Source organism: Streptomyces sp. NPDC001401 (genome assembly GCF_042895385.1).
Taxonomy (GTDB): domain Bacteria; phylum Actinomycetota; class Actinomycetes; order Streptomycetales; family Streptomycetaceae; genus Streptomyces.
On sequence record NZ_JBIAWI010000007.1, the window covers coordinates 285076 to 341617 of the forward strand.

Annotated in this window: 56 protein-coding genes and 1 pseudogene (2 of these 57 running past the window's edge); 37 read left to right on the plus strand and 20 right to left on the minus strand. The window is 70.3% G+C overall.

Annotated features, from left to right (window positions below; genetic code table 11):
* The 4 genes in view from ACFY10_RS24695 to ACFY10_RS24710 are tightly spaced (at most 8 nt apart) and all read left to right on the plus strand, a layout consistent with a single transcriptional unit that may run on beyond the window.
* Nucleotides 1–38: the 3' end of an SRPBCC family protein gene (locus ACFY10_RS24695; RefSeq protein ID WP_390667358.1), read on the plus strand. 1372 nt of this gene lie to the left of the window's left edge; only the last 38 of its 1410 coding nucleotides appear in the window; the start codon falls outside the window, past its left edge; its stop codon occupies nt 36–38.
* An 8-nt stretch (nt 39–46) separates the two neighbouring features.
* The gene (locus ACFY10_RS24700; RefSeq protein WP_266526235.1) at nt 47–349 is read left to right on the plus strand and encodes a 2Fe-2S iron-sulfur cluster-binding protein; all 303 of its coding nucleotides are present in this window, start codon (nt 47–49) and stop codon (nt 347–349) included.
* A 7-nt stretch (nt 350–356) separates the two neighbouring features.
* Complete coding sequence (locus tag ACFY10_RS24705) at nt 357–572, plus strand: transposase (RefSeq protein WP_390667359.1); 216 nt, start codon at nt 357–359, stop codon at nt 570–572.
* A 4-nt stretch (nt 573–576) separates the two neighbouring features.
* On the plus strand, nt 577–1608 hold the full coding sequence (locus ACFY10_RS24710) for an NADP-dependent oxidoreductase (protein WP_390667360.1): 1032 nt from the start codon (nt 577–579) through the stop codon (nt 1606–1608).
* Nucleotides 1609–1661: 53 nt separating this feature from the next.
* Here ACFY10_RS24710 and ACFY10_RS24715 read toward each other — a convergent pair whose 3' ends face one another.
* From ACFY10_RS24715 to ACFY10_RS24730, 4 genes are all read right to left on the minus strand, one after another.
* On the minus strand, nt 1662–1976 hold the full coding sequence (locus tag ACFY10_RS24715) for a putative quinol monooxygenase (RefSeq protein WP_390667361.1): 315 nt from the start codon (nt 1974–1976) through the stop codon (nt 1662–1664).
* Nucleotides 1977–2046: 70 nt separating this feature from the next.
* Nucleotides 2047–3783 carry a PEP-utilizing enzyme gene (locus ACFY10_RS24720; protein WP_390667362.1) on the minus strand — a complete coding sequence of 579 codons (1737 nt, stop codon included), beginning with the start codon at nt 3781–3783 and terminating at the stop codon, nt 2047–2049.
* A 31-nt stretch (nt 3784–3814) separates the two neighbouring features.
* Nucleotides 3815–4606, minus strand: a complete 792-nt coding sequence (locus ACFY10_RS24725; RefSeq protein ID WP_390667363.1) for an SDR family NAD(P)-dependent oxidoreductase — start codon at nt 4604–4606, stop codon at nt 3815–3817.
* Nucleotides 4607–4635: 29 nt separating this feature from the next.
* Nucleotides 4636–5919 carry an aromatic ring-hydroxylating dioxygenase subunit alpha gene (locus tag ACFY10_RS24730; RefSeq protein ID WP_390667364.1) on the minus strand — a complete coding sequence of 428 codons (1284 nt, stop codon included), beginning with the start codon at nt 5917–5919 and terminating at the stop codon, nt 4636–4638.
* Nucleotides 5920–6074: 155 nt separating this feature from the next.
* On the opposite strand from ACFY10_RS24730, the gene ACFY10_RS24735 reads away from it, so the two are divergent.
* The 4 genes from ACFY10_RS24735 (at nt 6075) to ACFY10_RS24750 (ending at nt 10021) form a co-directional block, all read left to right on the plus strand.
* Complete coding sequence (locus ACFY10_RS24735; RefSeq protein WP_390667365.1) at nt 6075–6530, plus strand: VOC family protein; 456 nt, start codon at nt 6075–6077, stop codon at nt 6528–6530.
* A 97-nt stretch (nt 6531–6627) separates the two neighbouring features.
* Nucleotides 6628–7629, plus strand: a complete 1002-nt coding sequence (locus tag ACFY10_RS24740) for a thiamine pyrophosphate-dependent dehydrogenase E1 component subunit alpha (protein ID WP_390667366.1) — start codon at nt 6628–6630, stop codon at nt 7627–7629.
* Between the two features lie 5 nt (nt 7630–7634).
* On the plus strand, nt 7635–8660 hold the full coding sequence (locus ACFY10_RS24745; RefSeq protein WP_390667367.1) for an alpha-ketoacid dehydrogenase subunit beta: 1026 nt from the start codon (nt 7635–7637) through the stop codon (nt 8658–8660).
* A 5-nt stretch (nt 8661–8665) separates the two neighbouring features.
* Nucleotides 8666–10021: a 2-oxo acid dehydrogenase subunit E2 gene (locus ACFY10_RS24750; RefSeq protein ID WP_390667368.1), complete on the plus strand. Its 1356-nt coding sequence runs from the start codon at nt 8666–8668 to the stop codon at nt 10019–10021.
* Nucleotides 10022–10029: 8 nt separating this feature from the next.
* Here the strand turns inward: ACFY10_RS24750 and ACFY10_RS24755 are convergent, their stop codons facing one another.
* Nucleotides 10030–10635 carry a TetR/AcrR family transcriptional regulator gene (locus tag ACFY10_RS24755; protein WP_385234875.1) on the minus strand — a complete coding sequence of 202 codons (606 nt, stop codon included), beginning with the start codon at nt 10633–10635 and terminating at the stop codon, nt 10030–10032.
* Between the two features lie 140 nt (nt 10636–10775).
* On the opposite strand from ACFY10_RS24755, the gene ACFY10_RS24760 reads away from it, so the two are divergent.
* Nucleotides 10776–11432 (plus strand): TetR/AcrR family transcriptional regulator, encoded by a 657-nt coding sequence (locus tag ACFY10_RS24760; protein ID WP_037738613.1) that lies wholly within the window; start codon nt 10776–10778, stop codon nt 11430–11432.
* 6 nt (nt 11433–11438) lie between these two features.
* Here the strand turns inward: ACFY10_RS24760 and ACFY10_RS24765 are convergent, their stop codons facing one another.
* The 7 genes from ACFY10_RS24765 to ACFY10_RS24795 form a co-directional block, all read right to left on the minus strand.
* Entirely contained in the window at nt 11439–12143 is a 705-nt protein-coding gene (locus ACFY10_RS24765) for an SDR family NAD(P)-dependent oxidoreductase (RefSeq protein ID WP_390667369.1), read from the minus strand.
* 17 nt (nt 12144–12160) lie between these two features.
* On the minus strand, nt 12161–13315 hold the full coding sequence (locus tag ACFY10_RS24770; RefSeq protein WP_390667370.1) for a thiolase family protein: 1155 nt from the start codon (nt 13313–13315) through the stop codon (nt 12161–12163).
* Nucleotides 13312–13731 (minus strand): Zn-ribbon domain-containing OB-fold protein, encoded by a 420-nt coding sequence (locus tag ACFY10_RS24775; protein WP_390667371.1) that lies wholly within the window; start codon nt 13729–13731, stop codon nt 13312–13314. The genes ACFY10_RS24770 and ACFY10_RS24775 overlap by 4 nt, the downstream gene beginning before the upstream one ends.
* A gap of 18 nt (nt 13732–13749) precedes the next feature.
* The gene (locus ACFY10_RS24780) at nt 13750–14868 is read right to left on the minus strand and encodes an acyl-CoA dehydrogenase family protein (RefSeq protein ID WP_390667372.1); all 1119 of its coding nucleotides are present in this window, start codon (nt 14866–14868) and stop codon (nt 13750–13752) included.
* Nucleotides 14865–17459, minus strand: coding sequence for a putative PEP-binding protein (locus ACFY10_RS24785; protein WP_390667373.1), 2595 nt, complete (start codon nt 17457–17459; stop codon nt 14865–14867). The genes ACFY10_RS24780 and ACFY10_RS24785 overlap by 4 nt, the downstream gene beginning before the upstream one ends.
* Nucleotides 17456–18088: a hypothetical protein gene (locus tag ACFY10_RS24790; protein ID WP_390667374.1), complete on the minus strand. Its 633-nt coding sequence runs from the start codon at nt 18086–18088 to the stop codon at nt 17456–17458. The genes ACFY10_RS24785 and ACFY10_RS24790 overlap by 4 nt, the downstream gene beginning before the upstream one ends.
* Nucleotides 18089–18182: 94 nt before the next feature.
* On the minus strand, nt 18183–19019 hold the full coding sequence (locus ACFY10_RS24795) for an enoyl-CoA hydratase/isomerase family protein (protein WP_390667375.1): 837 nt from the start codon (nt 19017–19019) through the stop codon (nt 18183–18185).
* A gap of 118 nt (nt 19020–19137) precedes the next feature.
* On the opposite strand from ACFY10_RS24795, the gene ACFY10_RS24800 reads away from it, so the two are divergent.
* The 3 genes from ACFY10_RS24800 to ACFY10_RS24810 all read left to right on the plus strand — a co-directional run bounded on the left by ACFY10_RS24800 (nt 19138) and on the right by ACFY10_RS24810 (nt 24279).
* Entirely contained in the window at nt 19138–20358 is a 1221-nt protein-coding gene (locus tag ACFY10_RS24800; RefSeq protein ID WP_390667376.1) for an acyl-CoA dehydrogenase family protein, read from the plus strand.
* A gap of 548 nt (nt 20359–20906) precedes the next feature.
* The gene (gene lpdA, locus ACFY10_RS24805; RefSeq protein WP_390667377.1) at nt 20907–22337 is read left to right on the plus strand and encodes a dihydrolipoyl dehydrogenase; all 1431 of its coding nucleotides are present in this window, start codon (nt 20907–20909) and stop codon (nt 22335–22337) included.
* 52 nt (nt 22338–22389) lie between these two features.
* On the plus strand, nt 22390–24279 hold the full coding sequence (locus ACFY10_RS24810; protein ID WP_390667378.1) for an AMP-binding protein: 1890 nt from the start codon (nt 22390–22392) through the stop codon (nt 24277–24279).
* A 29-nt stretch (nt 24280–24308) separates the two neighbouring features.
* On the opposite strand, the gene ACFY10_RS24815 is transcribed toward ACFY10_RS24810, so the two are convergent.
* Complete coding sequence (locus ACFY10_RS24815; RefSeq protein WP_390667379.1) at nt 24309–24908, minus strand: EVE domain-containing protein; 600 nt, start codon at nt 24906–24908, stop codon at nt 24309–24311.
* 206 nt (nt 24909–25114) lie between these two features.
* Between ACFY10_RS24815 and ACFY10_RS24820 the strand changes: the two genes are divergently transcribed.
* From ACFY10_RS24820 to ACFY10_RS24830, 3 genes are all read left to right on the plus strand, one after another.
* The gene (locus tag ACFY10_RS24820) at nt 25115–26773 is read left to right on the plus strand and encodes an MFS transporter (protein WP_390667380.1); all 1659 of its coding nucleotides are present in this window, start codon (nt 25115–25117) and stop codon (nt 26771–26773) included.
* Between the two features lie 279 nt (nt 26774–27052).
* Nucleotides 27053–28027 (plus strand): Lrp/AsnC family transcriptional regulator, encoded by a 975-nt coding sequence (locus ACFY10_RS24825; protein WP_390667381.1) that lies wholly within the window; start codon nt 27053–27055, stop codon nt 28025–28027.
* Between the two features lie 100 nt (nt 28028–28127).
* A complete protein-coding gene (locus tag ACFY10_RS24830) occupies nt 28128–28325 on the plus strand; it encodes a hypothetical protein (RefSeq protein ID WP_390667382.1) in 198 nt (65 codons plus the stop codon).
* Between the two features lie 705 nt (nt 28326–29030).
* Here ACFY10_RS24830 and ACFY10_RS24835 read toward each other — a convergent pair.
* A complete protein-coding gene (locus ACFY10_RS24835; protein WP_390667383.1) occupies nt 29031–29495 on the minus strand; it encodes a LuxR C-terminal-related transcriptional regulator in 465 nt (154 codons plus the stop codon).
* A gap of 208 nt (nt 29496–29703) precedes the next feature.
* Between ACFY10_RS24835 and ACFY10_RS24840 the strand changes: the two genes are divergently transcribed.
* From ACFY10_RS24840 to ACFY10_RS24875, 8 genes are all read left to right on the plus strand, one after another.
* Nucleotides 29704–30945 carry a hypothetical protein gene (locus tag ACFY10_RS24840; RefSeq protein WP_390667384.1) on the plus strand — a complete coding sequence of 414 codons (1242 nt, stop codon included), beginning with the start codon at nt 29704–29706 and terminating at the stop codon, nt 30943–30945.
* 52 nt (nt 30946–30997) lie between these two features.
* Nucleotides 30998–31744, plus strand: coding sequence for a hypothetical protein (locus ACFY10_RS24845; RefSeq protein ID WP_390667385.1), 747 nt, complete (start codon nt 30998–31000; stop codon nt 31742–31744).
* Nucleotides 31745–31874: 130 nt separating this feature from the next.
* A complete protein-coding gene (locus ACFY10_RS24850; RefSeq protein WP_390667386.1) occupies nt 31875–33086 on the plus strand; it encodes a hypothetical protein in 1212 nt (403 codons plus the stop codon).
* Between the two features lie 3 nt (nt 33087–33089).
* Nucleotides 33090–33566 carry a hypothetical protein gene (locus ACFY10_RS24855; RefSeq protein WP_390667387.1) on the plus strand — a complete coding sequence of 159 codons (477 nt, stop codon included), beginning with the start codon at nt 33090–33092 and terminating at the stop codon, nt 33564–33566.
* 217 nt (nt 33567–33783) lie between these two features.
* Nucleotides 33784–35175 carry a hypothetical protein gene (locus ACFY10_RS24860; RefSeq protein ID WP_390667388.1) on the plus strand — a complete coding sequence of 464 codons (1392 nt, stop codon included), beginning with the start codon at nt 33784–33786 and terminating at the stop codon, nt 35173–35175.
* A 90-nt stretch (nt 35176–35265) separates the two neighbouring features.
* A complete protein-coding gene (locus ACFY10_RS24865; protein WP_390667389.1) occupies nt 35266–36498 on the plus strand; it encodes a hypothetical protein in 1233 nt (410 codons plus the stop codon).
* Nucleotides 36499–36503: 5 nt separating this feature from the next.
* Nucleotides 36504–38027, plus strand: coding sequence for a M20/M25/M40 family metallo-hydrolase (locus ACFY10_RS24870; RefSeq protein WP_390667390.1), 1524 nt, complete (start codon nt 36504–36506; stop codon nt 38025–38027).
* Between the two features lie 281 nt (nt 38028–38308).
* Nucleotides 38309–38776 carry a hypothetical protein gene (locus ACFY10_RS24875; protein WP_390667391.1) on the plus strand — a complete coding sequence of 156 codons (468 nt, stop codon included), beginning with the start codon at nt 38309–38311 and terminating at the stop codon, nt 38774–38776.
* A 224-nt stretch (nt 38777–39000) separates the two neighbouring features.
* Here ACFY10_RS24875 and ACFY10_RS24880 read toward each other — a convergent pair whose 3' ends face one another.
* Nucleotides 39001–39147, minus strand: a complete 147-nt coding sequence (locus tag ACFY10_RS24880; RefSeq protein ID WP_390667392.1) for a hypothetical protein — start codon at nt 39145–39147, stop codon at nt 39001–39003.
* A gap of 122 nt (nt 39148–39269) precedes the next feature.
* Here ACFY10_RS24880 and ACFY10_RS24885 point away from each other — a divergent pair, with 122 nt between their 5' ends.
* Entirely contained in the window at nt 39270–39395 is a 126-nt protein-coding gene (locus ACFY10_RS24885; RefSeq protein ID WP_390667393.1) for a hypothetical protein, read from the plus strand.
* A gap of 311 nt (nt 39396–39706) precedes the next feature.
* Here ACFY10_RS24885 and ACFY10_RS24890 read toward each other — a convergent pair whose 3' ends face one another.
* Nucleotides 39707–40249 carry a GNAT family N-acetyltransferase gene (locus ACFY10_RS24890; protein WP_390667394.1) on the minus strand — a complete coding sequence of 181 codons (543 nt, stop codon included), beginning with the start codon at nt 40247–40249 and terminating at the stop codon, nt 39707–39709.
* 185 nt (nt 40250–40434) lie between these two features.
* On the minus strand, nt 40435–40809 hold the full coding sequence (locus ACFY10_RS24895) for a VOC family protein (protein ID WP_390667395.1): 375 nt from the start codon (nt 40807–40809) through the stop codon (nt 40435–40437).
* Between the two features lie 533 nt (nt 40810–41342).
* On the opposite strand from ACFY10_RS24895, the pseudogene ACFY10_RS24900 reads away from it, so the two are divergent.
* The 5 genes and pseudogenes from ACFY10_RS24900 to ACFY10_RS24920 form a co-directional block, all read left to right on the plus strand.
* Nucleotides 41343–41639: pseudogene (locus tag ACFY10_RS24900) on the plus strand (zinc-binding dehydrogenase); the annotation flags it as partial.
* 253 nt (nt 41640–41892) lie between these two features.
* Nucleotides 41893–42780: a pirin family protein gene (locus tag ACFY10_RS24905; RefSeq protein WP_390667396.1), complete on the plus strand. Its 888-nt coding sequence runs from the start codon at nt 41893–41895 to the stop codon at nt 42778–42780.
* A gap of 11 nt (nt 42781–42791) precedes the next feature.
* Complete coding sequence (locus ACFY10_RS24910; protein ID WP_390667397.1) at nt 42792–42944, plus strand: hypothetical protein; 153 nt, start codon at nt 42792–42794, stop codon at nt 42942–42944.
* Between the two features lie 262 nt (nt 42945–43206).
* Nucleotides 43207–43392 (plus strand): hypothetical protein, encoded by a 186-nt coding sequence (locus tag ACFY10_RS24915; protein ID WP_390667398.1) that lies wholly within the window; start codon nt 43207–43209, stop codon nt 43390–43392.
* 807 nt (nt 43393–44199) lie between these two features.
* Nucleotides 44200–45171 carry an SAVMC3_10250 family protein gene (locus tag ACFY10_RS24920; protein WP_390667399.1) on the plus strand — a complete coding sequence of 324 codons (972 nt, stop codon included), beginning with the start codon at nt 44200–44202 and terminating at the stop codon, nt 45169–45171.
* Between the two features lie 126 nt (nt 45172–45297).
* Here ACFY10_RS24920 and ACFY10_RS24925 read toward each other — a convergent pair whose 3' ends face one another.
* Both ACFY10_RS24925 and ACFY10_RS24930 read right to left on the minus strand, forming a co-directional pair.
* The gene (locus ACFY10_RS24925) at nt 45298–46449 is read right to left on the minus strand and encodes a 4-hydroxy-3-methylbut-2-enyl diphosphate reductase (protein WP_390667400.1); all 1152 of its coding nucleotides are present in this window, start codon (nt 46447–46449) and stop codon (nt 45298–45300) included.
* A 129-nt stretch (nt 46450–46578) separates the two neighbouring features.
* Nucleotides 46579–47940 carry a hypothetical protein gene (locus tag ACFY10_RS24930; protein ID WP_390667401.1) on the minus strand — a complete coding sequence of 454 codons (1362 nt, stop codon included), beginning with the start codon at nt 47938–47940 and terminating at the stop codon, nt 46579–46581.
* 366 nt (nt 47941–48306) lie between these two features.
* Between ACFY10_RS24930 and ACFY10_RS24935 the strand changes: the two genes are divergently transcribed.
* The 8 genes from ACFY10_RS24935 (at nt 48307) to ACFY10_RS24970 (ending at nt 55883) form a co-directional block, all read left to right on the plus strand.
* Nucleotides 48307–49167, plus strand: a complete 861-nt coding sequence (locus tag ACFY10_RS24935) for an acyltransferase domain-containing protein (RefSeq protein WP_390667402.1) — start codon at nt 48307–48309, stop codon at nt 49165–49167.
* A gap of 29 nt (nt 49168–49196) precedes the next feature.
* A complete protein-coding gene (locus ACFY10_RS24940; protein ID WP_390667403.1) occupies nt 49197–51050 on the plus strand; it encodes an acyl-CoA dehydrogenase in 1854 nt (617 codons plus the stop codon).
* Between the two features lie 47 nt (nt 51051–51097).
* Nucleotides 51098–52156 (plus strand): 3-oxoacyl-ACP synthase III family protein, encoded by a 1059-nt coding sequence (locus tag ACFY10_RS24945; RefSeq protein ID WP_390667531.1) that lies wholly within the window; start codon nt 51098–51100, stop codon nt 52154–52156.
* Nucleotides 52153–52995, plus strand: coding sequence for an SDR family NAD(P)-dependent oxidoreductase (locus ACFY10_RS24950; protein WP_390667404.1), 843 nt, complete (start codon nt 52153–52155; stop codon nt 52993–52995). Before ACFY10_RS24945 ends, ACFY10_RS24950 begins: the two co-directional genes overlap by 4 nt.
* A gap of 40 nt (nt 52996–53035) precedes the next feature.
* On the plus strand, nt 53036–54148 hold the full coding sequence (locus ACFY10_RS24955) for a beta-ketoacyl-ACP synthase 3 (RefSeq protein WP_390667405.1): 1113 nt from the start codon (nt 53036–53038) through the stop codon (nt 54146–54148).
* Complete coding sequence (locus ACFY10_RS24960; protein WP_390667406.1) at nt 54121–54387, plus strand: acyl carrier protein; 267 nt, start codon at nt 54121–54123, stop codon at nt 54385–54387. The genes ACFY10_RS24955 and ACFY10_RS24960 overlap by 28 nt, the downstream gene beginning before the upstream one ends.
* The gene (locus ACFY10_RS24965; protein WP_390667407.1) at nt 54387–55601 is read left to right on the plus strand and encodes a beta-ketoacyl-[acyl-carrier-protein] synthase family protein; all 1215 of its coding nucleotides are present in this window, start codon (nt 54387–54389) and stop codon (nt 55599–55601) included. Before ACFY10_RS24960 ends, ACFY10_RS24965 begins: the two co-directional genes overlap by 1 nt.
* Nucleotides 55602–55682: 81 nt before the next feature.
* Nucleotides 55683–55883, plus strand: a complete 201-nt coding sequence (locus ACFY10_RS24970) for a DUF5988 family protein (protein ID WP_390667408.1) — start codon at nt 55683–55685, stop codon at nt 55881–55883.
* A 161-nt stretch (nt 55884–56044) separates the two neighbouring features.
* Here the strand turns inward: ACFY10_RS24970 and ACFY10_RS24975 are convergent, their stop codons facing one another.
* Nucleotides 56045–56542 carry the 3' portion of an NADPH:quinone reductase gene (locus ACFY10_RS24975; protein ID WP_390667409.1) on the minus strand. The gene runs 483 nt beyond the window's last position, so only the last 498 of its 981 coding nucleotides appear in the window; its start codon lies off the right edge, out of view; the stop codon is at nt 56045–56047.

A 56542-nucleotide genomic window follows, 5' to 3' on the forward strand; every position in this document is an offset into this window, starting at 1 on the left:
ACTTCAACCGGACGCTCGACCAGTGGATGGAGAAGTGACCCACCGCGTGGCGGTCAGACCCCTGGGCGTCGAGCTCGAAGTCCTCGACGGCGAGGACCTGTTCACCGCCGCCCAGCGGCTCGGCTACCGCTGGCCCACCGTCTGCGGCGGCAAGGGCACCTGCCGTACCTGCTTCGTCCAGGTGGAGGACGGCGCCGAGAACTGTTCCCCCGTGGGCCCGTTGGAGCGCGAGGGCATCGAGGCCCTGCGCAGGCCGGTGGACGGCCTGACCCGGCTCGCCTGCCGGCTGCGGGTCGAGGGCCCGGTGACCGTGACCAAGCGCGGCGTGCGCCGCCGAGTGCAGGAGTGAGGCCCCCATGTCCAAGCAAGTGATCCACCCGCTGACCGGGCATGTGTACCGGCTCACCGAGGACGGACTCGTCGAGGTGACCGACCCCAGCACCGGGGCACAGGGCGTCTTCGACTTCCAGGCCCGGTGGCAGTCGGGCGAACTGCGCCACGCCGACCTCCAGATGGCCGGCTGGGTCGGCCGCCTCGCACAGCGGCGTACCCCGCCCCGGCCGGAGGGGTGACGCCGTGTCCCCGCGCACCACCCGGGTGGTCTGTCTGGTACGCCGCCCCGAAAAAGAGCCGGCCCCCAGTGACTTCGCCGTAGAGGAACGCCCCCTGCCGCCCCTCGGTGAGGGCCAACTCCTCGTCCGCAACCTCTACATGAGCGTCGACCCGTCCATGCGCGGGCGGCTGGAGAGCACCGAGAAGCACTACACGCACAACTTCACCCCCGGATCACCGCTCGACGGCCGGGCCCTCGGTGTCGTGGAGGAGAGCCGCTGTCACGGCGTGCCGCCCGGTGCCTTCGTCCGCCACCAACTGGGCTGGCGGGAGCGGGCCGTGCTGGACGCGGCGGACACCGACGGAGCCGATCGCATCGACCCGCAACTCGCCCCGCTGCCCACCTGGTTGGGTCTGCTCGGCCAGACCGGATTCACCGCGTACGTGGGCCTGGTCCGGGTCGCGGCGCTGCGACCCGGCGACACCGTCTTCGTGTCGGCGGCGGCCGGGGCCGTCGGCACCGCCGCCGGCCAGTTCGCGCGCCTGCTGGGCGCGGACCGAGTCGTCGGCACCGCCGGCGGGCCGGACAAGTGCGCCCTGCTGGTCAAGGAGTTCGGCTACGACGCCGCCGCGGACTACCGTGCCGAGCCGGTGCGCGACGCCCTGGCCCGGATGGCACCCGACGGCATCGACGTCTACTTCGACAACGTCGGCGGAGAGCAGCTCGCCGCCGCCCTGCACGCGCTGCGGACCGGTGGCCGGGTCGCCCTGTGCGGCATGATGTCGCAGTTCGGCGGCGCCCGACGGACCGTGGACATCAACCATTTGATCCAGGCGGTCCTCAAGCGGCTGACGCTGTGCGGTTTCATCGTCCGCGACCACGACGACCTGCGGCCGGAGTTCGAGCAGCGGGTCGCGGGCTGGCTCGCCGAGGGCCGGATCACCACGCGCGAGACGGTGGTGGACGGCCTGGAGAACGCCCCGGGGGCGCTGCTGTCCCTGCTCGGCGGCGGAAACGTCGGCAAGATGCTGGTCCGCCTGGGCGATTCCGGCTGAAACGGCCCCGTCCGGCACGCTGAAACGGCGCCCCCCGGGCGGGGGGCGCCGTTTCAGCGCATGGGGTGTGACGCGGCGACGGTGTGGGCCGTCAGGGAGACCCCGACTCGGGTCAGCCCCGCCACGGCCGCTCGGAAGTCCTTGATGTGCGCGGTGGAGAAGTGCTCGTCGAGGGCCTGCCGGGAGGTCCAGTGCTCGTACACCCGGATACGCCGCTCGTCGGCGGGATCGGCGGTCATGGCGTAGTCCAGACAGCCGGGTTCGTGCTCGCGGGTGCGCCGGCCCAGCTCGACGAGGGCCTTCAGCATGGTGTCGCGGTCGGCGGGCTCGTAGTCCATCCAGCCGGCGACGATGATTTCCTCGGCCACGGGATTCCTTTCGCGGTCGTGCCCGCGGGCCCGTCGCCCCGGTGCAGGGGAGCGACGGGCCCGCGGTGCTTCAGATGCCGAGCGGCGCCGGGACGCTGTCCACGGTGACCGTGCCCTGGTCACCGTCGACCGTGATCACCATTCCGTCCCGCAGGCGCTGTGTCCCGCCCTCGACGGAGATGACGGCCGGGATGCCCAGTTCGCGGCAGACCACCACGGCGTGGCTGTTGAGCGCGCCCACGTCCACCACGGCCGCTCCGGCGACCAGGAACAGCGGGGTCCAGGCCGCGTCCGTGATCGGTGCGACCAGCACCTCCCCGGGCTCCAGCGCCTCGCACGAGGCCGGGTCGGTGACCACCCGCACGCGGCCCGTGTAGGTGCCGTGGCTGCCGCCGACACCGCCGAGGACATCACCCTCGACGGCCGCCTGCGTCCGCTCCTCGGCGCGCCGCGGCCAGGTGCCGATGTCGGTCTGCGCGTCCTCCGCGACGAAGAACGGCGGTTCCAGGTCGTGCAGGGCGGCGTACTCCTCGAGCCGCCGCGCGATGACGGGACCGAAGGACTCCGGGGCGGCGACATAGTCGTCGAGCTCGGTGTCCAGCAGCATCATCACGTCCTCGGGCCGGGCGAAGAGCCCCGCCTCGACGCCGCGGCGACCGAGCTCCCGTACGGCCATGCGGATCTCGTTGACGACGGTGACGCAGTTCGCCTTGGTGCGTTCGCGGGCCGGGATCCACACCTGGGAGGCGTGCATGCCGGCGTCGAACATGGGCTGTGTCTCCTCGGGCAGCACGGCCCGGATCTCCTGTGCTGTCTGCTCGCGCCGTTCGGTCAGCCGTGTCCGGCGGGCGGCGGGGGAGTCGTCGTCGGGACTGTGGCGGATCCGGTCGACCAGGGCCAGCGCCTGGACGGGCGCGGCCTCCCAGGACAGCGCGTGGATGTCCCACTCGTTGGGGCCGCGGTCGCCGGACTCGGCCAGGAACTCCTCGAAGGCGTCGCGGAACGTCTTCACGTCGCCGCTCGCCCCGTCGAGGGCCTGCTCCACGGCGGCCGGACCCCGGTCGAAGAGCGCGCTCAGCTCGGTTGAGGCCGCCACCTGCCGTGACAGCGTCCATAGCCCGGTCGAGGGGGAGGCGGAGTCGACGTCGCCCAGACCGCCGATCAGGTCGAGCATGGCGCCGGGGCGGTCCACGCTCGCGCACAGCGGGCCGAGGATCGCCGGTCCCACGGATGCGGGCAGCGAGGACTCGACGTGCCGCTGGAAGGTCGTCTCCACCTCGTCCAGCAACGACCGTGCGTACGCCACCAGTTCGGCCTCGGACAGCCGCGTCAGGTCGGGCCGGGAGCGGCGCAGTGCGCGCAGACGCTGCCGGTCGCCGTTGGCCTCCGGGAAGCCGCTCTGGCCGAGCATCCGCTGAAGCGTCCCGCCCGCCTTGGCGGTCAGCTCCTCGTCCTGGTCGTCCGGGTGCGCCAGGTACACCGGAGTGTCGGAGCGCTGTCCGACGAAGGCCGCGTCGATCTGGTCCGCCGTCTGGCCCATACGGATGCCGAACAGCCGCATGTGGGACAGGTTCAGGTAGAAGTGGCCGCCGAACATCCCGACGAACGGCGGTCGCGGGCCGGCCACCTCCTCCTCGCGATAGATGCCGAACCCGACGAAGCCGCGACGCCAGCCCTGCAGGCCCTGCCCCCAGACCAGGGTCCAGCCCAGCGGGCTGGCGGGTTCCGGCAGGGTCTCGCCCGCGTTGGCGCGGGTGTAGTGCGGCAGTCGCTCACTGCGCTGCCAGTCCGTGATCCAGCTCTTCATGACCGAGGTCTCCCGCTGTCCGTACCCGCGCCTACCACTGCGCCGTTCCGCCGTCGACACTGATCAGTGCGCCGGTGATTCCTGTGCCGGCCTCGCTCGCGAGCAGCGAGGCGACGGCCGCGATCTGCTCCACCGTGGTGATCTTCTTGGTCGCGGCGTGCTCGGCGAAGCGGCTCAGCCATTCCTCGTAACTGATGCCCTCGGCCTCGGCAGCGGCCGGCCCCGCGGCGCGCATCAGGTCGGTGTCGACGGCGCCGGGGCAGATGGCGTTGCAGGTGATGCCCTGGGTGCCGTACTCGAAGGCGGTCGCCTTGGTGAGGCCGTGGATCGCGTGCTTGTTGGTGATGTAGTGGCTGATCCCCGGCTTGTTGGCCTGCTTGCCCTCGACGGAGGAGATGTTGATGATGCGGCCCCAGCCGCCTTCCAGCATCTTCGGCAGCGCCCGTCGGGTGCCGTAGAAGTAGCCGTTGACGTTCAGCCTGAGGGCGTCGTGCCACGCCTCGTCGCTGAGCTGGTGGATGGGGGCGAAGCCGGAGCTGCCGCCGACGTTGTTGACCCAGATGTCGAGCCGGCCGAAGCGCTCGGCGGCGAAGTCGGCGAGGCCCTCGATGTCCTCCTGGCTGTTGGCGTCGCAGGGGTGGAAGACGGCCCGGTCCCCGGCGCCCATCTCCTCCAGGGCCTGCTTGCCCTTGATCTCGGAACGGCCGCTGATGACGACCGTGGCGCCGTCGGCCACGAAGGCCTCGGCGATGGCGCGGCCGATGCTGCGCGTGCTGCCCGTGATCACCGCGACACGTCCGTCGAGGCTGCCCGTAGCCACCATGCTGTTCTCCCGCGAGTGTTGTTGGTTCGTCACCTGGTGGCTCTGGCGGCTTGGGCGCCGTCTTCCAGGTGTTGGTGGATGGTGCGGTGGAGGTGCTGGAGTCCGGGCTCGTTGCGTCCGAAGACGAAATCGGTCCCGTCGAGGGCCTTGAGACCCTGCTGGACTCCGTAGGTGGTCGCGTAGTCCTCGTCGCGGACCACCTCGTGGAACCACTCGCCGAATTGGTCGGCGGCCTGGCGCTCCTCCTCGGTGACCGCCGGCTCCCGCAGCAGGATGATCTGCTGGGTCACCGACTCGGTGGCCGTCCGGGGGAGAACCAGGGAGACGGCGATCTTCTGGCGCCAGCCGCCGGCGATCGCGAGGCCCGGGAAGAGCCAGTAGATGGGCCCGACGCAGTCGCCGGGATCGCGCTGGTCCGGGGGCAGCTCGACCGCCTGCGCGATGGGGCGCAGGGCCGGTGCGATGCGCTGGTGGGGGCCCCAGGTGTCGTGGGCCATCATGTTGGAGAGGTTCGTCTCGAACACCGTCTTCGGGTGCAGCGAGGCGAAGTGGTACGTCTCCAGATATCCGTCGAGGGTGACCTTCCAGTTGGGACTGGTCAGCTCGCTGGTGGCGTAGTGGTGGCACTCCGCCAGCCGCATACCCTCGAGAAGCGGCTGCAGATCGCCCAGCCAGGCGTCCAGGTCGGGCTCGGCCGCCGGGTCCAGCGAGACGAAGACGATCCCCGCCCGCTCCCCGGCCGGAAGCCTGACCAGGCTGCGCCCCTCGCGCGGAACGTCGCCGAAGGTCTTCTCGGCGTAGACACCCCGCAGTTCGCCGGACAGGTCGTACGACCACGAGTGGTACGGGCAGGTGAGCCGCCTCGACACCCCGCAGCCGGGTTCGAGGAGCTTGGCCCCCCGGTGCCGGCACGCGTTGATCATCGCGTGTACGGCGCCCTGGCGGTCCCGGGTGATCAGCACGGGGATGCCCAGCACGTCGATCGCCTTGTAGGTGTTCGGTCCGGGCAGTTCGCAGGACATGGCGAGCGGCAGCGGGACGCTCCGGTGGACGGCGTCCATCTCGCGTTGCCAGCGGTCGGCGTCGAGGTAGTTGGCGACGGGTTCCGTCCACTGGCCGTCCGCCTCGTGCGTCGTGTTGGCGCGGTAGTGCGCCATCACGCGCTCGACGAGTTCGGCGGCCTCCTGCCGCATCGTCAGGGACGCGGCGTCGGTGGACCGGTCCTGGCTGATCCACGAGGAGTATTCGGGGGCCGAGGGCGGGGTGCGGTCGGCGTCTGTCTCCCGGATCTCCGGCGAACTGGTCTGGACCACGATGTCCTCACAATCCTCCCAGCCGCGAGCCGGTGACCGGCTTCGGAATGCGACAGCTGGGCTGTGTCCGAAACTGCAACAGGACTTAGTGTGGTCTGTCAATAGAAAGTGGCGAAGTTGCGGCTCGGTCACCGGTGGGGGTGGGTGCGATGGTCATGGTCCGACCGTTCGAGGTGGGCCTGGTGGTACGGGACTTGGGGTCGATGGAGCGCTTCTACCGCGACGTGATCGGTTGTCGCGCTGTGCACCGCTCGCGCGTGCCGGTGGCCGTCGGCGGCCCGGCCGGACTGGGCGGCGAGCTGGTCGTCGTCTGGCTGCAGGTGCCCTCCGGGGGGTGCGTCAAGCTGATTCTTCCCTCGTCGCCCGCGGTGCCGGCCCGTGCGGCGCATCCGCTGGCCGGACGTCAGGGGCTGTCGTATCTCACCTTCTACGTCGACGACGTGGACCCCCTGGTGGCCGCGCTGAGGGCCGCGGGCGCCAAGCCCCTGTCGGACCCGGTCGTCGTCCGCGCGCACGGTCGGCGGATCACCTTCTGGACGGATCCGGAGGGCAATGCGGTGGAGCTGGTGGACGACCGGGGCGAGGAGTCGGGTCCGGGGCGTAGTAATTAGAGAACCTGTTCAGTAAGGTGCGTGGTGCTGGTTACTGTAGACAGACACTAGAAAGTCCACTTCCGTGGCACACCTCCCTCGGGCGAAGGGGCGGACGATGGCTCAGAAGAAGTCGGCCGATGCGGCCGCGCACCAGGTATCCGCGCAGGTCATCAGGGATCTGCACGAGCGCATGGTGCGCATCCGGCTGTTCGAGACCGAGGCGGGCAAACTCATGGAGGCCGGCAAGCTGCCCGGCTTCCTGCACCTGTATGTCGGCCAGGAAGCCGTGGCCGCCGGCGTCATGGCGGCCCTGCGCGACGACGACCAGATCACCTCCACCCACCGCGGCCACGGGCACGCCGTGGCCAAGGGCGTCGGCCTCCGCGAGATGTACGCCGAGCTGTACGGACGCGTCACCGGCGCCTGCCTCGGCCGCGGCGGCAGCATGCACATAAACGACCTCACCCGCGGCATGCTCGGCGCCAACGGCATCGTCGGGGCGGGCGTCCCGATCGCCGTGGGTGCCGCCTTCGCCGCCCGCTACAAGGGCGAGGACAGCGTCGCCGTGACCTTCTTCGGCGACGGCGCCACCAACATCGGCGCCTTCCACGAGGGCGCCAACATGGCCGCGATCCTCGGCCTGCCCGTCGTCTTCGTGTGCGAGAACAACGGCTACGCCGAATTCACGCCACAGTCGAAGCACATGTTGATCAACGACGTTGCCGAGCGGGCCGCCGCCTACGGCATGCCCAGCGTGATCGTCGACGGCATGGACGCGGTCGCCGTCCATCGCGCCGCTGCCGACGCCGTCGAACGGGCCCGGTCGGGCGCGGGCCCGATGATGATCGAGGCCAAGACCTACCGCTTCTTCGACCACCAGGGCGTCAAGGGCCTGCGGCACCCCTACCGCTCGGACGAGGAGGTCGCCGAGTGGAAGGCCCGCGACCCCATCGACCTGCTGGAGACCCGTGCCGTCGCCGACGGCACGGCGACCCGCGCGGAGCTGGACGACGTATGGCAGCGCACCCGCGACGAGATCGCCGAGGCCATCGCGTACGCCGAGACCAGCCCCCTGCCCGACCCCGCCGACCTGCTGCTCAACGTCTACTCAGGGTGACCGCCATGACCACCACCACCGAAGCACCGGCCGTCGTCCCGAACGCCGCGGCCCGCAAACTGACCTACGTCAAGGCCTTCAACGAGGGACTCGCCCAGGCCATGCGCGAGGACGAGAACGTCTTCGTCGCCGGCGAGGACGTGGCCGGTTACGGCGGCGTCTTCCGCATGTTCGACAACCTGCTCGACGAGTTCGGCCCCCGCCGCATGATCGACACCCCGATCTCCGAAGCCGCCCTCGTCGGTCTGGGCGTGGGTGCCGCGGCCCGGGGCCTGCGCCCCGTCGTCGACCTCATGTTCATGGACTTCATCGGCGTCTGCCTCGACCAGATCGTCAACCAGGCAGCCAAGATGAAGTACATGTTCGGCGGCGCGCTGTCCGTGCCGCTCACCATCACCACCGCCTCCGGAGCCGGCCTCGGCGCCGCGGCCCAGCACAGCCAGAGCCTGGAGGCCTGGCTGGCCCACGTGCCCGGCCTCAAGGTCGTCATGCCGTGCGACGCGTACACCGCCAAGGGCCTGACCGTCTCGGCCATCCGGGACGACAACCCGGTCGTCGTCATGCTCAACAAGGTCCTGCTCGGCAGCACCAGCGAGGTGTCCGAGGAGATCTACGGCATCCCGCTGGGTCAGGCGCACACCGCGCGCCAGGGCAGCGACGTCACCGTGATCGCCCTGGGCCGCATGGTGGGGGAGGCCCTCGCGGCGGCCGACGAACTCGCGGCCGAGGGCGTCGAGATCGAGGTGATCGACCCGCGCACCGTGCAGCCCCTGGACACCGAGACGATGTTCGCCTCCGTCCGTCGCACCAACCGGGTGCTCGTGGTGCACGAGGCCGTCACCTTCGGCGGGCTCGGCGCGGAGATCGCCGCCCAGATCCAGGACGCCGCCTTCGACCACCTGGACGCGCCGGTCCTGCGCATCGGCGCCCCTTTCTCGCCCGTTCCCTTCTCCCCGGTCCTGGAGAAGGCCTACGTCCCCGATCGCACCCGGATCGCCCAGGGCTGCCGGCGTCTCCTCGAAAGGTCGTGACCGACGTGGCGGTCGAGGTTCTGCTGCCGAAGATCGGCCTGACCATGCAGGAAGGCACGATCGACGAATGGCTCGTGCCCACCGGCGCCGCCGTCGCGGAGGGCGACGCCCTGCTGCGGCTGGCCACCGACAAGGTCGACGTGGACGTCGAGGCGGAGGCCGGGGGACTGTTCCACCCGGTAGTCGCGGCCGGGGCCACCGTCCCGGCCGGGGCCCTCATCGGCTGGCTGCTGGCCGAGGGCGAACAGCCACCGGATCCGGCGGGAACACCGACGCCGGTCGGGTCCGGGACCACTATGCCTGTTCCTGACGCCGGCGCGGCGCCCTCCGTGAACGGCACGGGTGAGAAGGGCATCGGTGACCGGCTTCTGTCCTCACCCAACGCCCGGAGGGTCGCCGCGGCCGCCGACGTCGACCTCACCGCCGTACGGGGCACCGGTCCCGGCGGACGGATCGTCTCCGAGGACGTCGAGGACTTCCTCGCGGCCCTCCCCGGCGACCTCGTCACCCTCGTCCCGCCGGGCGACACCCCCGCCTCACCGCTGGTCCGCAAGCTGGCGAAGGAGCGGGGCATCGATCTCTCCGAGGTGAACGGCACCGGGCCCGGCGGCCGGATCCGCAGGGCGGATCTGGATGGCGTCACTCCGGCGCCCGAAGTCACTCCCGCTCGTCCCAGCAAGGTCATCCCACTCACCGGGATGCGCGGCACCATCGCCCGCAGGATGCACGCCAGCCTCCAGGAGATGGCGCAGCTGACGCACGGCTACGAGGTGCGGATGGACGCCGTGGTGTCCCTGCGGGACCGGCTCAAGGAGGAGTGGGCCGGCAGCGATCTGCCGGTGCCCAGCATCAACGACTTCCTGCTGAAGGCCGCGGCCCTGGCGCTGCGCGAGCACCCGCTGCTCAACGCGACGGTGCGGGAGGACGGCATCCATCTGCTCGAAGAGGTCCACCTGGGCTTCGCGGTGGCCGTTCCGGGCGGCCTGATGGTCCCCGTGATCGAGGACGCCGTAGCGCTGCCGCTGCCCGAGGTCGCCCGCCGGTCGAGATCCCTGGCCCAGGCCGCACGCGAAGGGCGGATATCCCCCGCGCAGCTGGAAGGGGCCACCTTCACGGTCACCTCGCTCGGCGGATACGGCGTCGACTTCTTCACCCCCGTGATCAACCCCGGCAACGTCGCGATCCTCGGGGTGGGCCGGCTCAGGGACGGCGTCGAGTGGGTGGACGACCGGCCGCTGCGGACGCGGGTGCTCACCCTCAGCCTCACCTTCGACCACCGTGCCGTCGACGGGGCACCCGCGGCCGAATATCTGCGCTCCGTAGGTGAGTTGCTGAGCAAGCCCCTCCGCCTGCTGGTGTGATCCGAGGCTTATGTGGCCGGGTCGGCGATCCGCTCCGCGAGGTTGCCGACCTCGCGGACGAAGGAGCGGTGCCCCAGCGACCGGTAGACGTCGTCGCCCCGGACCTGCGAGATCGCAGCGGTCTCCAGCAGTGCCAGCAGGCCCAGGCCGATCACCGCCGCCTCGGCGTCGGAGACCTGACCGCGAGCCTTGCGGATCAGCCGCACCAGTTCGTCCAGCAGTTCGGTACGGCTCTCCTGGCGCAGTGCCTCCGCGTCCTGGCTCATGCCGGCCGACGACACGAAGAAGACGGTGGCGGCGGACCGGTGTTCGCCCAGCCAGGCCAGCAGCGAGGTGATCGCCGTGCCGATGTCCGAGCCGGGTTCGTGGGCCTGAGTGAGTGCCTGCAACTGCTCGCGCAGCGCGGCGGCGAACACCCGCATCCCCTCCGCCAGGACCTGGTCCTTGGAGGAGAAGTGGTAGTACACCGCTGCCGAGGTCATCTCCGCACGCGCGGCGATGTCGGCCACCGTCACCTCGTCCGGCGGCTGGGTGGCGAACAGCTCCGTGGCTGCGTCGATCACCCACTGCTTGCGCGACGGGCGATGAGCGGCGCGGGTTCCGGATGTCGTCATGGTGTCAAGTATGCCGGGAGCCCGGTGCTCCGGAGGCGCTTGCGTAGCAGGAATTATGCCGTCGGGCGGGAGTAGTTACTGGATACAATGGTCAGTACGCAGGGCCCACGGACGCGGGTTCACGGCAGTCGGCAGGGAGCATGATGGCCACCACGAAGAACGGCAAGCAGCCCGCCCACCGGCCCTCGCGGCGGCAGCACATCATCTCCGCCGCCGTGCGGGTGTTCGGCCGCAATGGATTCGCGGAGACCAGCATCCAGGACATCGCGGACGAGGCACAGGTGGTGCCCACCGCCGTCTACTACCACTTCGACGGCAAAGAGGAGTTGCTCGAACTCGCGATGCGACGGGTCTTCGACCAGCTGAACGCGGTCGTGGAGGCGGCGCGTCCGGAGTCCGAGCCGGGTGATGCGGAGGGCCTGGTCCGCGTCATCGACGCGGTGTGGGACTGGGTGGAGCAGAACCCGGACGAGGCCCGTCTGTACCAGGTCCAGGTCGCCTCCGCCAACGGCAGTGTCAAGGTGCTGCGGGACGAGTTCGAGCAGCGGCATGTCCAGCGCGGCTACGACTATCTGCCCGAGGGCACGACTCGCAGCCCTCGGGCGGCGAAGGCCCGGCATGCGGGGCAGGCGCTCGCGGTCCGCACACTGATCAGTACGACCATGCTGGTCACGGCGCTGCGGGCGGAGGGCGGACCGCTGTCCCAGCTGCCCTCCCGGTCCGTGCTGGAGGCGGTCAGGGCGCTGGCGCTGCGCATCGTCGGCGCCGAGGAGAAGCCGGCCCCGTCCCGGACCTGAGGCGGTTCACCAGGGCAGCGGCTTGCGGTCGGCGAACAGCCCGCCCGTCGTCTCGTCGCCTTCGGGAAGGGTCGCCAGCCAGACCGGGGTGTCCGCCCCTTCCGCCGGACCGCGCGGAGCGGAGGGCCCGCCCATGCCGCTGCGGGTCCAGCCGGGGTCGGCGGCGTTGACCAGGACGCCCGTGCCGGACAGCTCGGCCGCGAGCATACGGGTCAGGGCGTTGAGCGCCGTCTTGGAGATCCGGTAGGCGGGGTGCCTGCCGGAGTCCATCAGCGCCAGCGAGCCGTACGAGCTGGTGACGTTCACGACCCGTCCGTAGCCGGCTTCCACCATGCCCGGGACGACGGCCTCCGCCACCCGCCAGGCGCCGGTGAGGTTCGTGTCCAGGGTCGCCCGCAGGATGTCCTCATCGACATACGGGGGCCGCAGTTCCCGGTCCAGGGACACGCCCGCGTTGTTCACCAGCACATCGATCCCACCGGTCAGCCCCGTCGCTTCTCGGACCGCTTCCGTGACGCTCTTCGCGGACGTCACGTCCAGGGCCAGCGGCAGTGCCGCCGGGCCGATGACGCGGCACGCCTCTTCCGCGGCCTCCAGACGTCGCGCCCCGACCAGGACCCGCAGCCCCTGGTCCGCGAGCTGTCGGCACATCTCCAGGCCGATCCCGCGTGCCCCGCCGGTCACCAGTGCCGCCTTCTCGCCGTGCCGCATGGCTCGCCCGCCGCCTTTCACACCGTCAGAACCGAGCACGCGCTGATCCCGGGCGCCCCGTACACATGGGTGAAGCCCACCCGGGGAGCGCCCGGCACCTGCACACCGGGCGCCCGGCCCTGCAATTGCCGTACGACTTCATGGAACTGCCGCAGCCCGGAGGCGCCGACGGGCTCTCCGCCGGCCAGGCAGCCGCCGTCGGTGTTGACCGGTATCCGGCCCGTCGGATCGGTGTCCCCGGCGGACAGCAGCTCCTCCTGCTCGCCATGACCGCACAGCCCGGTCTCCGCCAGGTGGATGAGCTCCGAGCCGCTGTCGGTGTCCTGCAACTGGGCGACCTGTACGTCCGCGGGCCGCACTCCTGCCGCGTGGAAGACCGCCTCCGCGGCGTCGACGCTGGGGCTGTGGTGCGGTCCCGGCGGCAGCCAGGGCGAGAAGACCTCGAAGGAACCGAACCGCCGGGTCCGGAAGGCCAACGATGCCAGCCTGACCGGTTGTTCACACAGGTCGAAGGCGCGCTCGCCGCGCGCCAGCACCAGCGCGGCCGCGCCCTGACCGGGGGAACAGAACATGTACTGGGTGAGCGGGGGACTGACCTCGGCCGAGTCCAGGATCTCCTGCTCCGTCAGCGGCTTGCGCCGCCAGGCCAGTGGGTGGTGCGAGCCGTTGCGGAAGGCCCGCGCGGCGACCATCGCCAGCGCGCGCTCCGAGATCCCGTGCTCGTGCAGATACCGCTGGGTCTTGAGGGCGAAGAACTGGGTCGTGAGCATCATGCCGGTCTCGGCGTACCAGTCGCCCAGACCGTAGCGGGCCGCGGAGACGTGGAACGCGCCCCGCTCGTGCTTGTCGAACCCGACCGCCAGTCCAAGGGAGGCCTCGCCCGCGCGCAGCGCGTTGGCCACCGCGAGCACGGTGGAGGCACCGGTCGCGCAGCCGTTCTGCACATTGACGAAGGGCACACCGGTCAGGCCCAGGCGGCCCACCAGCGTGTCGGGCTTTCCGGACACGTCCGAGCCGCCGGCCGCGTAGCCGATGTCCTCCCAGGCGACACCGGCGTCGGCCAGGGCCTCGCGTATCGCACGCTCGGCCATGTCCATGCCGGTGACGCTCTCGTCGCGGCCGAAGGGATGCATCCCGCACCCGACCACGTACACGTCGTCGGTCCGGCTCATCGCTCCCCGTCCGGGTCCGGACGGAACGCGAAGGTCACAACCTCGGTTCCGTCCTCGTCCTGGTACGCGGGCACCATGGTGAGCCGGACCGGCAGACCGATCCGTATCTCCGCGCGGGGTACCGCCAGCAGTGCCTCGACCAGCACCTCACCGAGGTCCACATAGCCCAGGTGATAGGGCCGGTGGCCGCCGGACGGCGGGCGGTACGGCGGCTTCGGCGCAAAGGCCTGGAGCGTCCACGACCACACGCGCCCGCTCACCGGCAGCACATGCGTGGACATGGCCCCGTCCGCACACTTGGGGCACGAGTCCTGTCGGGGGAAGACCACGGTGGTACACGCGGAGCAGCGCGCGCCCGCGAGACGAGGTGGGTCTCCGTCGACGAACAACGCCTCGTCGATGAGTCTGGTGGTCATGCCGTTCCGCCTTCCACGTCACCAGCCCAGCAGCCCGGCCAGCCGTTCCCGATGGTGTGCGGCGCCGCCCAGCAGAACGGCGTAGGACTGGGCGCGCCGGAAGTACAGGTGTGCGTCGTGCTCCCAGGTGAAGCCCATGCCGCCGTGCAGCTGCACGCACTCGGCGGCGACGGACACGAACGCCTCGCCGCACCACGCCTGTGCCACTGCCGCCGCCTCGGCCAGCGCCTCGGGCGAGCCGGCCGCCCGCACCGCGCGCACCACGGCCGACCGAGCGGCCTCGACCTGGAGCAGCATGTCGGCACAGGTGTGCTTGACCGCCTGGAAGCCGCCGATCGCCCTGCCGAACTGGGTACGGTCGCGCACATGGGCCACCGTCATGTCCAACGCGGCCTGCGCTCCGCCCAGTTGCTCGGCGGCCAGAGCCACCAGCGCCACGTCCAGGGCGCGGGAGACGACGTCCGCCCCCTCGCCGCTGGCGGTCAGTGCCCGGGCCCGGGCACCGGAGAAGGTGACCACCGCCTGACCCCGGCTGAGGTCCAGGGTCGGCACCCGGCGCACCGTGACCCCAGGCTCGCGCGGGTCGACGAGGTAGAGGTCCACGCCGTCGGCACCGGCCGCGGCCACTACCAGCGTTTCGGCGTCGGCGCCGTCGAGGACGAACGGCGCGGTGCCGTCGAGCAGCGGCACGCTGCCCTGCCAGGAGACGGCCACCGGTACGGCGTCGGACTGCCATGCTCCGTCGGGGGCCGCCACCGCCAGGGCGTGCACCGTGCCCTCGGCCAATTCGGCCAGTGCTCTGTCGGCGGTGCCGCAGCCGGCCAGTACCTGGCCGGCCAGCACGGTGGAGGACAGCAGCGGTACCGGCGCCAGCGTCCTGCCCAACTCCTCGCAGACCACGGCGATCTCGGCGAGCCCGCCGATGCCTCCGGCGGACTCGGGCAGGCCGAGGGCCGCGAGGCCGACCTGCCGGCCGAGGGTGTCCCACAACTCGGCGTCGATGCCGGGGGCCTCCTCGGACATCCGGCGTACCGCGGCGGTGCCGCCGGCGTCCGCGCACACCGACCGAACGGTCTCGCGCAGGTCGTCCAGTTCGGTGTCCGACAGGGCCGTGCCGTCCGTCACGGTGCTCGTCATCGTGTGCTCCCGCTCTCGTCGCGCCGCTCCCGCAGGGCACTGTGCGCAGCCGCCATCCGGGCCACCGGCACGCGGTGCGCGGAACAGGAGACGTAGTCGAGGCCGAGGTCGTCGCAGAACGCGATCGACTCCGGGTCCCCGCCGTGCTCACCGCACACGCCCAGCTTGATGCCGGGCCGTGCGCTCCGCGCCCGCTGTGCCGCCAGGTCGATCAGGGCGCCCACCCCGTGCGGGTCGAGCCGGGCGAACGGGCTGGCGGTCAGGAACCCGCGCTCCTGGTAGTTGGCGAGCACCTGGCGCTCGACGTCGTCCCGGGAGAATCCGTAGGTGAGCTGAGTGAGGTCGTTGGTGCCGAAGGAGAAGAACTCGGCGTGCTCGGCCAGTTCGCCGGCCAGCAGCGCGGCCCGCGGGGTCTCGATCATCGTGCCGAGCCGGTACGGGACCTCCACTCCGGTCCGGGCGGCGACCGCGTCGGCGGCACCGCGCACGTACGCGGCCGCGGCGGCCAGTTCCTCCGGCAGGCTGACGAGCGGGATCATCACCTCCAGCTCCGGGCGGACTCCGGTGGCGGCGACATCGGCCCAGGCGGTGAAGAGCGCCTCGGCCTGCGCCGGGTAGAGCCGCTCGTGCAGCAGCGCCAGCCGCACCCCGCGCAGCCCGAGCATCGGGTTCGCCTCGCGCAGCGCGGCGGCCCGCTGCTCCTCGGCCGCGTCCAGGGCCTGTCCGGGGGCGGGCAGGAACTCGTGCAAGGGGGCGTCCAGCAGGCGCACGGTCACCGGGCGGTTTCCGACCGCCGCCAGCAGCGCCCTGAAGTCCTCGTGCTGGGCGTGCTCCAGCGCCAGCAGCGCCTCGTCGCGGGCCGTAGGGTCGGCGGCCAGGATCACCCGGCGGATCAGCGGCAGCCGCTCGCCGAGGAACTGGTGCTCCGTACGGCACAGGCCGACACCCTCCGCGCCCAGGGCGACGGCGGTGCTCACCTCCGCGGCCGTGTCGGCGTTGACCCGCACACCCAGCCGACGCATGCCGTCCGCCCACTCCAACAGGGTGGACAGTTCGGGCGGCGGTCCGGCGACACTGACGCTCAGCGTCCCCGCGTAGACGGCGCCGGTGCGGCCGTCCAGAGAAACGGGGTCCCCCTCGTGCAGCACCCGGTCCCCGATCCGCACCGTCCCGGCGGCCCGGTCCACGCGCAGCCCCTCGGCACCGCACACCGCGGGCTTGCCGGCGCCCCGCGCCACCACGGCGGCGTGCGAGGCGATGCCGCCGCTGCCAGTCAGCACGGCGACGGAGGCCAGCATCCCGGGGACATCCGCGGGGTTCGTCTCGGCAGCCACGAGCACGACCCGAGTGCCGTCCGCAGCCAGTTCGAGGGCACTCTCGCTGGACAGCGCGACCGCTCCGGTCGCCGCCCCCGGGGACGCGGGCAGCCCCCTCACCAGGAGCTCCTCCCCGCCGGTCAGCCGGAGCTGGGGATGCAGCAGTTCCTGCACCTGCGCGGGGGTGATGCGCCGCACGGCCTCCTCGCGGCCGAGCGCCCCGTCCCGGGCCAGGTCCGCGGCCAGACACACCGACGCGCGAAGCGGCGGGCGCAGTTGCGCCGAGGCGGCGAGCAGGGAGATCTCGTCGTCGCGTACCTCGAAGTCGACGGACACCGGCGCGTGCAGATGACGTTCCAGGGTGAGCAGAGAGTGCTCCAGCAGCGCGGTTCCCCCCGCGAGCCGCTCCAGCGGTTCACCGGTGTGGGGCGGCGGGGCGCTGCGGCGCACCCCACGGAAGAAGGAGCCCTGGGGGGAGAGGCGCCCGGTCTCAGGGTGGCGGCTGACCGCCGTGCCGTGACCCGAGTGGTCTGCCGGGCCGATGCGCAGCGCCTGCACGTGCAGGGCGACGGCGAGATCGGCGGGGAGTCGCTGGGCCCGGCGGGACCTTCTCGCGCGCGGCGAGTCCCATCGGCCGAGGAGGGCTCGGGCGGCCAGTGCGAGTTGCTGTGCCGGATCGTCGGGGAAGGGCTCGGAGCCGTGCTGCGCCACCTGGGACAGCAGTGCTTCGACCCGTGCCCGCGGCTCGGGCGTGTCGAGGAGGGCGTCGTCGAGCACCGCACCCGGGACGTCGAGGGCGTACTCGGCGATCATCCGCACGGTGGCGGCCCACACCTCCTGCAGCGCCTCCGCGCGACCGATGACGGCGCACAGGTCGCCCGCATTGCCGGGCGTCACGCCGAGACACGCAAGGTCGGGCGGCAGCCCGGCGATCTCGGTCGGAGCACTCGCCGACAGGCGCAGCAGCAGCGGCCGGGTCGGGTCGCCGATCCGCCGTCCCGAGAGCTGTTCGACCAGATCGACAGCGGATCTCGCGGTGTCGGGTTCGCACAGGGACGCGGAGGCGTCGGCAGGCACGGTGAGGCCCGGCACGACCGGCAGCCCGAGGGCCACCAGCCGGTCCATCGCCGCGCCGTGTGCGCCCAGTTCAGCGGCGTCGAGGCCCCGGATCCGACCCTGCCCGTAGGGCACCAGGCTCCGGCCGGGGGTCTCGGACGGTGTGCGAGAGGCCTCGGACTGTGCGAGCGGGCCCGCCTCGCGGTTGGTGACGCTCAACCCCGGCTCCTTGTGACCAGCTCCTCTTCGCGGGCCTCGTCCTGGGCCCGGCTGATGCCCAGCACCAGCAGCAGTTCCTGGTGCAGCCGCATCCACACGGTGTGGTACGAGTCGCACAGCGGCGAGGCCAGCCACGCCGGCTCGCCCTCGTCGAAGTGGTCGAGGGCTTCCTCCAGGGCCGTCAGGTACCGCCCGCTGCCGGCGAGCACCCGCTCCAGCCTGCGCAGCACGGGCTGGATGGCCTCGTGCACGTCTTCCAGCGACTCGCGCACCTCGGCGTCGTAGCCGCTGTCGGAGTGGTCGTTGGCGGTGCCGTCGGGGCGGCACTGCCATGCCGTGCACACGTCGCGGATCTTGCGGTTGACCGGCAGGAAGGCCTCGTACGCCGCGGTGATCCGCTCCTCCTGCTCGGATCCCGCGGCAACCCGCAGGATCCGCGAGGCGGTGGCCTTGGCCTGCTCGGTCGGCAGCACCACCGGACCCTTCACCATCGCCAGCCCCGCGTCGACCAGGGGGCGGTGCTCGGACTCTGGCCGGCCGCGCCACATGCCACGCAGAACGAGGTCGACGACGGCTTCGGTGAGGCTCTCGTCGGGAGCGTCCGGAAGGTCCACGGCAGCAGATTGCATCGCCACACCTTTTCCCCGGTTCAGTGGTGACCGGTTCCTCGGTTCTGTGTTGCCCGGAGGTTACGCTCCGGGCGGGGTGTTAGTGAAGAGGGATTCAAGAAACACTTTCGGGTTCCCGGGTCCCGGTCCCGCTGTCGGCCGCCTTCGAGCGGCCCCGGGCGGCGAGGAACGACGCCATGCGGTCCTGTGCCTCCTCGCCGTCCGCCAGCAAGGCGATCAGCCGCGCCTCTTCGGCGAGGTGGCGGCGCAGCTCTTCACCGGCGCCGGCGCGCAGCAGACCCTTCGCGGCGCGCAGCGCGTCACCGGCACCGGCGGCCAGACCGGCGGCGGTGCGGTGCGCCGCGTCGTCCAGTTGCTCGTCGTCCACGGACCGGGAGACCAGGCCCAACCGCTCGGCGTCGTCGCCGGTCAGGACCCGGTTGGTGAGGATCAGGTCCGCTGCCAGTCGGGGGCCCGCCAGGCGCGGCAGGAACCATGAGGCCCCGCAGTCCGGGGTGAGCCCGATCGCTGTGTACGCCAGCCGGAAGCGCGCGGACCGCGCCGCCAGGACGATGTCACCCACCAGGGCGAGACCGATCCCGCCGCCCGCTGCCGCGCCGCGCACGGCGGTCACCACGGGCACCGGCAGGTCGTGCAGAGCCTGTATCGCGGCGTGCGCGGCGGTGGCCACGGCGTGCACATAGGCGCCGGTCTCCGTGCCGCGACCGGCGAAAGCGCGCAGGTCACCGCCCACGCAGAAGCTGCCGCCCGCCGCCCGCAGCAGGACCGCGCCGCCCGGCTCCACCGCCACCTCGGCGGTCGTGTCCCGCAACGCCTCCGCGGTCCTGAGGTCCAGGGCGTTTCCCCGCCCGGGATCGTCCAGCCTCACCTCGACGACACCGTCGGGGTGGCGCACGATCCGGACCGGCTCGGCGCTCGCGGGGAGGCTCATGGCTTTCTCCTGTCGTCTTCCCGTCGCCGGGTGCCTCCCGGCAAGATACTGAAGACGCTGTACAGTTTCTAGGACGCGACGGGCACCGATGCCCGTACGCCCGTCGGCGGGAGGTCCCGTGCCCATCCAGTTCGATGTCGATCCGCCTGTTGCCCAACTCGCCGCGTCCACCGCCGAGTTCGTACGCGAGGTGGTGATCCCGGCCGAGCGCGAGTGCGGCGGGTCCGTGCACGATGCTCCCGAGGCCCTGCGGGAAGCCCTGCAGAAAGGTGCGCGTGAGGCGGGTGTGTTCGCTCCCCACGTGCCGACGCGGTGGGGCGGCCACGGGCTCGACCTGCGCGGGCAGGCGGTGGTGTTCGAAGCCGCGGGCTACTCGCTGCTCGGACCACTGGCGCTGAACTGCGCGGCCCCGGACGAGGGCAACATGCACCTGCTGGAGAAGGTGGCCACCGAAGAGCAGAAGCAGAAGTACCTGCGGCCGCTCGCCGCGGGCGAGACACGATCCTGCTTCGCCATGACCGAACCGGCGCCCGGGGCGGGTGCCGATCCCCGCTCCTTGCGGACCACCGCGACCCAGGTCCCCGGTGGCTGGCGCATCGACGGCCGCAAGTGGTTCATCACCGGGGCCGACGGGGCCCGCTTCGCCATCGTCATGGCCCGCACCTCCGGCAGTCCCGGCGACCCGGGTGGCGCCACCATGTTCCTGGTCGACGCCGACACCCCCGGCATGCGCATCGTCCGGACCATCGAGACGCTGGACGAGTCGCTCTTCGCGGGGCACAGCGAGATCGTCTTCGAGGGGTGCGTGGTGAGGGAGGAGCAGGTGCTCGGCGCGGTGGACCGCGGTTTCGACGGCGCCCAGGTCCGGCTCGGTCCCGCCCGGCTGACCCACTGCATGCGCTGGCTGGGAGCCGCTCGCCGCGCCCAGGACGTCGCATTGGAGAGGGCGGGCAGCCGGACCGCGTTCGGCTCGGTGCTGGGAGACCTCGGCATGGTCCAGCAGATGCTGGCCGACTCCGAGATCGACATCGAGGCGAGCCGCGCGCTGATCCTGCGTACCGCCTGGGAGTTGGACACCGCCTCCGCCGCCGCCTCGCAACTCACCTCCGTGTCCAAGACCTTCGTGGCGGAGGCGGTGAACCGGGTGGTGGACCGGGCGGTGCAGATCTGCGGAGCGCTCGGCATCTCGGCAGCCGACGCCCCGCTGGCCCGTCTGCTCAGGGAGGTGCGGCCGTTCCGGATCTACGACGGCCCTTCGGAGACGCACCGATTCGCCATTGCACGCCGAGCGGTGCGGCCCTACCGACAACCGCGAACAGGTGCCGCCGACGGCTCATGACGGCATCGCCGGGGGAGGCGTTCCGGGCCCGTCTCGCCCGGGATCCACGGGTCAGGCGATGTCCCGCCGCGCAGCCCGGACGTATACCGCGTGGTTCTGTGCGCCGGACGGGCCGTCGACTGCTCGCGACTGCGTCGACCGTGAAGCCGTGAGTCGGCGCGGTTCGGTGCCGGTGCCGGTCCGGTGCTGACTTTCAGGCTGCCCGGGAGGCAACTCCGCAGGTCCTAGCTCCGATCGGATGAGTCGTCGTACCACTCGATGGTGGTGCCGATGAGACTGGCGGCGATGATGCGACGGAGGTTCGCAGGTGGTGGGGGAGCGGTGGTTCCGGAGGTCATGTGCGCCACTTCCTCGTGTGCGATGGGGACGGGTTCGTGTCGGAACACCGTAGGAATCCGCAGGTCAGGCGCACATGTGGTGGGACAACATAGTTCGGGGCCGGAGTGTAAGCGTGGCCTCCACGTCTATCCGCCCGGTGTGTCCGGGCGGACGTGTGGGACGGCAGGGATGATGGTCATGGTCTCCCGATCCCGTAGAGAGGAAGCCTCATGGACGAGCAGGGCGAGCAGGGCGAGCAGGGCGAGTACTTCGACGTCGTGGTCCTTGGAGCCGGCCCCGGCGGCTACGTCGCCGCGGTCCGCGCCGCCCAGTTGGGCAAGCGCGTGGCTGTCGTCGAGGAGAAGTACTGGGGTGGTGTCTGTCTGAACGTGGGGTGCATCCCCAGCAAGGCCCTGCTGCGCAACGCGGAGCTGGCGCACATCTTCACGCGCGAGGCGAAGACCTTCGGCATCAAGGTGGAGGGGCAGGTCACCTTCGACTACGGGGAGGCGTTCCGCCGCAGCCGCAAGGTGGCGGACGGCCGGGTCAAGGGCGTGCACTACCTGATGAAGAAGAACAAGATCACGGAGTTCGACGGCCGTGGCACCTTCCTCGACCCGCACACCCTGCAGGTGGCCGGCTACGACGGCGACACCCGCACCATCGGCTTCGAGCACTGCATCATCGCCACCGGCGCCACGCCGAAGCTGCTGCCGGGCACCAAGCGCAGCGCGCGCGTGGTGACGTTCGAGGAGCAGATCCTCGCCGAGGACCTCCCGCAGTCGATCGTCATCGCGGGGGCCGGAGCGATCGGTGTGGAGTTCGCCTACGTGCTGCACAACTACGGCGTGAAGGTGACGATCGTCGAGTTCCTGGACCGCGTCACGCCGCTGGAGGACGCCGAGGTCTCCGCCGAACTCGCCAAGCAGTACCGCAGGCTCGGCATCGACGTGCTCACCGCCACCCGGGTCGACGCCATCGACGAGTCCGGGCCCCAGGTCAGGGTCACCGTCACCGCGGCGGACGGCTCCCAGCAGGTGCTGGAGGCCGACAAGGTCCTCCAGGCGATCGGCTTCCAGCCGAACGTCACCGGCTACGGCCTGGAGAAGACCGGCGTGCAGGTCACCGAGCGCGGCGCGATCGAGGTCGACGGCCGGTGCCGTACCTCCGTGCCCCACCTCTACGCGATCGGCGACGTGACCGCCAAGTTGATGCTCGCGCACGCCGCGGAGGCGATGGGCATCATCGCTGCCGAGACCCTCGCGGACGCGGAGACCATGGAGCTCGACTACGTGATGATCCCGCGCGCCACCTACTGCCAGCCCCAGATCGCCAGTTTCGGCTACACCGAGGCCCAGGCCCGAGACCTCGGCTACGACGTCAAGGTGGCGAAGTTCCCCTTCACCGCCAACGGCAAGTCGCACGGCCTGGGCGACGCCACCGGTTTCGTGAAGCTGATCAGCGATGCGACGCACGGAGAGCTCATCGGCGGCCACCTGATCGGCCCCGACGTCACGGAGCTGCTGCCCGAGCTGACCCTGGCCCAGCAGTGGGACCTGACCGTCCACGAGGTCGCCCGCAACGTGCATGCACACCCCACCCTGGGCGAGGCGGTCAAGGAGGCCGTCCACGGCTTGGCCGGCCACATGATCAACATGTGAGATGTGAGCGGGAGCAGGCAGGCCACCACAGACTCTGGTCAAGGAGAGCGCTATGGGAGTGTACGAGGACGTCTTCCGGGCCAGCCTCGAAGACCCGGACAGCTTCTGGCTGAGGGCGGCGGAAGGCGTCGACTGGGAGGTGGCGCCGTCCCGTGCCCTGGACTCCTCGGGCGCACCCTTCTACCGCTGGTTCCCGGACGGCCGGCTCAACGTCTGCTTCAACGCGGTGGACCGGCATGTCGAAGCCGGCCGGGGCGAACAGCCCGCGCTCATCCACGACTCCCCGGTGACCGGCACCCAACGCACCTACACCTACGCCCAGTTGAGGGACGAGGTGGCGGCCTTCGCCGGTGCACTCGCCGGGCTCGGCGTGGGGCACGGCGACCGGGTGGTCATCTACATGCCGATGGTCCCCGAGGCCACCATCGCGATGCTGGCCTGCGCACGCCTCGGCGCCGTCCACTCGGTGGTCTTCGGCGGGTTCGCCCCACCCGAACTCGCGGTCCGCATCGACGATGCCACCCCCAAGGTGGTCGTCTCCGCCTCCTGCGGCATCGAGGGCAAGCGCGTCATCCCCTACAAGCCGCTGCTGGACCGCGCGATCGAACTCGCCGCGCACAAGCCACAGAAGCGGGTGATCCTTCAACGGCCGCAGGAACGGGCCGAGTTGGGGCCGGACGACCTCGACTGGGCCGACCTGACCGCCGCCGCAGCGCCTGCCGCCTGTGTTCCCGTGGCCGCGACCGACCCCCTCTACATCCTCTACACGTCCGGAACGACCGGGAAACCCAAGGGAGTTGTCCGCGACTGCGGCGGTTGCGCCGTGGCTCTGCACTGGTCGATGGGTGCCGTGTACGACATCGGCCCGGGCGAGACGATGTTCACCGGGTCCGATGTCGGCTGGGTGGTCGGGCACTCGTACATCGTCTACGGGCCGCTGCTGGCCGGTGCCACGACCGTCCTGTACGAGGGCAAGCCGGTCGGCACCCCGGATGCGGGCCAGTTCTGGCGGGTCGCCGCCGAGCACGGCGTCAAGACCATGTTCACGGCGCCCACCGCCTTTCGCGCCATCAGGAAGGAGGACCCGAAGGGCGTCCTCACCGCGGACTACGACCTTTCCCGCCTGCGCTACCTCTTCCTCGCCGGTGAGCGCCTCGACCCCGAGACCTACCACTGGGCGAGCGCCCTCCTGGACATCCCGGTGATCGACCACTGGTGGCAGACGGAGACCGGCTGGCCGATCGTCGCCAACCCGGTCGGCATCGAGGCCGCCCCCGTCAAACCCGGCTCGCCCACCCGTCCACTGCCGGGCTGGGACGTACGCGTCCTCGACCCCTCGGGGCAGCCCGTGCCGGCCGGCGTCGACGGCGCGATCGTCGTGAAACTGCCCCTGCCGCCCGGTTCGCTGCCCACCCTCTGGAACGACGACGCCCGCTTCGTCGCCTCCTACCTCTCCGCCTACGACGGCTACTACCTCACCGGCGACAGCGGGCACATCGACGAGGACGGCTACGTGTACGTCATGGGCCGCACCGACGACGTCATCAACGTCGCCGGACACCGGCTGTCCACGGGCAGTATGGAAGAGGCCCTGGCCGCTCACCCCGACGTCGCCGAGTGCGCCGTGATCGGCGTCGCGGACGCCCTCAAGGGGCAGGTCCCACGCGGCTTCGTCGTCCTGAAGGCGGGCACCGCCCGCGACCCGAGGGAGGTCGAGGCCGAACTGGTCCGGCTCGTACGCGAGCGCATCGGTGCCGTCGCCTCCCTCAAGGAGGTCGCCGTCGTGGCCGCCCTGCCCAAGACACGCTCGGGGAAGATCCTGCGCAAGACGATGCGCGGTATCGCCGACGGCCTCGACGAACCCATCCCGTCCACGGTGGACGACCCGAGCGTCATCGAGACCCTGCGCCCGCTTCTCCACCGCGCCGATCACACCGGTTGAGTCCGACTCGGCGATACCGTCCATGACACTCACCAGAGCAGGTGCACACCGTTACCCGTGGCGTCGGAACAGGTGACGTCATCGGACGGAGTGGCCATGTGCAGAGGCACCCGGGCGCCCTGTTCCAGGGGCAGGATCCCGATGTTGTCGTGCGGGGGCCGGTCCCCTCCGCCGGGCCGCCGCTGGGCGGGTGCCGTGGTCATGGCGTCGTACAGGACCTCGAAGTCCTCGACCGCCAGCTGGATGCAGCCCAGGCGCAGCCGGTATCCCCAGTTGCGGTCCTGCGTCAGATGCAGCTGGTGGGTGACGTCCCGCAGATCCACGGAACGGGCATCGACGTAGTCGATACGGCGGCGCCAGGGGCGCCGGGTGCCGTGGGAGCCCATGTTGACGGCCTCGTCGGCGAGGTAGGGCTCGTCGTCGGCGATGACGCCGAGCGCGGTGAAGGCGCGCAGCGGTGTCCTGGAGCCGTAGGTCTGGGTGGGGGAGTAGTAGACGAAGCCGTCGCCGCGGCGCATGCGGGCCACGTTGTGCCGCCTGCCGTGGTTGACCTGGATGATGGCGAGGTCAACGGCATCGCGGACGTGGTCGCCGGACGCGACCCCGAGCCAGGTGTTGTGGGAAGCCATGGGCAGCATCCTCCGAGCAATACATGACACCTGGCGTCAGGTAATCCGCAGCGGCCGCTCGGCGTTATTTCTCCGTCGAAATCGAGTCTGCGATGTTGGATTCCCGGGATTCTCCTGCTCCTGGCTGGCTTCGGCGTTCCGGTCCGGCGAACAGTTGCCGCCGAAGTCAGCCGATCGCAGCGCCCGGCGCTGCAAGGGAGAGTTTCGTGAACGTCACGACAACGGCGAACGCGCCGCAGGAGAGACGGGCCACCACGCTCGTCATGGCCTGCCTGGGTGTCTTCGTCGCCTATCTGCCGGTGACCGCTGTCGCGGTGAGTCTGCCCGCGATCCAGCGGGCGCTCGAGACAACGACCTCGCAACTGTCCTGGGTCCAGGACGCGTTCGTCCTGCCCATGGCCGCCCTCATTCTGACCGCCGGTGTCTTCGGTGACGTCCACGGCCGCAGGAGGGTCTACCTGGCGGGCCTGGCCCTCAGCGCGGTGGGTGCGCTGACAGCACTGTGCGCGCAGTCGATCCAGGTGGTCTGGGTCGGTCAGGCCTTCGCCGGGCTGGGCGCGGCCGCGCTGCTGCCCACCACCCTGGCGATGATCAGCCATGCCGTGCCCGACCACCGTGAGCGCGGCAAGTTCATCGGGATCTGGGCCACCTTTCTGATGGCGTCCCTGGCGACGGGGTCGCTGCTGGCCGGCACGGTCCTGGAGCACTTCGCGTGGCGCTGGATCTATCTGGGGCCCGGCGTCGTCGCCGTGGTCGGGATGGCCGTATCCGTGAAGCTGCTGACCGACTCGCGTGCGCCGGGTTCGCGGCGGCTGGACTGGGGCGGGCAGTTCACCGCCGCGCTGGCCATCACCGCCCTGGTCTACGGGATCATCGAGGGCGGCGCCGGATCCTTCACCGATGCCAAGGTCATGCTCGCCCTGTTCGTCGCGGCGGTCAGCGCGGTCGCCTTCGTCCTGGTGGAGCGGCGCAGTGACAGCCCGATGCTGGACCTGACGCTGTTCCGCAGCCAGGCCTTCACCGCAACCACCCTGATCGCGATGATCACTTTCCTGGGTCTGATCGGGTTCTTCTTCGCCCTGAGCCTGTATTTCGGCCTGGTCCAGAACCTGTCCACGCTCCAGGGCGCCTTCCGGCTGGCGGCGATCTCCGGCGTGCCGTTGGTGCTCGGGGCCCCGGTCGGCCAACTGATGCACCGGGTCTCCCCGCGCCTGCTGATCCCCGGCGGCCTCCTTGTCACGACCGGTGCCCTGCTGTCGTTGACCGGCATCGACGCGGACACCTCCTATCTGTCCCTCACCTGGCGGCTGGCGCTGCTCGGCTTCGGCCTGGCGTTCGTGATCACCCCGATGACCGCCACCGCCGTCAGCTCGGTCCCCTTCCACCAGGCCGGTATGGCCGCGGCCGCCAACAACGCCTTCCGCCAGGTCGGCGGCGCCCTCGGCCCCGCCGTCCTCGGCGCGATCCTGTCCACCAAGGCCGTGCACGCCCTGCCCGGCCACCTCACCGACGCCGGCCTGACCAGAGCCGCGGCGGACGGCATCGCCTCGGCGGCGGACACGAACGGACTGGGCGCCGTCGCCGGGATGAACCTGGGCGCCGAGCAGGGCCCCGCCCTGGCCGCCCTGTCCGAGTCCTTCCTCGACGGACTCCGCCTGTGCCTGGTCATCGCGGCCGTACTGACCCTCCTGGCCGCCGCCGTCGGCGCGGTCCTGCTGCGGGCACCGAAGCACGCGGCTTCGCCGAAGGCGGGCCAGGGCCCTGTGGCCCACGGTCCACAGGCGGCCGGCGACTTCGACCCCACTGCACCGGAAGGCGCCCAGCGCGGCAGTGGCACCGTCGGGCGGACTCCGACCGGCCGATGAGTGACTCCCAGGCACCGGGACGGTCCACGAGCGGGTGACCGCCGATCCCGGTACAGGCGTCCTCCGTGGGGACGGGCAGGGCGCCGGAGCGTGACCCGGGACGGGAATCCCCCGCCGTCCCGGGTCACGTCGCATGTCGTACGGGCCCAGCCCGAGCAACCCTGCCCTGCTCGTGATGCGTTCCCCTCCCTGCCCGCACGACAATCCACTTCAGGAATGCACCACAGAAATCCCCTTCAGGCATGCACCACGGAGCAGGGACAGAGCAGGAGACAGCCATTGGAGTCCCAGCCGCTCGACACTCTCGACCTGAAACTCCTCCACGCGCTCCAACTGGACGGGCGCGTCCCGTTCAGCAGGATCGCCGAGGTCCTCGGAGTGTCCGACCCGACCATCGCCCGGCGCTTCCGCAGACTGCGCACCACCGCCGGCCTCCGAGTCGTCGGCATGACCGAGGAGAGCCTGCTCGGTCAGGAGAGCTGGATCGTGCGGCTGCGCTGCACCCCCGACGTGGCCGAGCAGCTCGCGGGTGCCCTGGCTCGGCGCCCCGACACCAAGTACGTCAGCCTGGTCTCCGGCGGCACTGAGGTGATGTGCGCGATGATGCCGCGAAGTCAGCGGGAGCGCGACGAACTCCTCTTCGAGCGCCTGCAACGGACTCCCCGGATCACCTCCGTCAACGCCTACTGCCTCCTGCACACCTTCTACGGCGGTCCGCTCGGCTGGCTCAACAAGAACCGGGCACTCGAACCCGACGAGGAGGCGGCCCTGCGTCCGCCGACCGTCGAGCCGGCCACCACCTCCGTCACCCTCGGCGAGGCCGACGCGGCGGTGCTCAAGGTGCTACGGCGCGACGGCCGAGCCACGCTCAGCGAACTGCAGAACAGCACCGGTCAGTCGGAGTCCGCCGTCAAGCGGTGCCTGGAACGCCTGCGTTCCACCGGAGTGCTCTACTTCGACGTCCAGTACGACACGGCGTCTGTCGGTCATGCAACCCGTGCGATGCTGTGGCTGACTGTCGCCCCCAGCGCCCTCGACGCCGTCGGACGCGCACTCGCGGAACACCCCGAGGTCCTCTTCGCCGCGGCCACGACCGGAAACCTCAATCTCGCCGCCGCCGTCGCCAGCCCCGGCACCGCGGAACTGTACGCGTATCTGAGCGGGAGGATCGGCGCCCTGGACGGCGTCCGCTCCGTCGAAACGGCCCTCACCCTGCGCCAGGTCAAACAACTCACCTACGAGCCGGGCCGGTGAACTGCCTGGTGGACAGCGGAGGTCACCTTGCGCGCTCGGCAAGCATTGCTTCGACGGTGGCGGTACCACGACCGTCGTCGACCTTTCTGTGCGGGCATTCGTGTCGCACGCTTTCTGGCCGACGAATCTCGTCCGTCAGTACGTCCAGACTCTCGTCACGGCGTTTCTGACCAACGGCAACGGCGAGGTATTCGCGGCCGGCCCGATCTACCTGGACCTGATCGGCCGGTTCGACTCGCAGCCTGCGTCGCTCGCCCTCAGAGCCTTCGCCAACACCGAGACCTCAAGCCAGCTGTAGCGTCCTCTGTCCCAGAAGAAGTGGGCCGAGCTCCTGGACGTACCTGATGTCAAGATCACCGGTCGACCCCGAACCTGAACTCCTCGGGACAGTCCGCGAGTTCAAGGCACTCCGGACAAGCTCCGCATCGCCTCCGGCATCAAACGCTACCTCGACGTAGTGCCGCGCTGCGCCACAGCCAGCACGTCGAAGGCCCGTTCCAACGCTGGGCAGATGTCCATCGCAGATGTCCATCAGGTTGTCGTGGAGCTGGCTGATCAGCTGGCCTCGGTCGGCGATCAGGCCAGCGCGGTGCGCGGCCGGCAGCCGGAGGGTGCCTTGGGCCACGGACCTTGCGCTCCACCAGGTGGTGAGTCGCTTGACGCCGATTCACCGCGGCGCGGTTGGGGTCTGGTACTCGGTCAGCATCACGATCGGGCCCTTGGCGGCGGAGTAGGCAGTCGGAGCGTCCCGGAGGAACGGGCGGCCAAACCACTTGAGCCATCACCGGGAGGTGTCGCTCACAGTTGAGAATCCCCGGAGCGGGCGCAATGGCAGGGACATAGTCGAATCGGCGTCGAGAGAGCCGCGGAGACGGAGGGTTTCTTCCTCGGGAGTGGATACGAACTCGGCCGCTGTCCTGACAGCAGGTATTGAGCCGAGTATTTGTCCAAGTGATGACCGAGCGGGAAATTATTCTGTGTTCGTGTTCTGGAACGTGAGCGCTCACGCCTCGAGATCGCTCGAGGCGGCAGCCACCATGGCCGCGCGGGTCGACACGCCAAGTTTGGCGAAGATGCGGCGGAGGTGGGTCGAGACGGTGTAAAGGCTGATGTCGAGGACGGCGGCAATGGTCTTGTTCGTATGGCCCGCTCCAACCAGCCGCACGATTTCCGCCTCCCGTGGGCTCAGCCGCTGGGCGACTGCGCAACGGTTCTCCCGCATCGGCAAGTGGGTGAGTACGCAGCGGACTTCACCCACCTGTACGTCAAGCAGCGTCTGTTGGTCGCCTGCGTCCGATCGGGGTAGTTCACTGCCGCGGCGAGCGAGTTCCAGCGCGAGTTCGCGGACCACGGCGTCGTCAGGAAAGGCCTCCTCCGTGGCCGCTCGTACCGGAGTGAGCCCTGCCCCGTTCCGCGGTGCACTGGGGGCGGGTCCTGTGTGAGTCGGATCGATCGCGGTGTCGGTCATGCGGGTCTCCGTCCCGATCCCCCCTGCTGCAATGACCGTGCCTTTGTAACCGAAGGTGCGCGCTTCCGCATGATCATGGCGAAAAGGACATGACGATCCATCAGCGGGATGAGGTAGCACAAACACGGTACGGAGAAGGTGTGACTGTTCCACGTGCCCCGTCTCGTGTGCACTGGTGATGACATCGTCGCTACAGAAAGGCACCGTGATGGCGCGATACCACGACGGCACGCCCTACCCGGAACGCGAGGAATTCCTTGGCAGGGCCCTGTCCGGGATCACCGACTTGCTGGGCGAGGGCGAGGAGGAGTTGGAATCCGCCTATGAGGGCGAGGAGGAAGAAGAGTACGAACTCGAAGCCGAGGACGAACTCGAAGGCAGGTACGAGGGTGAATTCGAGGAGGAACTCGAGGCTCTGCTGGAGCAGGAAATGGAGACCGAGGACGAGGTGGAGGGCGAGGAGTTCCTCGGTGGTCTGGTCCGCGCGGCGAGTGGCCTGCTCGGCGAGGGCGAGGAGGAAACCGAGTTCGAGTCCGAGTGGGAGACGGAAGGCGAAGAGTTCTTCGGAAAGATCGGCGGTTTCCTGCGCAAGGCCGCGCCGCTCCTGAAGACCATAGCCAAGACTGCCGGGCCTCTCATCGCAACCGCCGTCGGCGGACCGGCCGCGGGCCTCGCTGCCCGGGCCATCACCTCGCAGCTGGAGGGCGAGCTCGAGGACGAAGGCGAATACGAGGCCGCCCACCGTGAGTCGGTCGGACGGTCCCTGACGTCCGGTCAGGCGGCCGCGGAGATGATGGCGGCACAGGCCACCGTCGCGGCATCGGAAGCCGAGGCCGAGGCCCTGGTCGGCGCGGCGGCTGTCAGGGCGCTGTCGCCCCGGGACCGCGCGGCCCTGGAATCGCTGGTCCCGGTCATGGTCCGTGGCGCCGCGGTTCTTACCCGGCTGCTGCACGGTTCGCGCGGCACCCGGCCGTTCATCCGAGTCGTGCCGACCGTCGTCGACAACACCGCCTGCACCCTGCTCCGCCAGGCGCGCCAGGGCCGGAGTGTCACGCCGGTGACCGTGGCCCGGACGATGGCCACTCATGCCAGCCGGGTGCTGGGCAGCCCTCGACACACTCGCCAGGCGCTGGTGCGCAACCGGCGAGGGATCCGCTCGACGCGTCGTTACGGCGGAGCCCGCATCCGGCACTCCTACAGTCCGCACCCTGCCGTTACCCGTGGCGTGCCTGTGCGCACCCGCACCTACCCCTCCTCCGACGGCAGGTACGCCTCGCGCCGCGGCATCACCACCATGAGGGTGGTGACCCCGGTCAGAGTGCCGGGCACCGGTGGCCGCCCCAGCCGACTGGTGCGTGTGGTGACGGATGTACGCGTGCCGCGTGGGGCCGTCCCGGCACGGCGTACAGCAGCCATCGTCCGCGGCCCGAGCGTCGGGCGCCGGTTCTGAGCCAGCCGGTGTCGCAGCGCACGCGAGCCCGCGTGACCCGAGGAGGATCTGCATGAGCGTGAACGGATACCCGGCCGTCGAGGGGGAGCTCGAACTCGAGGAGGAACTTGAGTCCGAGCTGGAATTCGAGACCGAGAGGGAGTGGGAGGGCGAGCTTGAGGGCGAATGGGAGGCGGAGGGCGAATACGGGCCCGCCTGGGAGGGGGAAGGCGGCGGATCCGGCCGCGAATTCGACTTCGAGACGGAGGCGGAAGCGGAGGCCGAGGAGGAGTCCGAGGGCTTCGTCAACCCAGTCCGACGGATCTATCCCGATGCCGAGCTGATGGCCCATCTCGGACGCGCGGCAAGTACGGCGGAGAGCGAGGGGGAGGCGGAAGCCTTCATCGGAGCCCTGGTGCCGCTGGCGGCGAAGCTCATTCCCCGTGCGGCACAGCTCGTCAGCCGTGTCGCTCCCCAGCTCATCCAAGGCGCCACCCGCGTCACCCGGCAGCTGCGGCGTGATCCGGCGACCCGCAAACTGGTGGAGGCCGTTCCCGTCATCCTCCAGCGCACCGCACAGAGCATTGCCGACCAGGTCGAGAACGGCCGCCCGCTGAGCGGTGACATGGCCTTGCGCACGCTGGGCAGGATGACCACCCGAGTGCTCGGCACCCCCGCCGCCCGGAACCGCGCACGCCATGCGGTCCGCGTATTCGACGAGCGTCGGCACTCCAGAATCCGCCGGGACTCGGCACGCGGAACCGTCGCTCCGTCGAACAGTCGGTCCACGAACCACGGGCACCGCTGTGTCTGTTACTGAGAGCCGCCGAACGTCCGCCGGACGCCGGGCAGGTTCCTCGACACGCCGAGCCGGAACTGGCATACGGCTTGCGCACGAGGCCACCGCTCGCAGCACTCTGCGTCCCTGGCTGGTCAGCCAGGCGGCCAACGTGGAGAGGCACTACGAGGCCCTGCGCCCCTTCACCCGGGAAGAGTTCGGCACCGGAGACCAGGCGCCCAGCCCCGGCCACATCCACGCCGTCAACGAACTGCTCGCCACGCTGCGCCGCCCGCTGGCGACCATGACGGACGCTGTACGCGTGGCCGCCGAGGCAGCGGCGGACCAGCCCACGACCCAGCGGCTGCACGAACTGCTGACGCTGAAGTCGAGGGCCCACGACTGGGTTCGCGCCACCGAACGCATCTGGGACTTCTACCTCGAGCTCTTCGGCCAGCGGCAGTCGCCGTACGCAGAGTGGCTGCTCGGCTGCGACCGGATCGCTCTGGACTGCTACCAATACACCTATCTCGGGCTGGGCACGGCGCGGTCGATACCGGCGCCACCGCCGTTCAGCTATATGCGCACCGGATTCTCCCCGGCCACCTTCCGGCGGGGCATACCCCTGCGCCGGCTGGGCCGCAGGCTCAACCCCTTCCCTCTGGTGCAACTGCCGTACCACCGGCTCGTCAACCCCTGGACGCTCGGCGCCGTACTGCACGAGATCAGCCACAATCTGCAGAACGACCTGGGGCTGCAGCACGCCGTTCCGCGGGCGATCGCGGCCCAGCTCGGCGCGGCCGGCTGCCCGCCAGAGGTGACCGCCACCTGGACCCGCTGGAACCGCGAGATCTACGCTGATTTGTCGGGGCTGCTGCTGGGCGGACCCGAGTTCGTGGGCTCGCTCTTCGACGTGGTTGGGCGCTCGCCCGAACTGTCGCTGGGTTACTCCCCCGACGGCGTCCACCCGACTCCGTATCTGCGCGGATTCCTCGCCACCCACGCACTGCGCCGGATGGGCTTCACCGCCCGATCCCGGCAGTACGAGCGCATGTGGCGGCGGCTCTACCCGGACGCCGCCGGTTCCAGCATCCCGGCCGTACTGCTGCGTACGGCGTCCAGCGCCATCCCGGTCGTGGTGAACGCGGTCTGTCACACACCGTTCCCCTCGCTGGGGAACCGCACCCTCGCGGCCGTTGTGCGTTTCGAGCCGAAGGAGCAGGCCATGGTGGAGGAAGCCGCCGAAAGACTGGCCCGCGGAGTCGACCCCGGCGTTGTGCCCGAACGCTTCCTCATCGGCGCCGTCCGGTTCGCCGCCGACCGTCGGATGGCGAGCCACGAGCAGCTCATGCGGAACTTCTTCAGTGAACTGGCGAGGCGGTGAGCCATGAGTCTGCTACGTGAGATGAGCGTGTTCTCCGCCGAAGTGCGGCGGCTGCACGGGGCGTGGCGCGAACTCGACGTCACCGCGGCCGAGGACCGCCCGCGCGGTGACGGTCTGGCCGCCGCCGACCGGATCACCGAGGTGGTCACGGAGGGCCGGGGTGACCTCGCCGAGGCGCAGGAGCTGCTGGCCGGACCGGCAACGACCCGCGCGCTGTGGGAGGCGGCCCGTCTGCTGGACCGCGTGCGCCGCTGCTACTACGAGGAGTTGTGCTCCTTCGGAGCCGTGGCCGCCATGCTGCGGGCCGTCCGCGGCATCACCGAAGCCGAGCGCAGGCGTGAATGGCAGGCATGGGCCCAGGGCCTGCGAGCCGGCGTCGACCGGTGCGCCGCAGTACTGCGGGCGGTGGACGCGGCGTTGCTGCGGTGCCTGGGAGAACTGGCGGATGCAGGGGCCGACGACGCCGTTGTGAGCTATTGAGGAGGTTGAGATGACACTGAGTAACTCGCAGAGGAACAAGAAGACAATTCAACTTGCGGAGGCCGAATCACCCTTTCCCGTACTCACTCAGGAATTCACACCTGGTGCGTCAGCAGGCAAGGGCGACGGAGATCTGGGCCGGCTTGCTGCTCAGACCATCAGTGACGTCCTCGGCTGGCGCACTCGAGGGGAGGACGCCGATGGATTTATGGCGGCCTTGGCCGGAAGCTTCGACATCACTCGGGTCGAGGGGCACAACGAGGTCGTGTGGACTCCGCGGGGCTACTCGGTGCATGCCGAACTCGGTCTGGTGACAGGCGGACAAGCCTCCCTTGCGGCACGCGCGCGCACCGTGGTGAAGGATGCTCTGCCTCTCCTGGACTCGCTGGTTCCACTAAGAGTTGACCCCGACGTACAGGACGCCGAGGCCTTTCGCTCGCTGGTCCGGCACGGGCTGGAGGAACTGCTCCTAGAGCTCGCATCCCCCGTGATCCGCACCGACCGGGTGGACGTACTTCTCGACCAGCTCACCGGCGGAACCGCTTTCGTGAGCGATCCTGCACTCGCCACCGCCGACTCCGTCGCCGGTCATCTGGGCGAACTCCGTGAACAATTCGGCCTCACCGGCCGGAATGTCAACACCATCGAGGAAGAGCGAATCCAGACCAGCTTCCACACCCTCGCTGACTGGGTGCTCTCGCTGGACGCCAGCTGGCGTCGGCAGAAGAAGGACATCGCCCTCACCGGCGGCGCGGGCGGCTTCCTGGGGACGACGCTGGTGCGGCTCTCGCAGGAACTGGCCGTGGTGGCCGCCCAGGTGGACGAGGTGTTCGCCGCCATGGACTCGGTCTTCGTCACAGCAGGGGAGCGCCAGACGATTCAGCTGCGCCACGACTCCTCGACGACGGTGCAGAGTCTGCTCGAATGGATCGCTCATCTGACGGGAATTGAGGCCCCGAAGATCATTCAGAGCGGCGGGAAGGACGCCCTCGAACGCGCCGTCACCCCTGTACTGCAGCGTCTTGAGCGGATGCTCCGGGACGACCTCGTTCGCACGTTCTCCACATCCGTCGGCCTGATCGAGCTGTGCCCCCGCGGAGACATGATCAAGCCTCCCGGTTTCCACACGTTGCGGGTGCAGCTGGCACTGTGCGAGTTGCTCACCTACGTCCAGCAGGCTCGCAAGACCGCGCAGCGAGTCCACCGCAACGTCGAGGTCGCCATCTCGGAGGTCCGGCCCGACATCCTGGAACCGCTGCCCAAACAGAGGCTCACCATCTACGGATCCGGACTGCGCACGGACGAGCACACCGCCGTGATCTTCGGGCGGGACGGAAATTTCGAGCGGGAGGGCGAGATCATCCTCGGCAAGCTGGACATGAGGAAGATCGGCGCAACCGACCGACTCGTCCTCGAGTTCGACCTGCGTGGCCAGGCGGCTGGTCCGCACGAGCTGGCCATCGTGCGCCGGGCCGCGGTCAAGGGGCAGAAGTTCAAGGGAGAGGCAGAGCTGCTGGACTTCACCCACGTGTACGTGCGGCCAGGTGCTCCCGCAGACGACCGGGGATCAGCGGCTGAAACCCAGGACCCGGCGCCGACGGCGGAGTGACCACACGCTGCCGTCCCCTCCGACAGATGGCACCCACTGCACCCACGTCCATCCACCGCACCGTGTGCCCGGGACAAAGGAGAACACCCGATGGCCACCGAGCAGCAATACCGTGATCTGTACGACCGAGTCGCCGCCCTGCGCCAGCAGGTCGCGGGCCGACTCGGTACCGAACTCACAGTCAATCCGCAGCTCGGCGACGCTGTGATCAAACAGCTCGACGAACTGCTCGAGAGCGTGGAGAAGTCCGAACGCACCAAACCGGTGCCGCCCGACGGAGGCCTGGCCGAACTGGCCGGACTCGGTCCTGGTGCGGCGCAGGAGCTAGGCGCGACGCGTATGCCCTCGGGGGTCGAGGCGTACGACGAGACGGTCGCCTCCGAGAGGGTCCTGGCGGTCGGTGATCTGTACTACTGCTACCAGCACGAACGCGTGGGCGTATTCAAGGTTGTGCAGAAGCTCCAGGAGCTCTTCCAGAGCGGTTCCCTGCGTCTCTCCGACGGCCCCGGCGCCTTCGGGCTGTACAAGTTCGACCGGCGTGACGTCCTGCGCTACACCCGCCAGGACCGGATAGCCGCCTACCGGAGGATCCTCGGCTACGGCCGTGGCGCCGGCGCCGCGGGCTCGCGCCCGAACACCGATTTCCACATGCTCTTCACCCACTTCAACAACCAAGTGGCGTTGTTCTGGCGGGACAAGCGCATCTCTGACGTGATTCGGATGCGCGCGTACGACCCTAGCTTCGGCAGCATCGCGATCGTCCGCCGCGCGGGTCTCGACCTGCGGAACAACCTGAAGTTCACCTCCTACGGCCACCTCAACGTGCTGCGCGTGGAGGTGATGCAACTGCTCGACGAGGCGTTCCGCATCCTCGGTGCCGAGGACGTCAAGAAGCTGTTCGGCGCGGACAACGCCTGGGACGTGGTGGACGAAGTCCTGATCCGCTACTTCGACCAGCGGCTCGTCACCTCACCGCGCCAACGCATGGCCGTGACCGGGCAGAAAGTGCTGCGCTGGCTGGCTGCCCCACACATCCTGGAGGCGACCCGCGCCGAGTTCGAGACCCTGCTTCTCAACATCGCTGAGGAAGCGGAGGAGTGGATCACCTCCGCTCAGTCGCTGGGCCTCGCCGAACGCACCGAGGCCGAACGGGTCCTGCCCTGGGACCGGCACCGACCGGTCGGCGTGGCCGCGGGTCGGCCTGACCCCCAGCCCGGCAACCGGCCCGGGTACAGCCGCCGCGGCGGCCTGGGCACCTACCGCGGCAGCGGACTACCGGTGGATGGTCGCTCCCGCAGCCGCACAGTAGGACCGCGGCCCTAACCACGATGGCAGCCACGACGCCCGCCGCCCTGGACGCAGCGCTGCGGTATGCCCACCGCCACCGGGCACGCTTCCTGGGCGACGTCCTCGAACTGGCGGCCATTCCCAGTGTCAGCAGCGACCCCCACCACCGTGCGGACGTCGCACGTGCGGCCCGCTGGTTGGGGCGACGGCTTCGCCACGCGGGGCTGAGCGACGCGCGGATCGTACCGACGGGCGGTCACCCGGTGGTGACCGCCGGCTGGGGAGACCGGCCCGAGAGGCCGACCTTGTTGATCTATGGCCACTACGATGTGCAGCCGGCCGAACCCTTGGCGGCGTGGACGAACCCTCCCTTCAGGCCGACACACGACGATGGGCTGATTTTCGGGCGCGGAGTCTCCGATGACAAAGGTCAGCTACTGACTCATGTCGCCGCTGTGGAGAGCTGGTTGGCAACTGCCGGCCGAGTGCCCGTGAACGTCCGCTTCGTCCTGGAAGGGGAGGAGGAGGTCGGCAGTCCCCACCTACCGGCGTTCCTGGGCCGACACTGGTCATGGCTGCACCCGGATGTCGCGGTGCTCAGCGACACGAACATGCGGGATGCTCGTATCCCCGCCCTGACCGTGTCCCTTCGGGGTTCGTTGAACCTGGAACTCGTCGTCACCGGAGCATCGGCCCCGGCGCACTCGGGCATGTTCGGCGGCGCACTGAGCGACCCCGCACGCGAGTTGTGCCGCATCCTCGCGGGCCTGCACGGTGCCGACGGCACGCCGATTCCGGAGTTGATGCTCGGAGCGCCCAACGTGCCACCCCCTATCCGTCGTTCGGCGGCCCGAGTCTCAGGCCTCACGGAGGTCGAACTGCTGTCGCTGTCCGGTGCCCGTCGGCCCGGGCCCGGAACCGTGGAGCCCGGCTGGTCCGCTCATGAGCGCACCACGATCCGACCCGCCTGCGTCATCACCGGCCTGCAGGCCGGCTACACCGGTCCAGGACAACTGAACGCCGTGTCGGCCACGGCGTCAGCGCATCTCAACATCCGGCTGGCGCCCGGCCAGAATCCTGCGGTCGTACAGGCAGCTCTGCTCCGGCGTCTTCGAGCCTCCGTGCCGCGCGGGGTGCGGGTCCGTCTGCGTCGGCTGTCGGCGACACCGCCGGTAGAACTCCCCATGTACGGCCCTGCCGTTGAGACCGCTGTCGAGGCATGCCGCCGCGGATTCGGCCGCGAACCAGTACTCATGCGCTCAGGTGGCACCATTCCCCTGGTGGCCGAATTGACACACCGCCGGAAGCTGCCCGTTGTCCTCTTGGGCTTCGCCCTTCCAGACAGCCGGATGCACGCTCCGGACGAGCGCTTGTCGACCGCTTCATTCACCAACGGCACCCGAACCGTCATTGCCTTCCTGCACGAACTGGCCCACCGGATGCGGGCGACTGCCGTAGAAGCCGAAGACCGCCGTCAGCGTCGGAGACCGCCATCGCAGGTGGTCGCCCGCTCGTCGCTCACCTCCCGCATGGCTGCATCATTGGGAACGGGGTCGGGCGAGTGACGGTTGCTCACCCAGCAGTGTGAGTCGACTGCGCGGCGGGATCCGTCTACAGCCGTCATGTGAACCGCCCTGCCCCGTCTGACGGTTTGCTTCATCGCGTGTGGCGGCGAACATGGTTCGCTTCGACCCAGTGGCGTTACGACTACCTCTTCGCATCCACACCTGCACAGTTCCGGCACCCCACGAGACAGAGGAAGACCATGGCTTCCGCCGTAGAGACCGGGGGCTCCGCTGCTGCCCCATCCGGTGCACCACGTTCTCAGGCTGAACGGCTGAGCCGCGTGGGCGTGACCGTGGCGGTAGCCGCGGTCGTGGCCTGGCTTGCCTTCAGCGCCGTGCTGCTCGTTGTTGCCAACTCCTCCTCGGACACGACGTGGACCAGAATGGCCTGGGTGTTCGGCTCGGTACAGGCAATCGCCTTCTCCGCGGCCGGAGCACTGTTCGGCACGTCGGTACAGGCGGGCCGGGTGGCTCACGCGGAATCCCGGGCTCAGGCGGCCACACAAAAGGCCGAGCAGCACGCCGAGGACGCTTCCAAGGGACGGGCCATGGCAGCCATCCTCCAAGCAGAAATGCCCCCGGACACCGCCAGGGAAGACGGTCCGAGCAGCCAGCTGCCTACGGCACCCGAGACCGATGACGACGCGGTACTGGAGACCAAGCGTCGGCACGCTCGACTCTCCCGGGCGCTCTACGGCGACCTCTTGGGGCGAGAGACCGATCCAATCGGTTCACCCACGAGCAATTAGCCTGATCTATAACCTCGCTGCTGCTTCAGACGGACATGCTCGGTGAGGGTTCGACTCGTTTCACAGTCTTCCGTGCAGTTGCGTCCCCTGGAGATGGTGTAGGGGTTCGACCTGAATCGCGGCGGGCGGGCGCCCGGTCTCCCGGCCAGGCCCCCGCCCGTCGGGTCCAGCAGTGCGCCCGTGCAACTGTGCGCCGCCGCCAGGCCACCACGTCCTCCGCCTCCTCACTCATCCCTCTGTTCCGATGCAGTGGACCAACCGATGAGGGCGCCGCTTAGTGCGGCCACCAGGCGGGAGGCGGGCTCGTCCTCGGTGCGGCCGCTCTTGATGAGGTCGAAGATGTCGCGGGGGTCGAACAGGGCGTTCCACACGTACAGGGCTTCGTACTCGGGGTGCCCGGGCCGAGGTCCTCGTCTACCTGGCCCCGTGCCAGTCCACAAAGAAGGCTCAGTGGTGGCGGCTGCGGCCCACCGTCAACGGTGACGCTTGGGCCATGATGCCCTACCTCAACGAGGACCTCGTCGTCACCGCCATCTACGGCGACGACAACGTCGCGCCCCTACAGGAGATGCCCGGCGGACACGCAACCACACCCCAACTGTGGTTCCTGACCGACTGAGACGCCATCCGCCTCTCGAACACGGTGCTGGTCTGGTCGAACAGGATTCCCGATCGAGTGATGGAGTGATCGCGCGAGAGCCGGCACATGCCAGCAGGGCCTCTTGGTAGTTCGGGGTGCGAACCAAACCGACTACCAAGAGGCCCTGTTGGGGTAGCCTTTCGTGCTCGGCCTGGGACGGCACCAGCGGCTCCAGCCTGGGATCACCCACGCCCCGGCACAACGCAGCCCCGCCGCTCCCCGCAGCAGACCACCAAGATCTGGAACGAGAAGCGGCACACGAGACGAGCTACTGCCTCAAGACGGGCTCACTAGCCCTTCGAGTCCGGCTTCCAGTCCTGTACGAGGAGACCGAGCAGCACCTCGTCCAGGAACTCGCCCATCACCCAGGCCGAGGAGCGCAGCACGCCCTCGCGGACGAAGCCGTTGCGCTCGGCGGAGCGCAGCATCGCGGCGTTGTCCGACAGCGTCTCGATCTGGAGCCGCTGCAGGCCGCGCACGACGAAACCGTAGTGGCACAGCACCGCGACCACGTCGGTGCCGTAGCCCTTGCCGCGGGAGGACGGCAGCAGGCCGAGGCCGATGTGCGCGAACCGGTGGTGAAGGTCGATGCCCCACAGCGTCGCGGTGCCGACCAGCGCGCCGCCGTCCAGCTCCACCACGGAGAACGGGACGTGCCCCTGCTCCTTGTCGTCCACCGCGAACTGCGAGTCCTTCGAGCCGGGCGTGATCGGCCGCCACGGCCGCCCGTCGGCCCGCGAGGCGTTGACCACGTCGTCGTGGAGCTCGGCCTGCAGGATCGGGATGTCGTCCTCGTGCCGGGCCCTGAGCCCGACCTTGCTGCCCTTTAGCATGCAAGATTCCTATCCGACCGGGCCGGCCGGCGGCAAACCAATTAAAGATCGCCTCAGTTGGTGCAGAGCCGGTAGCAGATGGGGGCTGGGCTGCCTGCTGGCTGTTCGAACCCGGGCCGGAGTCCCCGGCCCCCGACGGCCGATGCTGGCGCCGCGCGTCAGTGACTGCGATGGGCGCGGTGAAATCAGTGGAAGCAGAGGCAGAACGGATGGCCGGCCGGGTCCGCGTAGACCCGCCAGTTGGCCTCCGGGCGGAGCTGGTCCGTCCGCTCCAGCACGGTTGCGCCGAGGGCGAGCGCCCGCTTCTCCTCGCCGTCGAGGTCGTCCACGTCGAAGTCCAGGTGGAGCTGCTGCGGGCGTTCCTGGCCGGGCCATTCGGGCGCCCGGTAGCCGTCCACCCGCTGGCAGGCAAGCGGCGTCCCCTCGAACCCGTGCACCTCGACCCAGTCGGGATCCTCCGTATCCGCTACGACCCGCCCGCCGAGCAGCTCCGCGTAGAACTCCGCGAGCCGTACCGGATCGGCGCAGTCCAGTGCGACCGCCTGCAGCTTTCGAATCACTTCCGACACTCCTCGCTCTTCAGCCGCTTCCGCGACGCCTTGGTACGGGAGGGGTCGTACCCCCCGCGGCGGGTGGCATGCGCGGCGGTGCCACGCTGTGCTGGGCGATCCCCGGGGACGATGCTCCGTTCATGGCGTGGAGCCGGCGCGCTGCCTGGGTGATCACGGCTCCCGCCGTGGAGGACGCTCCGGGGGTTACGTTTCCCGGACCTCGTCGACCACCTGCTCCAACAGCGCGGTGAGCTGCTCGGCGCCGTCCGAGCCCAGCCGTTCGACGAGGCGGCGCTCGATGTCCGTGACGACGCGGGTCGGCGGCGGCCAGCTTCGCCGGTACCGTCGAGGCCGTGGGTGAGGACGTCGGCACGATCGAGGCCGGCGGCGAGGTCTTCGGGGAGGTCCCGATGGGAGAGCCCGTCCACGAGGGTGCCTGGGCCGAGCTCATCGCGGCCGGCGAGCACACGCTCACCCGCAGGCCCGCCGAGGTCGACATCGCGACCGCCGGTGTCGCCGCTCTGGCGGCCACCATCGCGGTCATGACGGTCGACGCGCTGGACCTCACGCGCGGCGACACCGTCCTCGTGATCGGTGCGACCGGCGGGGTCGGCAGCATCGCCGTGCAACTCGCCCGCGCCGCCGGTGCGACCGTCTTCGCACCGGGACTGCCCGAGGACGAGGCATACCTGCGCGACCTGGGCGTGAGCGAGGTCCTCCCGCGTGGGGGCGATGTCGTCGCCGCCGTACGCAAGCACCACCCCGACGGGGTCGACGCACTCCTCGACGCCGTCACCGCGTACGAGATCACCCCGTTCGCGGAGGCCGTCAAGGACGGCGGCCGGATCACCTCGCCGACCGAAGCGGCCGGATACGGACCCGGCCGCACCAACATCACGCACGGCCCGTGCACCGAGATCCTCGCGCGCGTGGCACGTCACCTTGCCGACCGCACCCTCACCATCCCATTCACCAGTCCTACGGCATTGCGGACGCGGCGACGGCTCTCAAGGCCCTGGCCACCCGCCACACGCGCGGCAAGATCGCCCTGCGTGTCGCCTGAAGCAGCGTTCAACCCTCCATGGAGCAGCCATGACCGCACAGTTGACGGGGCAGCGGACACTGACCCGCATCACCACCAAGCAGCAACTGGGCCCCGACGCACAGGTCGACGACAAGGCCCTCGTCTTCGTCCCCACCGACCCGGCCCTGACCGACCCGTTCCTCGCTCTGATCGAGGACTGGTTCTCGTCTCCCGGCTTCGAATGGCATCCCCACCGTGGCCTGGAGACCGTCACCACCGTGATCGACGGCGTCCTTGAGCACGGCGACAACCTCGGCCACGCAGGAGCGCTCGAACCCGGGGAGGTGCAGTGGATGACCGCCGGCCGCGGCATCATCCACCGCGAGCTCGCCTACCGCGACGAACACGCACACGTGCTGCAGATGTGGCTCAACCTGCCCGCCGAGAAGAAGCTGACTCCCTCGCGCTACCAGGACCTGACCCGGGCGGCCATGCCCCGTGTGCACGCGCCGGGCGTCACGGTCGACGTGCACGCCGGCACGGTCGACGGCGTCACCGGAGCGGCGCAGACCCATCATCCGGTCCAGGGCCTGGTCGCCACGCTCGACCCCGGCACCTCCTACGACCTCCAAGTTCCCCCGGAACACCGCCTGTTCGCCCACGTCATGACCGGACGCCTGCTGGTCGGCGGCAGCGAACTGCACGCGGGGCAGACCGGCTGGTCCGACCCCGTCCCCGGCCGCACCGACGTCACCTCACTCCAGCTGGCGGCCGCGGACCCGGAAAAGCCCGCCCGCGTCATGGTCTACAGCGGCACACCGCTGCAGGAACCCGTCGCCCTCGGCGGCCCGTTCGTGATGAACACCAAGGTGGAGATCACCAAGGCGTTCACCGATTTCCACGCCGGCGTCTTTGGCCCGGTGCCGCGCCAGGCACGGCTCGCCTACGACCGCTGAAAGGAAGGCGCGTGACGCACCCTCCGGCGCTCTCGTCGGGCGTTCACCTCCGGCTCGTCCGGCCGCAGTGGCAGGGCGCCGGCACCTCCAGCATCAAGGCGTTCGCCTCCGAGTTCCCCTTCGACGTGGCCCCCGGGGCGCGTACCCGGGCCATCACGCAATGACCGTCGCCGCATTCACCGGACACGGCGACCTCGACGTACTCGATCTGTTCCGGCGACCGTCTCACCAGAGCGGGTCGCCCTGGCGGGACTGCACTCGTGGACGGACGACGACGACCCGAAGCTCGCCGATTGGGGCATCCGGTCGTTCGGTCCCGACGAACTGCGCGCATCGACCCAGCCCCTGCTCGACTGGCTCGCGGCCACGGGGCGCTCGCGCGGCGCGGTCCACTTCGACGTCGAGACGATCGGCAGCGACGAGATCGTGCTCGGTCTGGGTCCCGAACCGGGCGGACTGACCAGCGGTGAGGTGCGGCGCATCGTCGCCGGCATCGACACGGCCGTGGACGTTGTCGGCTTGATGATCGCGGAGTTCATTTTGAGACAGGTGATGCACCTTCAGCAGATGCTGGGCGGCTTTCCGTTGATCTCTGCGACGCCGGTGGACTGAACTTGATCTGCTGCGGCGGCCTCGGTCCCGCCGCTGGGATCCGGAAGGCATCGGGCAAGGACGGTCCAGCACCTCTGTCCCGATGCCGTGAATGCCCCTGACGAGCCCTTCGGTGCGAAGCTTCCGCAGTGCCTTTTCGGCGGTTGTGGTGCTGACTTTCCACTCCTGTGTAGTGGGCGGCAATTTTCGCGTACGGCGTTCGATTGGCGGCCTGAGAACCAGCAGGTCAGGGCGCTGAGTGCGGCACGGCTGGAGCGGGGCTGGAGCGTCAAGGAACTGGTCCGACAGCTGTGGGCGGAAGCCGAGGGGCAGGACGTCCGCACCGGCACGCACCCGAACTCGGTCGAGTTGCCGGTGATCTGGTGGGAGCTGGGTTGGTGCGCCCTGCGCGCGGTCTACACGCGGCTGCTGACGGCTCTGTACGAGACGACGGCCGAAGCGCTGGAGCTCCCGGAGCCCAAGAGACGTGCTCGATGGACAACCAGCAGTTGGCCGACCTGTTCGCCAAGTACCGCGGCTTCTGCAGCGCTTGACCTACTCCAGGCGCAAGAGGCTGTTGGCCGCCGCGCGAGTTCCAACTCGTAGACGCCCAGGGCGGTCCTGAGAACCCGGATGGAGGCGACTGGTCCGGCCGGACCGAATCCGGCCCGCAGCAGGGCACCCGGCCGGGCGCCCGGGCCGAGTGCCAGTGCCGGGCCGGGCGGCATGGTGGTGAACGGCTGCCTCGCCGCGTCGTGCCATGTGCACGGGTGTGTGCCTTGCCGAGAAATGCGTACCGCGTGTGGGTGCGCGCCCTAGCCTTGAACCATGCTGAGTGAGCTGGTCTACCTGTCGGACGCGAAGCTGCGGCAGTTCCTTCCGCTGGCAGGTCGCCGATTCGGCAGTCTGAAGGCGGCGTTGAAACTCACGACCCCGTTGGTCAGCATGGACGTGACATCTTCGACGAACAGTGACCAGGCTCGGATGAACCAATTCCGCCGAGTGGCGCTCCAGATCGAGCGTAACGCGGTGTGGTTCGCAGAAAGCCGGCACCTTCCAGGGCGCTGGATCTATTTCGAGGCCCCGCTGAACTTCATGCCGTTGGCCGAACCCTTCGGCCACATGGTGGTGTTCCTGGACCCGGGTGATCCGTTCGACGGCTACGACCCCCGGCACCTCAGCGACGTTGATCCAGATTCCGAAGGGGAGCGGCAAGCATCGGGCGGAAGGGTCCGTCTTCTACTGCACGGCTCGGCCGATCACCTCCTGCTCGAGACGGAACATCCCCTCCATGAGGCTCCTCCCGCCGCCGAGACGATCATGGAACTGCCGGACGTGCCGGACGTGCCGGAAGCGCGGCCGGCGCGGGCGGTCCGGACGGATCGAGGGCCGTCGGGCCCTGCCGGGTACCGGGCCGCAGTCAGGGGGTTCAACCATCGTGACTACATGGGCAATGTGCCCCGCCCGGATCCACGCAGGATGGTTGTGTCCGTCCGCCGGGAGGGCGGCAGCGAGGCGGCCGACGCGCTCGAGACGTTCGGACACCAGGCCATTCCGGTGTTCCCCCGCCCCACACCGGCGGCCGACCTCTCCGGAGTACGCCACCTCCATGACGGCACTGCCGCACTCATCCGCTGGTTCGACGCCAGGACCGACAGGGAGACCGCGGGTTGGATGCGCGGGTATGCGCGCGTCACCGCTGACCTCCTCTACGCGGGCGAGGACACAAGCGTCGATGCCATAGCCCGGGTCGTGGTGGCCAGCCCCCTCTACGTCGAGCTCGCCCATGACTTGCCTTGAGCCCAGGCCGTCCGCTTCCCGATCCCCGGCTCATGGGATCCGCCCTGCTGCAGTCGGCAGAGTTTGTCTACACTCCCTCAAGGGCAGCCGGGGTCGGCTCTCTTGAAGTCGTCAGCTCTCGTCCTTCTAGAAGGGGGCGCTTGGCCATGCCCAAGGCCTCAGCCGGGCATCGGAGCTGACAGCCCCCGCCACCGGGCGGGACTGCACGCAGCGCAGGATGTGGCCGGCGGGGCCCAGGCCGGCCAGGGCCTGTGAGACCGCTCGGCCCACGTGCCCGTCTGCTGCTGCGTCCACCACCGCGATGGTTGCGGCGTCCAGGTCCTGGGGCCGGAGTCGTTCGAGTGACGTGACATCGCGGATCCGGACATCGGCCCTCGCGGCCTCACTTACCGCGGTCCTGGCGGCGGGGCTCGGGCCGGTTCCGGTGATCAGGAGTACGTCGGTCTGTGCGAGGACGGAAGCGACCGCCACACGCAGATCGTCCGCGGTGTAGCACCATTCGCAGGGATGCTGGCCCCGCAGCCGCGGAAAACGTCGGCGCAGTACCTTGATGATGCCGGCCGCGTCGGACACGGCGGTGCCGGGACTGACGACGAAGGCGAGGCGGTTCGGGTCGGTGACTGTGACCGTCTCCGCGTGCTGTGTCGTCGTGATCCGCGTTCTGCCTTGGTGCAGAGGCGTACCGGGCTGGGCGCCGATGTCGAAAGCCGGCTGCCCCACCATGACTACCTCGTCCCCGCGTGCCAGGAAGAGGCGCAGTGTGCGGGCCGCGTTATCGGCCGCGGCGCAGGTCGTCCCCGTCCTGCATCCGCAGACCTGCCAGGCGTCGCGGGAGCGGTGGCGAGACTGCTGCGGCAGCGCGGGTTCCATCACCTCTGTGGGGTCGGAGACCGACGTATCAGCCACGTACAGCACGCGCCGCGTCCGCAGTGCGGATCGCCAGGCGGCGATCTCCTGGCGGGCGTACGACATCGCGGCGGTGTCGTCACCGGAAGCGGCAAGCGCGAGGCCGGCGTATCCGCCGTCGGGCTGTTCGTAGGAGATGGTGAACAGGGTCGCCGCGGCGGCCGCGGGCTCCTCCGTTGAAGTCGGCGCGCTGAGCGTGCCGGTCGCGGTGGCGAATCCGGCGTGCCGGGCCCGTGCGGCGATCAGGGGGCCGGCGGGGCAGGAGACCGGGCCGCGATCGGGGTGGAGCCAGGACGTCGCCGCCAGGAGAGTTCGCGGGGGCAGGCGAAGGGTGGCGGAGTGGAGGACCTCTGAGCGGATGCTTCGGTTCATCGTTCCTGCGGAGGAAAGGTCGTCACGGGCAACGGCCCCATCTAACCGGCACGGTTGACGCGCACTGCCGTTCCTGCCCCTCTGTCACCCCCATGGTCCAGTCAGGATTTGGGAGCTGCACGTGGTCTCTCAGCCGTCTGCCGCCCGCGTGTTCCGCCGTTGTTCGAGGGCCCGTCCGAGCAGGGCTCCGGCAACCGGATTCGCCGAGTTCGGTCGGGTACGGGCGATCAGTGTGCGCAGTCGGTCATCGGCACGGGCGCTGGCCAAGGACGGGTAGAGGTCGAGGAATTCATGCCAGGTGGCGCATGCCTGTTCGAGATGACCGATGGTCAGCTGGGTTTCGGCGCACTCGGCGAGACACAGGGCTTGGGAGCGCCGTTCTTCGGCGGGACGGTGACGGAGGGAGAGTTCCAGCGCCCGAAGTGCCGTGCGGTGATCGCCCCGCGCGGTGGACGCGGCCGCCTGCTGGTAGGCGAGTGATCCCGGATGGAAGGCCCCGACGGGTGTGGCACCGCTCGAGGCTCGCTCCAGACAGCGTTCGGCCGCGGCGAAGGATCGGGCATGGTGCGCATCGCCGCGGGCGGCCTGGCTGAGCGCCAACTGCCCCAGCAGGAAGGCGCGTTGGTGCGGCGGGGCGTGTGAGGCTCCGATCCGTACGGCTTGTTCGGCCAGGTGGTGGGCCTGGGTGAGGTGGCCCAATGCGTGGGCCTGGACGCTCAGTCCCCGCATGCCGAGCGCGTATCCGACCCTGTCGCCCGCCTCACGGGCGAGGCGAATGCTGGAGAGGTAGAAGCTCTGCGCCGCGGCCTGGTGGTTCATGTCGAAGTGGGCGAACGCGCAGAGATAGGCGAGCCGTGCGGCAACCGTGAACAGTTCACGCCGTACGGCCGGTCTCATCTCGCTCTCGAGCAGGGGCAGGACGGTGGCGGACAGGTATTGCCGCAACGGCTCCCGGATCGCCCCGGAACCGAAGGCGGCGTCGCTGCGGGCGAAGACGGACAGTAGCTCCCGGGCGGACTCGGTGTGTGGAACGTCCACCCCTGTGCGGATGCCTTCGCCGGCCTCGGAGGGATGCTCGGCCTCGGCCTGCCAGCCAGGTGCGGCGAGCGCGGCGAGGGAGTAGGCACCGAGCTGCGTGTGGCCGCGCTGGTCGGTGGTGGGTAACACGCGGCGCAAATACTCCACCGCGCTCTCTTCAGCAGGCGACACTTCCGGGACGTAACCCGGCGGCTCGCTGACCATCAGCCCAGTGTCCTCCGTACGGACAACTCTGCCCAGACGCCGGCTGAGGGCTTCCGCGACGAGCGAGGGCACGGGTGGGCGAGGGCAGCTGCCGGACAGCCAGTGGGCCACCGACGTGCGGTCGTAGTGGAAAGGGGTGCCCTGGGCGATTCCGAGGGAGTTGACCTCGCGCGCCAGTTGAGCACCGCTCCATCCGGCCTCGGCCAGCAGGGCCCTCAACACCTGGTTCGGGATGCGCGGTGAACGCACGGTCCCCCCTCTTCCATCCGCTCGGCCGCGCGCAGGTGCGGGCGTTCAACGTCCGGATGTGTTCAACACACATGCCGCCCACAGGTGCGTCAGAAAGCGCATGCATGCGGGCAAGCTCAGAGTGCGCCCCGGCCCCGAACCGGCTGTAGTGCACAGAGAAGGCGTACGGCAGCGGAGCGCGCCATTCGGCATCCGCGCCCCCTGGCCTTCAGGTTTCCGCCCCTCTCCCGAAGGAACACGATGGACACCAGCCCGGTTGGAAGGCCTGCTTCCCCAGCCGTCGGACTGCGTTCGGTCCACCTGTTCCCGGGTCAGGGGGACCTCTCCGTCAGTTCGTTGGTAACCGCTGTCCGTCTCGAGGGACCAGTGCGGGCGGCGGTCCGGCGGGTCTTCGACGAAGTCGACCGGGTCGCGGTCGAGCGCGGACTGGACCCCCTCGGCCCACGGCTGCTGGGTCCGGTGCCCCCAACCGGCCGCGACCTCGCGGGTGCACCCGTCGGCACGGCCCAACTCGTCGTGTTCGGCGCGTCGTTGGCCGTGCACCAGGCGTTGTGCCACACCTACGGCGTGCCCTCGGCGGTCGTCGGTGTGAGCTTCGGAGAGATCGCGGCGCTGAGTGCCGCCGGAATCCTCACGGTAGGCGACGGCGCCCGCGCGGCGCACGACCTCGCCCTCGTCCTTGCCTCCTGCGCCGGCGGGTTGACCCTGCTGTGCTGTTCCCAACGATCCGCGCACGACCTGCTGACGCGTGTACAGGCACGGGAGGCGACGATCGCCGTCGTCAATGACGACCGTTCCGTGCTCATCGCCGGTTCGCTGCCGGAACTGACGTGCGTGGAGAAAGCGGCGGCCGACGCCGGCGTGACCGCCGTACGACTGCGCCTGCCCTTCACCTCACACCACCCCTCGCTCACCGACCAGGCCGAGGCTTTCGCCAAGGCCCTGACGGCCTATCACCAGGCAGAGCCGCTCTGCCCTGTCTATTCGGCTGTGGCCGGACGGGCCTACAACGGGAGCGACGACCTGGCTCGACGGCTCGCCGACTGCCTGATCCGGCCGGCCGTCATCCCCCCAGTCCTGCGCCACGTGGTGACCGCGCACAGACCCGACGCGCTGTTCGAGGCCGGCACCGGCAGCGCCCTCGCCACCAGTGCCCGCAGGGTCCTGTCCGACGGCGCCGCACCGGCCGTGCACGCCCCACTCGCAGAACCCGCCTTCGCCTGGTGACCGTTCCCCTTCCCCTCCCTGGAGCATCGGTGCCGCCTCTCGCCACCCTGTCCGCCGCCGCTCACGACGAACTGCGCCAACTGGTCCACGGCCCCTGCGATTCCGCTTTCCTTGCGGCTCTGCAGAAGGCGCTCGACACGCGCCCCCCTTCCGATGCCCCCCGCGAACTCCTCCTGTACCGCCTGCGGGCGCTGGGCGAGAGCCTGCCTCCGGCACGCCGCCTCTTCGACGATCCGGCTCAGCTCGCCGCGCTCAACGCCTGGGCGGCGGTGGCCGATCCGTGCCTGAGCATGACGACCCTGGTCCACCACCTGCTGTGTCTGGGCTCGCTCACCCAGCTCTCCGAGGACCCCGAACGCCTCGAGGCGCACCTGGCGGCCCTGGAGGCGGGACGGATCAAGGGCGCCTATCTGATCACCGAGGTGGGCCAGGCCAACAGCCACCTCGCCACCCGTACCCGTGCCGAGTTCGATCCGGCGGGCGGCTGCTTCGTCCTGCACACCCCGGACCCGGCCGCGGCGAAGTTCAGCAGCTGCGGGACACCGGGCATCGCGCACACGGGAGTCGTGCTCGCCCGACTGACCGTCGGGGGCGCCGACCGGGGGGTCTTCGCCTTCCTGGCCGACCTGGCCGACGACCGTGGTCCGCTGCCCGGCGTCGAGGTGTCTTCGCGGCTCGGCTTGAGTGCCCTGCCCCTGGACTACGTGCTGGTGCGCTTCGACCGGCTTCGGGTGCCGTACGCACACTGGCTGAGCGACGGTGCCCGTATCGACGGCGACGGCGTCCTCCACGACCCCGCCGGCTCGCCCGACCTGCGCCTGCAGCGCACCCTGCGCGTGGGGCAGGGCCTGTGGGCCACCGTTCCGGCGGTCGCGGCTGCGACCTCCCGCCAGGCCGCGGTGCTCGCCGTCGAGTACTCGCGGCACCGCCGCACCCAGGGGCGGCTGGCACCCGGAACCCCCTTGCTCGGGTACCGCACACAGCAGCGCGTCGTGCTGGGGGCGCTCGCCGACGCCTTCGCCCTGACCTGCGCCGCCCACCAGGCGCGCACCCTCTGGACCGCATCGCTCACCACCCCCACGGCGACGCACGGACGCGGCGCAGGCGATGCGTCGGCGTTCTCGCCCTGGACGGCTGTCCATCAGACGCTGGCCATGTACAAGGCGGCCACGGTCCGCACGGCCGCCCGCATCACCGACGACTGCGTCAGCCGCTGCGGCTTCTCCGGCCACCTGGACGTCAACCGCATGACGAAGTACCACGGTTTCCACCAGGCGTTCGACACCGCCGGCGGGGACAGCCGGCTCATCTTCTACGACGTCGGCCGTTCCCTCGTCGAACAGCGCCACGCCCCCACACCCTCCGCACCAGCCGACGCGCCCCCCACGTCACCTCACTGGTGGCCGGCGATCGCAGGTCGGCACCAGGACCTGCTGACCGAGCGGCTGAGGCGTCTGCGCGACGCACGCGGCACGGACGGGGCAGATCAGCTCACCGTGTGGAATCCCCTCCTGGAGGACGCCGGCCTGCTGGGCGAGTTCCATGGGGCACGGCTCATCGCCGAGGACGTGTCGAGGATCCTGACGCAGACAAAGGACCGCGTCCTGCTGGCCGTTCTGGAGCCGTTGGCGGCTCTGCACGGTGTCCTGACGGCCCGGCGGTGGTCCGCGTCGCTGCTCGCCCTGGGCACGCTGCAGTCGTCGGACATCGAGGCACTGTCCGACGCCGCCGACCGTCTGTGTGACGCGATCATGCCCCATCTGCCGTTCCTGACGGAGGCGTTCGCCTACCCGGCCGACGTCGGGGGAGCCCCACTGGCCGCTGCGGACTACCCCGCGGCCCTGGGCGACACCCTGACCTGGACACGCGGGGGTGCGGCGTGACGGACGACAACCGCAGCGGCACCGACCGCCGCATCGGGATCGTCGGCATGGGAACCCACTTGCCGCCCGGACTGCGGACGAACGCCGACGTGGCCCGAGAGACCGGAGTGACCCCCGAGTGGATCACCGAACGCACCGGTGTCCGCGTGCGCCATGTGGCCGACCCCGGCGAAGCCGCATCCGACCTGGCGGCACACGCGGTCCGGGCGGCCGCCGATGCCGCCGGCATCGACGTGGGCGACATCGGCCTGCTGGTCTGCGCGACCTCCACCCCCGACGAACTGGGCCCGTCGACCGCGTGCCGCGTCCAGGCATCGGTGGGCGCCTCCCGCGCCGTCGCCCTGGACGTCAGCGCGGCCTGCTCGGGCTGGCTGTTCGCCGCGAAGGTCGCGCACGACTGGCTGCGCGGCACGGCCGGCATCCGGTATGCGGCCGTGGTGGGCGTCGAGGCGTACTCGAAATTCCTCGACCCGGCCGACCGGGGCACCGCGGTGCTGTTCGCCGACGGCGCCGCCGCCGCGATCCTGGCTGCCGTGGACCATGCGCACGGGTTCACCTACTTCAGCCTCGGCTCGGACGGCACGCTCGCCGACCACGTCCTGATCCCGGCCGGTGGCAGCCGCATGCCGGCGGACGCGCACACGCTCGCGCTGGGCGCGCACCGCATCCACATGGACGGACGGGCGGTCAGCCGCTTCATCACCGACATCTTCCCTCGACTGGTCACCGAGGCCCTCGACCGCAACGGACTGGGCATCAGGGACATCGACTGCGTCGTCGCGCACCAGCCCAATCCCGTGCTGCTCAGGCAGATCGGGCAGGACCTGGGAATCCCCGACGGCCGGCTGGTCGTCGTCGGCGACGACGTCGGCAACATCGGGGCCGCCTGCGCGCCGTACGCCCTCGCGCGCGCCGCGGACCAGCACGGGCTGCGCCCCGGCGACCGCATCCTGCTCGCCGTGTTCGGTGCCGGGATGACCTGGGGCAGCGCGCTGCTCACCTGGAGCGGAGCACAGGTGCGCGTCGCACCGGCCGCACCGCACACGGCTCTGCCCGCTCTCGCCGGGCCGGCGGACCTCTCGGACTCGGAAGGAGCCCTGCCATGAACGCATTGGAACGATTCCGTCTGGACGGCGCCCGGGCCCTGGTGACAGGGGCGTCGCGGGGGATCGGCAAGGCCGTTGCGGAGGGCCTCGCCGACGCGGGCTGCGACCTCGCGCTCACGGCGCGCACGTCGGCCGCCCTCGACACCGTTGTCCGGGCGGTGGAGGACCGGGGCCGCAAAGCCGTGGCCGTCGACGGAGACCTCGCCGAAGCGGGCGTGGCCACCGGGCTTGTGGACCGGGCGGCGTCGGCTCTGGGCGGCCTCGACATCGTGGTCCACAACGCGGGCACCCTTCCCCTGGCCGAGGACGGAAGCCCCGTACTGGCTCCGTTGCAGGATGCGCGGCAGGAGCAGTGGGACGCCGTGATCGGAGTCAACCTCAACGCCACGGCCGCCCTGTGCCGAGCCGCGTACCCCTACCTGGCCGACTCCGTCAGGGCCAGCCTCGTGCTGATGTCGTCCGCCGCCGGACTCGTCGGCACCCCGATGATGGAGGCGTACGCAGCCACCAAGGCCGCTCAACTCTCCCTCGCCCGCAGCCTCTCCGTGGGCTGGGCCCGCCGCGGCATCCGCGTCAATGCTCTGTGCCCCGGCTGGGTGCGTACGGACATGACGGCATTCGCCGCCGGGACCGCCCCGCTGTCCGACTGGCTCACCAGCCACGTCCCGCTCGGCCGGTGGGCAAGCCCGGACGAGGTGGTCGGTGCCGCGCTCTTCCTCGCGTCCCCGGCCTCCTCATTCGTGACCGGGCATGCGCTCGTCGTCGACGGCGGGCTGTCCGTACCGGACGGAGGACTGGCGGGCCACCCCAAACCCGCCTCGCCCTTCGCCGCGGTGTGACCGTATCGGGACCGTCGGAATGCGGAGGGAGAGGACCGTCATGCGGCTCGACAACAGCAGCACCGCGGTGATCGCGGGGATCGGCGCGTGCCTCCCCGATCACATCCTCGACAACGCGGCGGTCATCGCACGCGGCGCCCTGCACACCGACGACGCATGGATCCGTGACCGGACCGGCATCGTGCACCGACGCCACGCGGGACCGGGAACCAGCACCGGCGACCTCGCCGTCGGCGCCGGCCGGGCGGCTCTCTCCTCCGCGGGCAATTCCTCACCCGACATGGTGCTGCTGGCCACCAGCACGCCCGATCATCCGCTCCCCGCCACCGCCCCCGAGGTCGCCCACCGGCTGGCTCTGGGCACGGTCCCGGCGATGGACCTGTCCGCTGTCTGCTCCGGCTTCCTCTACGCGCTGGCCACGGCGACCGCGCTCGTCCGTGGCGGCGCCTGCTCGGCGCCTCTGGTCATCGCGGCGGACACCTACACCACCATCGTCGATCCGCGGGACCGGGAGAGCGCACCGATCTTCGGCGACGGAGCGGGAGCCGTCCTGCTCCGGCCCGGCGCACGCGATGAGCCGGGAGCCGTCCTGGCCACGCACCTCGGCGCCGACGGTGGCGGCCGCGACCTGATCACCGTTGCCGGCGGCGGCTCGCGCCATCCCCACCACCTGCCCCAACTCGCCCCGGACGCTTACCACTTCCGCATGCGGGGCCGTACGGTCTACGCCCATGCCGTGCGCCGCATGACCGAGTCCGCCCACGCGGTCCTCCGCCAGGTCGACTGGGCACCGCAGACCATCCGGGCCTTCATCGGACACCAGGCCAACCAGCGGATCCTGGACTCCGTCGGCGACCGGCTGGGCATCGCCCCCGCATGCCGGTTCGGCAACATCCGCGAACTCGGCAACACCGCGGCCGCCTCGATCCCCCTCGTCCTGGCGGACACCGCTGTGCACGCAGCCGTCGTACCGGGTGCCCGCACCCTGCTCACCGCTTTCGGGGGCGGACTCACCTGGGCTTCCGTCGCCCTCAACTGGCCCGCCGCAGTTCCCCGTTCCGAGGCGCCACCCATCAGCCCTGACACCGCGTCCCTGCCGATCCCCAACCCCTCGAGGAGAAACCCATGGACCACGTCTACGAGCACCTCGTAACCCTTCTCACCGACAAGTTCGAAGTCCCGCCCGCCCGCGTCACCCCGGAAGTCACCCTCAACGACCTGGAGTTGGACTCCCTCGCCGTGGTGGAGCTGTACGTCACCCTCCAGGAGGAGTTGCAGGTCCCCCTGGACGACTCCGCCGCCTCCGGCGACCTCACCGTCGGTGACGTGGCGCGTTCGGTGACCGCTCTCCTCGTCGAGCCGGACCGCACGTCCGACCGCGGAGCGGTGTAGTGGGCGAGGACATCGCCGTCACCGGGATCGGCCTGGTGACACCGTGCGGCGTCGGCACCGAACCGACGTGGGAAGCCGTCTGCGCGGGGCGACCGGCCGCCCGCAGCGACCCCACCCTGCGCGACGCTCCCGTACGCATGTCCTGCCGCGTCCCGGAGCCGGCGTCCCAGCAGGGCAGGCTCTGGCGCTTGGACCGCGGAACACGCTTCCTCCTGACCGCCGCCCGCGAAGCACTGGCCTCGGCCGCGCTCGACCCGGCGGAATGGGTTCCGGGGCGGGTGGCCGTCGTCATCGGCAGCGCGGCGGGCGGCGTCGACACCCTGGAGACCCAGCACCGCAAGCTGCTCACGGCCGGCCACGGCGCCCTCTCGCCCATGACGCTGCCGGCCTTCCTGCCGAACATGGCGGCCGGGCACCTCGCCCTCGAACTGGGCGTCACCGGCCCCTCCCTGCAGACTTCCACCGCCTGCGCCTCGGGAGCGACCGCCCTCATCACGGCCTGCCTGCTGCTGCAGGCCGGAGCCTGCGACATCGCCCTCGCCGGGGGCACCGACGCCATGGTCACCCCCCTGTGCACCGCAGCCTTCGCCAAGATGGGAGCACTCTCCCGCGGCGACCACGACCCCGAAGGGGCCTCACGCCCCTTCGACAAGGACCGCGACGGCTTCGTCCTCGGCGAAGGATCCGGACTGCTCGTCCTGGAACGCAGACAGCACGCCGACGCCCGCGCCGCCACACCACTGGCCGTCCTCGCCGGCCACGGCACCACCAGCGACGCCCACCACCCCACGGCACCGCACCCCGAAGGAGCCGGCCTGCGGGCGGCAACCGCGATGGCGCTCGCAAGCGCCGAAGCCGGTATCGCCGACGTCGACCACATCAACGCCCACGGCACCAGCACACCGCTCAACGACAAGGTGGAAGCCACCGTCATCCGCGAGCTCTACGCCGGTCACCCGCCGTCCGTCACCTCGGCCAAAGGCGCCCTGGGACACACCATGGGCGCCGCCGGAGCCATCGAAGCAGCTCTCACCGCCCTGACCGTCGCCCGCCGCACCATCCCTCCCACAGCCAACTTCACCGCACCCGACCACACCACCACCGGCCTCGACATCGTCCGGGCCGCCCGCACCGACCAGCCGATCAGCCTCGCACTCAGCCACTCCCTGGGCTTCGGCGGACACAACACCGTGCTGGCCTTCACCGCTGCCTGAGGCGGGCTCGGTTCCGGCCGGTGGGGTGTGAAGAGAGCCATGTGGTGTGAACGGCCCATCCGAATTCGGAGGAGATGTTCAGTGATCACAGTCCTTCTTCGCGGCGCTCCTGACGGCATGGAGCCGCTGCTCGAACTCGACACCCAGACCCTGCCCGAGCGCATCGCCGTGCCCTTCTACGGCTGCCACCAGCACTTCGAGCGCGCCGACGACGAACCGGGCCAAGACGACAGGACCCTCCCGGTCTTCGTCTGGACGTACGCCACGGCCATCGCCGAGTAGGTGACGGCTCCGTACAGACGCAGGCTCTGCACGTCCACCTACGCCGCCGCAACGCCAACGCCCGCCACCCGACAACATGCTGGTAGCCGCCCGTGCGGTGGGGGTTCGGGTGGTCAAGCTGTCGGTCTGGCGGGCCGGCGCGGCCAACGGCGTCCCGTCGGTCAGCGCGGGACGGTCACCAGGACGCGCCCGCGCCCGCCCGAGTCGACCCGCTCGTGGGCCTCGGCGATGTCGTCGAGCGGGAAGCGGTCACCGATGTCGACCGTCAGAGCGCCGGCGGCGGCCGCCGCGGTGAGGTCCCGAGCGGCCTGCCGTTTGGCCTCGCTGGGGAAGTCGTCGCTGCCGAGCAGACGCAGGGTTACGTTGTTGAACAGCAGTGGCCAGAAGGGGAGTTCGGTGCGGTCGGTGTGGGTGCCGTAGGCGGCGATGACGGAGTCGAGGGCGGCGACGGCGTTGTCGAGGTCGGCGTTGGCCGACAGGGACACCTCGATGATGCGGTGCACGCCGTCGGGCGCACACGCGCGGATCGCGGCCGCCGGATCGGCGCCGTCCAGAGCGACGGCGTCGGCGATGACCGTCGGGTCGACGCGGTCCAGATCGCCGCTGCGGCGAACGGTGGCGATGACGGTCGCGCCGCCCCAGTGGGCGAGCTGCGCGGC

Bases quoted from the DNA above. Each gene is read 5' to 3' on its own strand.
- ACFY10_RS24740 (WP_390667366.1), top strand. From the start codon at position 6,628: ATGGCTCAGAAGAAGTCGGCCGATGCGGCCGCGCACCAGGTATCCGCG.
- ACFY10_RS24905 (WP_390667396.1), top strand. From the start codon at position 41,893: ATGACCGCACAGTTGACGGGGCAGCGGACACTGACCCGCATCACCACC.
- ACFY10_RS24925 (WP_390667400.1), bottom strand. From the start codon at position 46,449: ATGAACCGAAGCATCCGCTCAGAGGTCCTCCACTCCGCCACCCTTCGC.
- ACFY10_RS24760 (WP_037738613.1), top strand. From the start codon at position 10,776: ATGATGGCCACCACGAAGAACGGCAAGCAGCCCGCCCACCGGCCCTCG.
- ACFY10_RS24775 (WP_390667371.1), bottom strand. From the start codon at position 13,731: ATGACCACCAGACTCATCGACGAGGCGTTGTTCGTCGACGGAGACCCA.
- ACFY10_RS24795 (WP_390667375.1), bottom strand. From the start codon at position 19,019: ATGAGCCTCCCCGCGAGCGCCGAGCCGGTCCGGATCGTGCGCCACCCC.
- ACFY10_RS24855 (WP_390667387.1), top strand. From the start codon at position 33,090: ATGAGTCTGCTACGTGAGATGAGCGTGTTCTCCGCCGAAGTGCGGCGG.
- ACFY10_RS24765 (WP_390667369.1), bottom strand. From the start codon at position 12,143: ATGCGGCACGGCGAGAAGGCGGCACTGGTGACCGGCGGGGCACGCGGG.
- ACFY10_RS24745 (WP_390667367.1), top strand. From the start codon at position 7,635: ATGACCACCACCACCGAAGCACCGGCCGTCGTCCCGAACGCCGCGGCC.
- ACFY10_RS24840 (WP_390667384.1), top strand. From the start codon at position 29,704: ATGGCGCGATACCACGACGGCACGCCCTACCCGGAACGCGAGGAATTC.
- ACFY10_RS24835 (WP_390667383.1), bottom strand. From the start codon at position 29,495: ATGACCGACACCGCGATCGATCCGACTCACACAGGACCCGCCCCCAGT.
- ACFY10_RS24885 (WP_390667393.1), top strand. From the start codon at position 39,270: ATGATGCCCTACCTCAACGAGGACCTCGTCGTCACCGCCATCTACGGC.
- ACFY10_RS24725 (WP_390667363.1), bottom strand. From the start codon at position 4,606: ATGGTGGCTACGGGCAGCCTCGACGGACGTGTCGCGGTGATCACGGGC.
- ACFY10_RS24955 (WP_390667405.1), top strand. From the start codon at position 53,036: ATGCGGCTCGACAACAGCAGCACCGCGGTGATCGCGGGGATCGGCGCG.
- lpdA (WP_390667377.1), top strand. From the start codon at position 20,907: ATGGACGAGCAGGGCGAGCAGGGCGAGCAGGGCGAGTACTTCGACGTC.
- ACFY10_RS24920 (WP_390667399.1), top strand. From the start codon at position 44,200: ATGCTGAGTGAGCTGGTCTACCTGTCGGACGCGAAGCTGCGGCAGTTC.
- ACFY10_RS24845 (WP_390667385.1), top strand. From the start codon at position 30,998: ATGAGCGTGAACGGATACCCGGCCGTCGAGGGGGAGCTCGAACTCGAG.
- ACFY10_RS24790 (WP_390667374.1), bottom strand. From the start codon at position 18,088: ATGCAATCTGCTGCCGTGGACCTTCCGGACGCTCCCGACGAGAGCCTC.
- ACFY10_RS24735 (WP_390667365.1), top strand. From the start codon at position 6,075: ATGGTCCGACCGTTCGAGGTGGGCCTGGTGGTACGGGACTTGGGGTCG.
- ACFY10_RS24870 (WP_390667390.1), top strand. From the start codon at position 36,504: ATGGCAGCCACGACGCCCGCCGCCCTGGACGCAGCGCTGCGGTATGCC.
- ACFY10_RS24755 (WP_385234875.1), bottom strand. From the start codon at position 10,635: ATGACGACATCCGGAACCCGCGCCGCTCATCGCCCGTCGCGCAAGCAG.
- ACFY10_RS24890 (WP_390667394.1), bottom strand. From the start codon at position 40,249: ATGCTAAAGGGCAGCAAGGTCGGGCTCAGGGCCCGGCACGAGGACGAC.
- ACFY10_RS24780 (WP_390667372.1), bottom strand. From the start codon at position 14,868: ATGACGAGCACCGTGACGGACGGCACGGCCCTGTCGGACACCGAACTG.
- ACFY10_RS24810 (WP_390667378.1), top strand. From the start codon at position 22,390: ATGGGAGTGTACGAGGACGTCTTCCGGGCCAGCCTCGAAGACCCGGAC.
- ACFY10_RS24720 (WP_390667362.1), bottom strand. From the start codon at position 3,783: ATGAAGAGCTGGATCACGGACTGGCAGCGCAGTGAGCGACTGCCGCAC.
- ACFY10_RS24815 (WP_390667379.1), bottom strand. From the start codon at position 24,908: ATGGCTTCCCACAACACCTGGCTCGGGGTCGCGTCCGGCGACCACGTC.
- ACFY10_RS24960 (WP_390667406.1), top strand. From the start codon at position 54,121: ATGGACCACGTCTACGAGCACCTCGTAACCCTTCTCACCGACAAGTTC.
- ACFY10_RS24950 (WP_390667404.1), top strand. From the start codon at position 52,153: ATGAACGCATTGGAACGATTCCGTCTGGACGGCGCCCGGGCCCTGGTG.
- ACFY10_RS24705 (WP_390667359.1), top strand. From the start codon at position 357: ATGTCCAAGCAAGTGATCCACCCGCTGACCGGGCATGTGTACCGGCTC.
- ACFY10_RS24865 (WP_390667389.1), top strand. From the start codon at position 35,266: ATGGCCACCGAGCAGCAATACCGTGATCTGTACGACCGAGTCGCCGCC.
- ACFY10_RS24770 (WP_390667370.1), bottom strand. From the start codon at position 13,315: ATGAGCCGGACCGACGACGTGTACGTGGTCGGGTGCGGGATGCATCCC.
- ACFY10_RS24945 (WP_390667531.1), top strand. From the start codon at position 51,098: ATGGGAACCCACTTGCCGCCCGGACTGCGGACGAACGCCGACGTGGCC.